This is a genomic window from Streptomyces sp. A2-16, from assembly GCF_018128905.1.
Taxonomy (GTDB): domain Bacteria; phylum Actinomycetota; class Actinomycetes; order Streptomycetales; family Streptomycetaceae; genus Streptomyces.
Genome location: NZ_CP063808.1, coordinates 5978533 through 6036203, shown reverse-complemented (window position 1 = coordinate 6036203; position 57671 = coordinate 5978533). Strand labels below are relative to the sequence as shown.

Genomic DNA, 57671 nt, shown 5'->3' with positions numbered 1-57671 from the left:
GCGCGACCCTCGACGTCCGTACGGCGGCCGGACGTACCGGCACGCTCCGTCTGCGCCCCGCGACGGGCAACTCCCTGCGCATCACGCTGCGGCTGGACGGCGTCCCCACCACACCCCGGGTCCGCGTCGTCACCCCACCCGAGGGCACCCGCTGTCTGATCGAACAGTCCCCGGACACCCTCACCCTGCACCTCGACACCCTGCGCCTCGACATCCGACTCTCACCTCCGGTGCTGGAGTTGACGGACCCTCACCTGAGACAGGCGACCGACGTCAGCGACCCCGGCGACCGCACGACCGTCCTGCCCCTCGGCGTCACCGAACTCGCCGACGGCCGACTCGCCCACCACGACAGCTGGTTCGCCGAGCCCGACGAGCACTTCTACGGCCTCGGTGAACGCTTCACCGGCCCGGACCTGCGCGGACAGCATGTGGACTGCTGGGTCGAGGACGCCCAGGGCTCGACCGGCACCCGCTCCTACAAGGCGGTGCCGTTCCTGCTCTCCAGCCGGGGTTACGCCGTCCTCGTGGACACCACCACGGCGGTTTCCTTCGACCTCGCGCACCACAACACCGGCGCCTGGTCGCTGACCGTCCCCGACGAGGAGCTCGACTACTACCTGATCACCGGCACCCCCGCCGAGTGCCTGCGCACCTACCGCGACCTGACCGGTCCCGCCCTGTTGCCCCCCGACTGGGCCTTCGGCACCTGGATCTCCGGCGGCTTCCGCCGGGACAGCGCGGACGAGGTACGCGCGCGAGCCCGCCGTATCCGCGAACTCGGCTTCCCCTGCGACGTGTTGCACATCGACACCTACTGGCAGCGGCCCGGCTGCTGGTCGGACATGGAGTGGGACCCCGAGGCGTTCCCGGACCCCCGCGGGCTGATGACCGACCTGGCCGGACAGGGCTTCCACGTCTCGCTCTGGATGAACCCGTACATCAGCGTCGACAGCCCCCGCTTCGCCGAGCTCGACAGCAAGGGCTGGTTCCTGCGCACCGCTTCGGGCGGCACCTGGATCGGACAGGTCTGGGGCGGCGCGCATCCGGACTCGGCCGTCCTCGACCTGACCCGTCCCGCCGCCGCCGACTGGCTCCGGGACCGTGTCCGCCGGGTGCTGGACACCGGGGTCTCGGTCCTGAAGACCGACTTCGGCGAGGCGGTGCCCGTGGCGGCGGTGGCGTACGACGGCATGACCGGCGACCGGCTGCACAACCTCTACCCCCTCCTCTACAACGACCTGGTCGCCGAGGTCACCCGGGAGGTCGCGGGCCACGGCCTGACCTGGGGCCGCTCCACCTGGACCGGCGGCCAGCGGCACGGCGCCAAGTGGACGGGCGACCCCGACACCGGCTGGCCGGACCTCGCCTCGACCCTGCGCGCCGGCCTCTCGCTGTCCCTGTCCGGTCACCCCTTCTGGAGCCACGACATCGGCGGCTTCCACGGCACACCGGACCCCGAACTCTTCGTCCGCTGGGCCCAGTTCGGCCTCCTGTCACCGCTCAGCCGGTTCCACGGCACGACTTCCCGGCTGCCGTGGGACTTCGGCGAGGAGGCGTACCGGGCCGTCCTGCACGCGGCCCGACTGCGCACCGCCCTGCTGCCCTACGTCCACCGGGCCGCCGCCGACGCGGTCCGCACCGGTGAGCCGCTCGCCCGCCCCATGGCCCTGGACCACCCCGGCCGCCCGGACGCCCACGCGGCCGACCTGCAGTACCTGCTGGGCCCGGACCTGCTGGTCGCCCCGCTGTACGCGCCCGGAGGACGACGGCAGGTGTGGTTCCCGCCGGGCAAGTGGCTGCCGTACACGGGCACCGCGGGGCCGGTCGGCGGTCCGGCTTGGCGGCCCGTCCGCCTTCCGCTCGCCACCGCACCCCTGTGGGTGCGGGGCGGAGCGCACGTTCTGTGAGCGGGGGGTCGCACACCGCCCTCGTGGTGCGCGCCGACTGTCCGGGGCGCTGACGAGGTGGGACGCTGGGACGGAAGAGGCATCCGCCGAGGGCACTCGGGAGGGCCCGATGGGACGTGACGTGCCGGCCCTGGTGTTCACGCGGGAGGACCGCCGACGGTACCGGGACAAGATGCACACCTGCCTCGACGTCCTCGCGCAGATGCTGCGCGAGTCCGGCTTCGAGAGCGAGCGGCCGCAGGTCGGGCTGGAGATCGAGCTGAACCTGGTGGGGGCGGACGGGGTCCCGGCGATGCGGAACACCGAGGTCCTCCAGGCGATCGCCGATCCCGCCTGGTCGACCGAGCTGGGCCGCTTCAATCTGGAGATCAACATTCCGCCCCGCCGTCTGCTGTCGGGCGGCCCGGGCTCCTGGGAGCAGGAGATCCGGGACGCCCTCAACCACGCCGAGGAACGCGCCGCCGCGGTCGGGGCGCATCTGATCATGGTGGGCATTCTGCCGACCCTGGGCGAAACGGACGTCGGCGAGACGGCGCTGTCCGGCGATCCGCGCTACCGGCTGCTCAACGAGCAGATCTTCGCGGCGCGCGGCGAGGACCTGCGGATCAGGGTGGACGGCGTGGAACGCCTCGCGATGTACGCCGACGCGATCACCCCCGAGGCCGCCTGCACCAGCACGCAGTTCCATCTCCAGGTCGCTCCCAAGGAGTTCGCGGACTACTGGAACGCGGCACAGGCGGTCGCGGGCGTGCAGACCGCCCTCGCCGCCAACTCCCCCTTCCTCTTCGGCAGGGAGCTGTGGCGCGAGACCCGGATCCCCCTCTTCGAGCAGGCCACCGACACCCGTCCCCAGGAGATCAAGGCACAGGGCGTACGGCCCCGGGTGTGGTTCGGGGAGCGGTGGATCACCAGCGTCTTCGACCTCTTCGAGGAGAACGTGCGCTACTTCCCCGCGCTCCTGCCGATCTGCGACGAGGAGGACCCGCAGGAGGCCCTGGACGGCGGCGGGGTCCCGGAGCTCGGCGAACTCACCCTGCACAACGGCACGATCTACCGCTGGAACCGTCCGATCTACGCCGTCACCGACAGCGGTCCGCACCTGCGCATCGAGAACCGGGTGCTGCCCGCCGGGCCCACGGTGGCCGACACCATCGCCAACGGCGCCTTCTACTACGGCCTGACCCGCGCCCTGGTCGACGACGACCGGCCGGTGTGGACGCGGATGTCCTTCTCGGTCGCCGAGGAGAACCTGCACACCGCCGCCCGTGACGGCATCGACGCCCGCCTGTACTGGCCGGGAGTGGGCGAGGTGCCGGTCACGGAACTGGTGCTGCGGCGGCTGCTGCCCCTCGCCCACCGGGGCCTGGAGCTGGCCGGCATGGACACGGAATGGCGTGAGCCGCTGCTCGGTGTCATCGAGCAGCGCTGCGTCACCGCCCGCAACGGCGCCGTGTGGCAGGTGGAGGCGGTCCACCAGCTGGAGAAGGCCGGCTGCGACCGCCAGGAGGCGCTGCGGCGGATGACGCTGATGTACAAGGACTACATGCACCTCAACGCACCCGCGCACACCTGGCCCGTGGACTGATCAGCGCCACTTCTCCGGCGGGGTCAGCGGCACCGGAAGAGGCCGTTCGACCGACGTCGACAGCTCGATGCGCCGTCCCTCGGCCGAGGACTGGAGCAGCGCGGTCATCGTCTCCAGTACGTGCAGGGCGAGTTCGCCGCTCGCGCGCGCCGCCCGCCGCCCGTCCGCGGTGACGAAGTCGACCAGTCCCACACCCCGGGCGGCGCCGACGTAGCCCGCGGACGGCGGGAGCGTGCGCCACCGCGTGTCGCCGCCGAGTTCGAGGAGCCGTACCTCGCCGTCGAAGTGGTTCGGGTCCGGGACCGTGAGGGTGCCGCTCTCGCCGTGCACCTCGATCGGCGCGGCCGTGGTGGCGACGCCGTCGAAGCTCGTCGTGATCGTCGTCAGGGCCCCGCCCTCGTGTTCGAGGACCCCGGAGACATGGCTGTCCACCTCGACCGGGATCCGTTCGCCCGCGCGCGGGCCGGACCCGATGACGCGCTCGGTGCGGAGCCGGCTGGACGCCCCGATCACGGCGCGCACGGGCCCCAGCAGATGCACCAGGGAGGACAGGTAGTACGGCCCCATGTCCAGCAGGGGGCCGCCGCCGGCCTTGTAGTAGAAGTCCGGTTGGGGATGCCACCGTTCGTGGCCCGGGGTGACCATGGCGGCCGACGCGAACAGCGGGCGGCCGACGGCCCCGGCCTCCACCGCCGCCCGTGCCGTCTGGACGCCGGTGCCGAGGACGGTGTCCGGCGCGCACCCCACACCCACCCCCGCCTTCGCCGCGGCCTCCAGGACGGCGCGGGCGTCGGTGAGTTCGGCGGCCAGCGGTTTCTCGCCGTACACGTGCTTGCCGTGGGCGATGGCACCCAGGGCGATCTCGGCGTGCGCCGCGGGCACGGTGAGGTTCAGCACCGTGTCCACGTCCGGGCTGCTCAGCAGTTCCTCGACGGACAGCGCCTGTACGCCGGGCAGTTCGGCGGCGACCGCGGCCGACCGGGAGGCGTCCAGGTCGGCGACCGCGGTGACCCGCACGGGGGAGTGGCCGACGAGCGTGTCCAGGTAGGCGCGGGAGATGACGCCGAGCCCTACGACGCCGATGCGGTGCGCGTCGCCCACAGCATGCCCCTCTCGATGACGGTGCGGACGTTCGGGTTCTCCAGTACGTCGAGGCTGTGCCCCGGGGTCGTCACCACGACGCGCCCGGCGCCCCACCGACGGGTCCAGACCGCCGGCGAGGTGACGGGCCGGTGCCAGGGCTGCCACGGCCGGGCGGGGTGGGTGGTGGTGGCGAGGACGTCGATCAGGTCGTCGTGCAGCACCCAGTACTGCTCGGTGTGCAGTTCGAATGCGTCGAGACCGGCGGTGACGGGGTGTTCGCGGCCGAGATCCGTGACGGCGACGGTGTGCGTCAGGAAGTTGTCCTCCTCGCCCCCCTCGCGCTCGCACGGTTCCTTGCCCGGGTGGGTCGCGAACTGGCCGCCCACCAGGTGGAGATAGTCGGAGGAGGCACGGAACGAGTCGGCGATTCCGCCGTGCCAGCCGGTGAGACCGGTACCGGCCACGACGGCCGCGCTCAGTCCCGACACCTGCTCGGCGGTGATCTCCGACATGGTCACGCACTGCACGACGAGGTCGGTGGCGGCCATCGCGTCGGTGTCCGCGTAGACGGCGGTCGACTCCTCGATCCGGACGTCGTAGCCGTTGCTCTCCAGAAAAGGCAGGAACTGCTCGGTGGCCTTGACCGGCTGGTGTCCCTCCCAGCCGCCGCGGACCACCAGGGCTTTCTTCCGTGTCATCTTGTTCCTTCGTGAGGCAGGAAAAGGCTCCTGGGGGAGTTCCCCCGGTCGGGCCGGAGGAAATCCACGTTCCGTGCGTCGGAATTCCGACAACTTTCGATATTGGTATGGACCTGTCAATAGTGAGCGGCTAGGCTCTGCCGCGCCACACCACTGAGAGCGCTCTCAGAGAACTCTGCTGTTCCACCCCCACCCCGTTGGAACGACGAAGGGCAATCTCCATGAGACGCACCGGAATCATGCGCGCGGGCCTGGCCGTACTGCTCCTGCTCGGTCTCGGAGCGACCGCGGGCACCGCCCCCGCCGCCGCGGACGAGAAGCAGCCCGCCTCGGCCGGACTCCTGACGGCGATGCAGCGGGACCTCGGCCTCACCAAGGCCGAAGCCACCGCGAGGCTCGCCGCCGAACGGCGGGCCACGGCCCTGGAGCCCAAGGTCCGCCGGATGGCGGGCAGTTCGTACGGCGGATCCTGGTTCGACGCCGGCAAGGGCACGCTGACCGTCGCCGTCACCCCCCACACCTCCACCAATGCCCTCCGCGAGATACGCGCCACCGGCGCCACGGTCCGTACCGTCGCCCACAGCGCCCGCGAACTCTCCGCCACCCAGGCCCGGCTCGACAGGCTCCCCGCACCGGACGCCGTCAGCAGCTGGCACGCCGACCCGAAGGCCGGCGCGGTGGTGGTGAACATCGTCGCGGGCCGACAGGGTGACAACGATGTCCGGGAGTTCGTCGCCCGCGCCCGCAAGGCAGGACCCGTCACCGTGCGGGAGGTGGCCTCGGCGCCGACCACCTTCGCCGCCGGAACCGTCGGAGGCGACCCCTACTACACCGGCAACGTCCGCTGCTCCATCGGCTTCTCGGTCTACGGCGGCTTCGTCACCGCCGGCCACTGCGACCAGCACACCGGCAGCGTCTACGGCTGGGACCGCAGCTACGTCGGCAACTTCCAGGGCTCGTCCTTCCCGGACAACGACTACGCCTGGGTCAACGTGGGCAGCGGCTGGTGGACCGTGCCGGTCGTGCTCGGCTGGGGCACCGTCTCCGACCAGCTCGTGCGCGGCTCGAACGTGGCGCCCGTCGGCTCCTCGATCTGCCGCTCCGGCTCGACCACCCACTGGCACTGCGGCACGGTCCTCGCGATGAACGAGACCGTCAACTACAGCCAGGGCGCGGTGCACCAGATGACCAAGACCAGTGTCTGCGCCGAACCCGGCGACTCCGGCGGCTCGTTCATCAGCGGCGACCAGGCCCAGGGCGTCACCTCCGGGGGCTGGGGCAACTGCTCCGGCGGCGGCGAGACCTGGTTCCAGCCCGTCAACGAGATCCTCAACCGGTACGGACTGACCCTGCACACCGCCTGAGCGACCGGGTGGGCCCGGCTCTCGGGTCGGGCCCATGTCCGTTCACCGGCGCGGCCGGCTCAGGTGACGTCGGCCACCGAGAAGATCCCCGGTCCGCTGACCCCGTACAGCACGTTCCCCACCAGCAGCGGCGGCACCGAGACCGGCGACAGTTCCTGGAAGGAACGGCCGGCCGTGTCGAAGGAGGGGGCGGTACGGCCGATCTCCTTACCGGTCCTCGGATCGAGGGCCAGAATGCTGGTGTCCGGCATCGTGACGTACACCTTGCCCGCGTGGTACGCCGGTTCGCTGAAGACGCGCAGATCGCGCGAGCTGGACCACAGCGGCTTGCCCCGCTTCACGTCGAGGGCGAGCAGGGTCTCGTTGCCGTAGTCGAAGATGTACATGGTGTCGCCCTGCACCAGCGGCGGAGCCTCGGGCTCCACGCTCCAGGGGAAGTCGATCCGGCGGGTCTTCCCGCTGCCGAGATCCTGGACGAAGAAGGCGGCGGACACGCCGGAGTCGTCCTCCCAGCGTGCGTAGTACGCCGTGCCGTCGTGGACCGTCGCCAGCCACAGGTCGCCCTTGGGCGCATCGACACGGCTCAGCGTCCTGCCGGTGCGCGCGTCGATGCGGGCGATGCCCCCTTCGCCGCCGCGCAGGTCGGCGTAGAGCGTGTCCTCGGGGCCCTCGTAGAAGGGGTTCGACGAGGTCGACTTGAGCTCGCGCCGCCACAACTCCTTGCCCGTGCGAGGGTCATGGGCCGCATAGCGTGCCGTGTCGGAGGGGCCTTCGTCCAGGCGCACGAGAAGCACCCCGCCCAGGCTCTTGAACTCGCCGAGCGGGCCCTTGAGCTGCCACAGCCGCTCGCCGGTCCTTCCGTCGTAGGCGTCGATTCCCTGCGAGCGGTCGGCGCTGTACACGAAGACCACACCGTCATGGACGAGAGGTCCGCGCACCGAGAAGCTCGTGACCTGCCTGCGGCTCATGGGCTTCGTCCAGTCCACCTTCCCCGTCGCCGGGTTCAGCCGCATCAGGGCGTCTTTCTCGGAGGCGCAGAAGACGCCCAGCGCGTCCGGGGTGCACGACGGGCCGATGCTCATCTGCTGGTCCTCGGCGTCCGAGCCCAACGCGTTGTGCCAGGGCCGCCAGCCCGCCGGTGCCGTCGCGCCCGGTGTCGTCCGCGGCGCGAGAGCGTCGAACTCGTCGACCGAGCTCGCCGGTTCCTCGCCCACCACGGCGACCGCGGCCGCCCCCGCCACGCCGAGCAGAGCCACGACCGCGACGGCGGCCCACAGTCTCCTCCAGCGGCGCCCGCGCCGGACCGGCCCGGCGTCCGTGAGCGACGCGGTCGCCATCGCCGTCGTCAGGACCTCCGGAGCCCGGGACTGCTCGTCGGCGGGTCTCCCCTCGGACAGCTCGTCGGGGAGCCCCGCCAACATCTCCAGGACCTCGCTCGACGTCGGCCGGTCGGCGGGCTCCTTCGCCAGACAGCGCGACACCAGTGGGCGCAGCTGCTCGGGCAGCGCACCGAGCCGGGGCTCGCCGTGCACCGTGTTGTAGGCGGCCAGATAGGCGTTCTCCGCCTCGAAGGGGCTGTGCCCGGTGGCCGCATACACGAGCACGGCGCCCAGCGAGAAGACGTCCACCGCGGAGCCGACCTCGTGCGGACGGCTGAACTGCTCCGGTGCCATGAACGGCGGCGAGCCCATCACCATGCCCGTCTGGGTACGGACGTCGCTGTCTGCCGCGCGCGAGATGCCGAAGTCGATGACGCGCACGGCCCCGTCGTCGCCCTCGCTCTCCAGCAGCAGCACATTGCTCGGCTTCAGGTCCCGGTGCACGACCTCCGCGCGATGGATCTCCCGCAGTGCCTCGGCGAGTTCGGTGCCGAGGCGGCGCAGCGCGGGCCAGTCCAGCGGGCCCGTCCCGTCGACCAGCTCCGCGAGGGTACGGCCCGGGACGAACGCGGTGGCCATCCACGGCCGTGCCGCCTCCGGGTCCGCGTCCACCACCGGCGCCGTGAACGCGCCGCTGACCCGGCGTGCGGCGGCGATCTCCTGCCGGAACCTGGCCCGGAACTCGGGGTTGTCGGCGTACCGCGTGTGAACGACCTTCACCGCGACGGCCCGGCCCGAGGCCGAGCGGCCGAGATAGACGACACCCATGCCGCCGGTCCCGATCCGCGATTCGATCCGGTAGCCGCCCACGGACTCCGGATCGTTCTCGCGCAGGGTCACCGTGTCTCCTTCACCGCTGCTGGCCAGGACGGCTGCGGTCCGGACCCTTCTGACAGGGACCCCTCACTCTAGAGGGGCGCCGAGCCCCGGGGGACGCCGATCCCGGCCTTCCCGTCCGGCCGAACCCGGCGGCAACACGGTTCTCAAGGGGAACGGAAGGGGTCGATCCCGGCACCTGGCCCTATTCTGAGGAGGCATGAAGGGGGCTCGGGGCGGGAGTGCGTTCGGTGAAGTACCGGAATCCGAGGGGTCGTTCGGTCCGCTTGTCGTCGCCGGACCGCGGATGTATCTGAGGGCCGCGCACGTCGACCTTCCCGCGGAGAACCCCGACCCGACCGTGCTGCCCACGATCACACTGCTGGGCCGCGGCTGGGGGCCCGGCAGCGACCCCGGAGAACTGCCCCTGCCTCCCGGTCAGTTGCTCGCGGGCCAGTACCGGCTGATCCGGCCGCTCGGCTACGGCGGCATGGGCGAGGTCCACCTCGCGCTCGACACCAAGGTCGACAACCGCGAGGTCGCCATCAAGATGCTGCACCCGGAGCAGGCCGCGGCCGCGGCGGCCGCCCTGGCCCGGGAACGGCGGGCCCTGGTCGACCTCGGCCACGACGACATCATCCGCGTCTTCAACTACGGCCATCATCCCGGCGTCGGCGACTTCCTCGTCCTCCAGTACGTGGACGGGCTCACGCTGGAGGAGGTGCGGGCACGGGCGAAACTGAACCCCGGGGAGTTCGGCGACCACCGCTTCCACGAGTTCGTGCTCGCCTACGGGGTGCGGATCCTGTCCGCCCTCGCCTATCTGCACGCCTACCGGCCGGGCAAGGTCTACGGCGACCTGAAGCCGGACAACGTCATGCACGACGGCACCACGACGAAGATCATCGACGTGGGCAGCGTGCGTCCGGCCGGGGCGCCCGGGATGACCACACCCGGCTTCAGCGCCCCCACCGTGGGCCCCCACGGCGAGTCCGGCCACCAGGACGACCTCTTCAGCCTGGGCGAAACCCTCCGCCGCCTGAGCGGCCTCGGCACGTCACCGGAGGATCTGCGGCTGCTGGGGGATCTGGGGACGTTGGGTCGGGTGGCGGGGGAGGTTGCGGAAGGGCTGGAGGCCGAAGGGCCGGAGGGGGCGGCGGCTGGGAGGGGGGCGGTGGAGGGCCGTGCCGGAGGTGGACCGGGGGCGGGTGCCGGGAGAGCCTCGGGCGGCGGGGTGGTGGCGCGCGGTGCCAGGAATGGACCGCAGGCGGTCGCCGCGAGAGCGGCGGGCGGCGGGGCGGCAGCTGCCGCCGCTGGAGACGCGCGGGTTGTTGCGGAGGCACCGACCGAGCGGGGAGCGGCGGGTGTTGCCGGGGAGGAACCGGTCGCCGAAGGTGACTTGGGCGCCGTCGAGGAGCCGGCCGGCCCGAAGTCGCCGACCGGGGAGGGAGCTTCCGGGGCCGAGGAGGTGCCGGGTCTCGCTCAGGGATCGGGAGCCGAGAAGACGCCGAGTGTCGACCCGGAACGGGGTGTCGCCCAGACCCGTGGTGACGAGGAAGCGTCCGGGGCGGAGGGGTTGCCGGATGCGGCCCGCGGTCCGGGTGCCGGTGGGGCAATGGACCGTGAGGAAGCACCGGGTGCCGCCCCCGCCACCGTCACGGAGGGTGCGCCGAACGTAGGCGCGGCCCCGGGCGACGGTGGCGAGTCGGCAGGTGCAGTCCCCGCACCCGACGCGGCGCAGGCGCCCGCCGAGCCGTTGCCGCCCGCCGTACCCCCGCCGGCGCCCCGCAGGGCAGTCAGGGAGTCGGGGGCGGCGGTCAAGGAGGTGTGGGAGCCCGGTGATGCCACCGCTCCCGTTCCCCGTGGTCTCGGTCTGCTCTCGCTCGCCCGTGTCCTGCACCGCGCCACGCTGGACGATCCCGCCGGCCGGTTCGCCGACGCCCGTGAGATGGAGCAGCAGTTGCGGGGCGTCTTCCGCGAGTTGCGCTCGCTGCGCACCGGCGCCGAGACCTTCGAACCCTCGCCGCTCTTCCTCCAGTCGGCGTACGCCCTCGACGGCGCCCTCGGCTCCGCGCCACCCCTCGCCCACTGGGCCGAACCGGACGCGCCGTCCCCGTTCGCCCCGCCCTCGCCCGCCGAAGTGGCCCAGCGCCTGCCCGTCCCGCGCCCCGACCCCCGCGACGCCCACCACGCCGAGCTGAGCAGGCTCGCCGACGCTGCCCCGGAGGCCCTGCTCCAGCACATCGGCGACTGGCGGGACTCCACGGAGGTCCATCTCCTGCGCTGCCGGCTGCGGTTGCGGAACCCGGCCGACGGACCGGACGCCGCCGAACGCGAACTGCGGGCCGCCGAGGCACGGATCGGCCCCCGGCACGCGCCCTACGACTGGCGGCTGGACTGGCACCACGGGCTCCTCGCCCTCGCCCGCGGCCAAGTCGCCGCCGCATGGCGGCACTTCGACCGGGTCTACGCGGCGATCCCCGGCGAGTACGCGCCGAAGCTGGCCCTCGGCCACTGCGCGGAACGCCTCGGACGCCCCCACGAGGCCCTGACCCTGTACGAGGCGGTCCGGCTGCGCAACCCCTCCCTGGGCAGCGCGGCCTTCGGCGCCGCCCGGGCCCGCCTCGCGCTGGACGGCGAAAGGGCACGCGAGGAGGCCGTGCACGAACTCGACGCCGTACCGCAGCACTCGCGGCACCGGACCGCCGCGCGTACCGCAGCCGTGCGGATCGGGATCGAGTACGTGCGCAGGGCCGGGCACGACGACGAGGTGCCGCGACGGCTCGGCGAGGTGCTCGGGAGACTCGCCCTGCTCTTCCACGCGCACGGCCTGACCGACGAGGAGGCCAGGGTCCGGATGACCGTCGAGGTCTGGGAGGCAGTCCAGGGCGCCCTCGCGCGCGGCGCCCTGGACGCGGAGGGCCTCGCCGCCCTCGCCGCCGGCGCGGACCCCCGGCTCGGCCTCCCGCCCGACGAGCACGGCCTGCGGGAGGACCTGTCCCGCCGCTGTCTCACCCTCGCCCACCAGGCCGCCCGCTCCGCCGCCCCCGAGGACGCGACCGTGGCCGAGATCCTCCTGGACCGCGCCTACGAGGTCCGCCCGCTTGCCTTCCGACACCACAGGGACAGCCCATGGCTCGGCAAGAGAGTCGCCGACTGGCTCCGGACGGTCGCCTACGGGCCGTCGCACAGGACACCCTCCGCCTCGCGCGGGGTGTCGCCGCCGTAGCCGCCGAACTCGTCCAGAGCGTCCACCGCTACGCCTGGCCCGCGGCCGCCGGCCACCGCAACCGCGCCTACCTGCGGGACCGGCTCGTCGCGCTGCCGCTGCTCGCCGTCGTGGCCTTCGGGGCGCTCGGCTGGGCCTACACAGGAGTGCGCGGCGACTCCGCGTACATCCGGGACCGCGCGGCGCCCGCGCTGGTCGATCTCGCGGACGCCCGGGTCTCGCTGCTCATCGCGCAGGGTGTCGCCGAACGGAACCTGGCGGAGGGGCGGGCGGCCGAGCTCAGCGGTCTCAGCGAGCGGTACCGGACCAGGATCGCCCGCGCCACCCAGAGCCTGAACCAGGTCACCCGCAGCGGAGCCCTCACCGTCCCCGAGGAGCAGGAACTGCGGGTCGTGTCCGCGCTGGTCGTCGACTACACCGGCTGGATCGGCCGGGCCCAGGGCCACGCAACCGACCCGGTCCTGCGCGACGCCGAACTCACGTACGCGCGCAGCATGCTGTGCTCGCGGCCCGTCGCGGCGACCGGCCGGAACCCCTATCCGGCCTGCCCGGCCGCCACCGGGTCCGCCGCGACCTCGATCGTCGACCGGGTGACCGGTCTGGAGGGGCGGCTGCGCGACCGGCTCGCCGACCGGGCCGCGTGGGGCACGGGTGCGACCGCCGCGGCGGTGATCGTCGCGCTCGCCCTGGCCCTGCTCGCCGCCGGGCTGTGGCGGACGGTGTCCTTCCTGCGCAGCCGCTTCCGGATCCGGCTGAGCATCCCCCTCGCGGTCGCCGCCCTGGTGCTGCTCGCCGTTCCGTTCCTGACCGTAGACGCCCTGCTGGCCCTTGACGCCCAGCAGGACACCGTTCCCCTAGCGGACGCGCTGGCCGAGCGGACCTCGCCGCAGACGGAGACGGTCGCCGAGGAGAGGCCGTTCGCCGGACCGGAGCCGCAGGCCATTGAGACGCTCCGGGTCCGGATCGACGAGAACCTCGCGCACGGCAGGCTCGCCCTCCTCGACGGCCTCGCCCCCTTCGTCTTCCCCGCGGGCCTTGCCGCCGCGGCCGTCATCGCCGGCGCCCTGCACTCCTACCGCCGCGAGTACCTCGTCGTCACCCGCCCGGGAGCCGTCGCATGAGCCGTCTGCTGCGTGTCGCCCTCGTGGCCTGTCTGCTGGCCCTGGTCCCCGGCTGCGGATCGGACACCCGCGATCCGCTGGTCGTCCTCGGCCCCTGGACCGGTGAGGAGGGCAAGGCGTTCGAAGCCACCCTCGACAAACTGGACGACGGGACCGGACGGACGTACACCTACGAAGGCACCCGCTCACTCCGCGAGACGCTCGTCTCACAGCTGGAGGCCGACGACCCGCCGGACGTGGCGGTCCTCAACAGCATCGGCGAACTCACCGAGTACGCCCGCCGCGACAAGCTCAAGCCCCTCGCCGAGGCGAGCGCCGAGCGCGCCTACCCGCCCTGGGCGCCGACCCTGCTGGTCGACAGCCGGCGGCGCACGTACTGGGTGCCGCTGAAGGTCGACCTCAAGAGCCTCGTGTGGAGCCGGCGGGGCGCGCCGGGCGACCGGCCCACCTGGTGCGTGGGCCTCGCCTCGCAGGCGACCTCCGGCTGGCCCGGCACCGACTGGATCGAGGACCTCCTGCTCCACCAGGCGGGCCCCACCCTCTACGCCGAGTGGGCCACGGCCCGCCTCGACTGGCGCGACCCGGCGGTCGAGCGCGCCTGGACCACCTGGGCGCGACTGCTCGGCACACGCTCCCCGAAGTCGGTGGAGCGGTCCCTGACCACGTCGTTCGAGGGCTCGTCCGGCCCCGGCGGACAGCCGCGCGGCCTGCTCGAGTCGCCCGGCTTCGACTGCACGCACGAACACCAGAGCGCCTTCATCCGATACGTCTACGCGGGCGACGACGTGACGGTGGAACCGTCGGCCCGCTATCTGGACGGGCAGTCCGCGTACCGGGACGCCTTCGAGGTCGCTGGCGACATGGCCGCCGTCTTCAGCGACGACCCGGACGCCCAGCAGCTCGTGGAGCGGCTGTCGAGCCCCGCCGGGCGGGAACGCTGGTGGGCGGAGGCCGATCCCGCGGTACGGCCGCTGTTCCCCGACACGGCCGGGCTGTCCCCGCCGGCCTCCGCGACCCCGGTCGAGCGAGCGATCGACTCGCTGCTCACCACCCGTGCCCGCACCCTCTGCTTCGACGCCTCCGACGTGATGCCGCCCGAACTGCGAGACGCGTTCCACCGAGCGGTCCTGGAGTTCTTCCGAGATCCGACCCAGCGGCAACTCGACTCGCTGCTGCAGCAGTTGGAGACCGTGCGGGAGCAGGTGAACACGGACTCCGGCACCGACCGCACGTTCCGCCCACCGCAGGGCATCTGCGCGTGAGCGGTCCGCTGCGGCCCCCTCGCCTCGCGCTGGGGGTGCGTGCTCGACGGCCCTCCTGACAAGGTGGTGTCATGTGCTGGAGTGCGACAGCGGATCTCGTGGCGGGCGCGGCCCTCTCGTGCGTCGGGGTGGCCTGCGTGCTCCGGACCCGCCGTGCGGGAGATCTGCCCCTGGCCGCGCTGCCCCTGCTGCTCGGCGCCCACCAGCTGATCGAGGCCCGCATCTGGCACATCGGCGGCGGGACCGGCGCGGCCACCGTCGCCTGGGCCGTCATCGCCCTGCCCTTGCTCGCGGTGTGGGTGCCGTTCGGCGTGTGGTGTGCCGCCCCACGCGGTGCCCGACGCCGGGTGGCGCTGTTCGTGGCGGTGGGCGCGGTGACCGCCGCTTTCCTCGCCCGCGCTCTCGCCACCCGCCCCGTCCGGGCCGAGATCCGCGGCCACACCATGGCCTACGTCATCGGACTGCCCCGGGCGGAACTGCTGGTCGCCGGCTACCTGATCGCCACGGTCGGCGCACTGCTGTTCTCCGGTGACCGCCGGCTCACGGCGCTCGGAATCCTGACGGGGGCGGGCGCCCTGGTGTGCTGGCTGCTGTGGCGGCTGGAGTTCGCGTCGACCTGGTGCGCGTTGGCGGCGGTCTGCTCGGTGATCCTCTACGGCTGGGTGCGCGGGCGACCCGCCCCGAAGCGGGCACTGCCCGCGTGGGACACCGCGCGCTGATCGATGTGCGGACGGCACCCACCTCACCTACCGCCCCCTGACCCACGCCCCGCAGTCCGGCGTCGCCCTGTCTGTCCCGGGCCGGGTCCGTCACCGCACCGCTCGGTTGCTATGCGCGCAAGGGGTGTTCAGGCGGGCGGCCGCCCCGAGCTCTCCCGGATCACCAGTTCCGGCACGGAGACCGGATGCGGGGCGATCGGCGCGGATTCCTCCAGCACCCCGTGCAGCAGGGCGAACGCGGCCCGGCCGAGGCCCGTGAAGTCCAGCCGTACGGTCGTCAGCGACGGCGTCAGATAGGCGGAGTGCGGGGCGTCGTCGAAGCCGGCCACGCTGACGTCGTCCGGCACCGACCGGCCGGCCTCGTGCAGGGCGCGCAGCACACCGAGCGCGAGGTCGTCGTTGCCGCACAGGATCGCCGTGACGGAGGGATCCCCGGCGAGTCTCCGGCCCGCCGCGTGGCCACCGGCGGGGCCCCAACTGCCCTGCACGGGACGGGGCTGCGGGGCGCCGGCCTCCTTCAGCGCCCGCCGCCAGCCGCCGGTGCGGGCACTGGTGCGGCGGGTGCCGGAGGGGATGGCGACGTAGTGCACGGTCTCGTGGCCCAGGGACAGCAGATGCCGGGTCGCCTCGTAGGCGGCCTCGCGGTCGTCGGTCCACACCCACGGCCGGTTGCCGGTCGGCTCGCTCGCCGGGGTCTCGACCACGCCGACGAACGGCAGCCCGGCCGGGACCGACTCCAGGGCGCGGACGCCGGCCGGATCGTAGGCGATCACGATCAGCCCGCCACCCGCGTCGGCGGCGCGCTGCACCTCCACGGTGACGGCGGCCTCGTCGGCCGACTCCAGGACGCCCACGCCCACCGAGTAGGCCGCCGCACGGGCCGCCTCCTCGACGCCCTGGAGGATGGAGGCGTAGCCGTAGTGCGTGGTGTTGGCGGTGAGCACGGTCACGGCCCTGCTGCGGCCCCTGGCCAGGGCGAGCGCGGTGGCGTTGCGCCGGAAGCCCAGCTCGTCGATGGCGGCGAGAACCCGCTCCCGAGTCGACTGCTTGACGCTGGGATGACCGTTGATCACCCGGGAGACGGTCTGGTAGGAGACCCCGGCGGCCGCGGCGACATCCCGGATGCTCGCCGGACTGCGATTGTGACCGGTCACATTCATTCAGGGATTGTGACTGGAACCATACGGGACGTCAAGCGAAAGCCACCGTGCCCGTCGCTCGGGGAGCAGCCGTGGTCGGGGGAGAGGGCACTGACGGGCTGCTCCCGTCCGCCTCTGCGCTCTTCCGGTTCGGCGCCGAGCGGGTCGGCCGGCCCCGGTCAGGCTGCCGGGGCGGTCAGGGCGGTCTTGGCAGCCCTCCGGAGGTTCCTGATCATCGGATTCGGGTCGCCCTTGCGGCTGACCAGGACGACCTGGCTGGGAGGAGCGTCCTCGATCGGGACGGTGACGAGATCGGGCCGCAGGGAGCTGCGCCGATCGCCGACCGGCAGCACGGCGATCGCCCTGCCGCTCGCGACGAGTTCGAGCTTGTCCTCGTAGCTCTCGACCGGCGGCACACCGGTCCCGAGGATCCGGTAGGAAGTCCAGTCCGCGGTCTCGAACGCGCATGGTGCCGCCTCCTCGCCGGCCAGTTCCTCCGCGGTCACCGACGCGCGGTCGGCCAAGGGATGGCCGCGCGGGACCGCGAGCATCCGGGGCTCCTCGTACAGCGGGGTGGTCAACACGTCGTCCGCGGCGAACGGCAGTGGGGCCCGCGCGATCAGGGCGTCGACGCGCTTGTCGGACAGCGCCCCGACGTCGCGGCAGCTCAGGTACCGGGTGGCGATCTCGGCGTCCGGGTGACGACGGCGCAGTTCCCGTACGGCGGCAGTGATCACCAGGTCCTCGACGTAGCCGATGGCGATGCGTCCGGCCTCGGCTTGTTCACGCACGGCCAGTTCGGCATGGCGGGCGGCCTGCAGCAGGGCTTGGGCCCGGGGGAGGAAGCTCTGGCCGGCCGGAGTGAGCCGGGTGCCCCGGGGCGTGCGGTCCAGCAGCCGTGCGCCGAGATGCTTCTCGAGCCGTTGGATCTGGCGGCTCAATGCCGGCTGGGCCACGTGCAGGTCGGCGGCGGCCCGGCCGAAGTGCTGGTGCGTCGCCACCACGGTGAAGTAGCGCACCAGCCGCAGTTCCAGGTCCTGTCCGAGATCGTTCACTCTTCCAGCGTACGCGTCATGCCGTTTCGGAATGATCAGGTTGCCGAACCGGTCTTGGACGGCCGTGCCGTGCTGGGCCTTGACTGAAGGAGCAACGATTCCCCAGGAAGGCGACAGGCGCGATGAAGGCGATCCAGTTCCACGAAGCGGGCGGCCCGGAAGTTCTGCGGTACGACGAGGTGCCGGTTCCCGAGATCGGCCCGGGCGAGGTGCTCGTCCGGGTGCACGCGGCGGGCATCAACCCGCCGGACTGGTACCTGCGTGAGGGGATGAAGGTCATGCCGGCCGAGATGAGGCCGGTGCTGGAGTTCCCGCTGATCCCCGGAACGGACATGTCGGGCGTGGTCCAGGCGGTCGCTCCGGACGTGCGGGGGTTCGCCGTCGGTGACGAGGTCTTCGGCATGCTGCGGTTCCCCGGATTCGACGGCCGGACGTACGCCGAGTACGTGGCCGCGCCGGCATCGGACCTGGCACACAAGCCGGCCGGTGTCGACCATGTGCAGGCGGCCGGCGCGCCGATGGCCGTGCTGACGGCCTGGCAGTACCTGATTGATCTCGGCCACGACGTGCCGTCTCCTTTCACCGGCCGGGTGCACCGGCCGGTGCCGATCACGCCGGGGATGACCGTGCTGGTGAACGGGGCCGCCGGGGGAGTGGGCCACTTCGCGGTGCAGCTGGCGAAATGGAAGGGGGCACACGTCATCGCGGTGGCCTCGGGCCGGCACGAGCAGTTCCTGCGCAAGCTCGGCGCCGACGAGTTCATCGACTACACCAGGACGCAGGCCGCGGACGTGGTCAGCGGCGCGGACCTGGTGATCGACACCGTTGGGGGCCCGGACAGCGCACGCTTCCTGACGGTGCTCAAGCGCGGCGGCACGATGCTTCCGGTCTTCTTCGCCGAGTACGACCCGGACATGACGGCGAGTCTGGGCATCACGGTCTCCAACATCCAGGTGCGTTCCAGCGGTGCCCAACTCGCCGAGATCGGGCGCCTGTTCGCCGAGGGCAAGCTCCAGGTCGGGGTGGACAGCACCTACCCGCTGCCCGAAGCGGGCACCGCACACGAGCGAGCCGCGCGGGGCCACATCCAGGGCAAGATCGTGCTGACGGTGGTCTCGTGATCGCCGAACTCCAGCAGGTGGTGGCCAAGTACGCCCACGCCCTGGACGAGTTGAACGTGCCCGAGCTGGAAGCGGTCCTGACCGAGGACACGACCTGGACCTTCACGATGCCCGGCCAGGGAGTGCTCGGCCCGGTCGCCGGACGCGCGGCGGTGCTCGACTTCGTCCGCGACGGGCACACGGCCCAGACCGGAAGGGTCCGGCACCACCTGAACAATGTCGTGGCCACGATGACGGACGCCACCACCGCCGAGGCGCGGGCCTATCTGGTGCAGACGAGGAACACCGGCGAGAGCATCCGGATGATCTCGACCGGGGTCTACACGTTCGGCCTGCGCCGGTCCGACGGCGGGTGGCGGATCGCCGAGCTCGCCCTGACGCTGGACAACGCCCTTTAGGGCGGGGCGTCGCAGACGTACGGCGGCCACCGGACCGTAGGGTCCGGCAGCCGCCGTCCGTCGGAGCGCCGGCCGGCGGCTCGCCATCGACTGACGGCTCGCCACCGGCCGGCGCGGGGTCAGTTGCGGCGCCCGGCCGGATCGTGCGCGAGCGTGTCCCGCTCGCCGCCGGAGACCGGCGCGGGTGCGGTCGCGGGCTCCTTCGCGCGGTCCGCGTGCCCCGGCCACCAGGCCGCGTGGCCGATCAGGGCGGTGAGACTGGGCGTGAAGAACATCGCCATGACGAACGCGGCGACCGCGATGCCGAAGGAGACCGCGAAGCCCATCTCCGTGAGCAGGGCGTTGCCGGCCAGCATCATCGTGGCGAAGGTCGCCGCAAGGATGAACCCGGCCGCGGCCACGGTGGGCCCGGCGTGCCGTACGGCCATGCCGGCCGCCTCCCGTGGTTCGCGGCCCTCGCGGGCCTCCTCCCGCAGCCGGGCGATCATGAGGATGTTGTAGTCGGTTCCGATGGCGACCACGAAGAGATACATGATCACCGGGAGCATGAACATCAGGCCCGAGTGTCCCTGCCCCTCCTGGAAGATCCAGACCGTCGCACCGAGCGTGGCGCCGAAGCCGAGGCCCACCGACGCCATCAGGTACCAGGGGGCGACCACGCTGCGCAGCAGCAGACCCAGGATGAGCATGATCAGTGCGGCGGCGACGGGGAACACCGTCCGGTAGTCGTGGTTGACCGCGGTGTCGATGTCCTTGTAGATCGAGGACATGCCTCCGACCAGGGCCTCGGTGCCGTCCGGGGCGTCGGCGTGCGCGACGTCGCGGACCCGGCCGACCGTCTCGATCGCCTTGTCCGTCGACGCCTCGTACTTGAGCGTGACGGTGAAGTCGATCGTGGTGCCGTCCTTGTTCAACTGCGACAGGCGAGCGTTCGCCACCCCGTCCACGGCCCCGAGTTTCTTCACGTACGCGTCGAAGACGGTCGTGTCGATCGGCTTGCCGTCGGTGCTGGAGAGATAGACGTCGGTCGGAGCGGCGGCGCCCGCCGAATACGCCTTCTGCATCTCGTCCTGGACGACCATCGACTCCTTGGTCTTGGGCATGGAGCCGGACGCCAGGTCGAACGTGGCGTTGTAGCCGAACGTGCCGAGCGACAGCGCGACCAGGATCAGTCCGGAGAGCCCGGCGGTCAGCGCCGGGCGGTTCCGCACGCCCCGGCCCAGGGCGGCGAACCGGGCGTTCTCCGGCTCGCGTTGCCAGGACTTCGACGGCCAGAAGACCTTCGGGCCGATCAGGGAGACGACGGCCGGGATCAGGGTCAGGCCCGCGATCAGGGTGACGGTCACCGCGATCGCGAGCGCCGGCCCCATCTGCTTGAGGAAGCCCAGCGTCGACAGGACCAGCGCGAGGAAGGCGATGATGACCGCGCCGGCGGCGGAGGCGATGGCCTCGCCCACCCGGTCGACCGCGTTGATCATCGCCTGCTTCGGTTCGTCACCGAGGCGCAGGCGTTCGCGGTAACGGAACATCAGGAACAGGAAGTAGTCGGTGCCCACGCCGAAGAGCACCACGATCAGGATCGACGAGATGGAGCTGTTGGCCTGGAGGTCGAACAGCTTCGTGGCGTACGCGATCAGCCCGTTGGCGATCGCCGACACCAACCCGATCGTGATCAGGGGCAGGAAGGCCAGGATCGGCGCGCGGAAGATGATCAGCAGGGTCACCAGGATGATGACGAAGGTGCCGATGCCGATCAGCGCCTCACCGCGCTTGGACGAGTCCTGCTGGTCGAGGGCCTGGGCGGCCGAGCCGCCGAGCTTGACCTCGAGGTTCGTGCCCTTGGCGAGTCGTTTGACGTCGTCGCGCACCACCTTGGCGGCATCGGCCTGTTCGGGCTGGCCGGCCTTCTTGCTGTCCATCTGGACCAGGGTCAGGGCGTACTTGCCGTCCGTGGACGACTGGCCGGTGACGACCTTCTGCACCTGGTCGATCTTCTTCTTGCCCAGCTCGGAGGTGATCCGGGCGACGTCCTTCTTGTCGGCGGCGGTCAGCTTGCCGCCGTCGGTGCGCTGGTACAGCGCGATCGCGGACGGGGTGAAGGCGCTGGGGAACGCCTTCTCCTGGACCTGTGCCGCTTTGATGGACTCGTAACTCTTGGGGAGGAAACTGCTCTCGTCACTGTTGGAGGGCAGGCTCGGGGCGGTGGCCACGATCGCCACCGCGGCGATCAACCACGCAACGATCGTCCAGACGGGATGCCGGACGACAGCGTTGCCAATACTTCGGAACATGCGGAAGGTCCTCCTGGGCAGGAAGATCACCGCAGCCCGGGGAGCGGTCCCTGGCATCGGCGACCCCCGGCCGTCCCCCAGGGCACTCCCCCCGTCGGACCGGCCGGAATGGTTGTCTTGAGCTCTCAATCGTAGAGATCAAGGTTCAAGATCGCTTGACCGGGAGTCAACAGGGCGGAGATTCGGTCGAGCTGGGGGTGGAGCGGACCGAGGGCGGACCAGGTGGCCGGCGGTCGGACCGGTCGGCGATCTCCGCGGCCCGTGCCAGGGACCGCACCGCCGTCGAGGTGGTTCCGTCACCGCACCCGACCGGGGAGCATGCCGCGCCGGGTGTCCCGCACCCGGCACGGGCCGCCCCTACCAGGAGGGCATCATGTTCGCGGGGTAGCGGGAACCGGCCGCCCCGTGGGGGAGGATCTCCTGGATGCGGGCGAGCTCCTCGGGCGTGAGGTCGACGTACGCGGACGCGACGTTCTCCTCCAGCCGGCGCGGGCTGCGGGTGCCAGGGATGGGCACGATGTCGTCGCCCTGCGCCAGCAGCCAGGCCAGGGCCAGTTGGGTGACCGCGATGCCCTTGGACTGCGCCAGAGCGGTCAGCTCCCGCACCGCCGCGAGGTTCTTCTCGTAGTTCCCGGGCTGCCAGCGCTCGTCCCAGCTGCGCATGTCGTCGGCGGGGTACTCGGCGGCCGGCTTGACCGCACCGGTGAGGAAACCGCGGCCCAGCGGCGAGTACGGGACGAATCCGATACCCAGCTCGCGGACGACCGGCAGCACCTCGGCCTCCACGGCCCGTTCGAACACCGAGTACTCGGTCTGGAGGACCGACACCGGGTGCACACGGTGGGCGCGGCGGATGATGTCCGGGCCCGCCTCGCTCAGACCGAAGTAGCGCACCTTGCCTTCGGCGATCAGCTCGCCGACCGTACCGGCCACGTCCTCGATGGGCACGGCCGGATCGACGCGGTGCTGGTAGAGCACGTCGATGTGATCGGTGCCCAGATGGCGCAGGCTGTTCTCGGTGACCTCGCGGATGTGCTCGGGGCGGCTGTCGAGGGCGCCGAGCTTCGTCGGGTCGCTCAGGTCGAAGCCGAACTTGGTGGCGAGGACGACCTCGTCGCGGACGTCCTTCACGGCCCGGCCGAGCAGCTGCTCGTTGCTGCCGGTGCCCAAGCCGTACAGCTCGGCGGTGTCGAAGAAGGTCACGCCGAGCTCGTAGGCGCGGCGGACGGTGGCGATGCCGCCCGGCTCGTCACCGGCGCCGTAGGCCATGGTCATGCCCATGGTGCCGAGGCCGACGGCGCCGACCTCCAGACCCTGGGTGCCGAGCCTGCGGTGGGGGAGGTTCCTGTCGTGCTGTGTCATGCCTCCACGCTAGGAATCCGGCGCCGGGGCGTCATGGGGCGACAGTCGCATAGGATTGCCTGATCCTCTCAAGCGAGGACTTCCTGGCGAAGGGTGCTCTCATGCTGGACCGGCTGGCCCGTGCCATCGAGCGGCACTGCCCGGGGCCGTGGTCGGAGACCGCCGTGCCCAAGCTGTCGCTGGTCGCGCTCGACGAGCTCGTCGAGCCGATGGAGGTGACGTACGAGCCGATGATCTGCTTCGTCGCCGACGGCGCCAAGCGGACCGTCGTGGGGGAGCGCAGCTGGATCACCCCGCCCGGCGAGATGGCCTTCTTCACCCTCGACCTGCCCGTCACCGCGGCCTTCGAGAAGGTGCCCTACCGTGCCGCTGTCATGCGGCTCGACACCCAGGCGCTCGCCGCCCTCCAGCTGGAGCTGGCGGAGGACGGGCCGGCCGCGCCGACGGCCACCGCCGCGGCGGTCACCGCACCGATGGCTCCGGAACTCGTCGACGCGGTCACCCGCTGGGTCCACCTGCTCGGCACCCCTGAGGACATCGGCCCCCTCGGCCCCCGCATCGAGGCCGAGATCCTCTACCGGCTCCTGCGCAGTCCGCTCGGCCCGGTACTGCGTCACTGGTCGCTGGCCGACTCCGCCGCCTCCCGGATCCGTACGACCGCGCGCTGGATCCGCGACCACTGCACCGAGCCGCTCGGCATCGACGAGATCGCCGAGGTCGCCCGCATGAGCCCGGCCACCCTGCACCGCCACTTCAAGGCCGCCACCGGCATGAGCCCCCTTCGGTTCCAGAAGCATCTGCGGCTCCAGCAGGCCCGACGGCTGCTGTTCACCAACGACGTGACGGCGGCTCAGGTCGCCCGGGAGGTCGGGTACGTCAGTGCCACCCAGTTCAGCCGTGAGTACCGTCGCGCCTACGGCCTGCCGCCCGGCCAGGACGCGGCGCAACTGCGCGGCCGGCTGACCGGGACCCGCGAAGTGCCCCTGCTCCACGACGGATCGGGCGCGAAGCCGTGAAGGCCGCCACCGCGTGCCATGACGTGAGTTCGCGCGCCGAGGGGCCGCGCGGTCCGGCGCGCCGGTGGTCCTGTGAAGCATCTGTACAGGACTGGAACAGCTTTAAGTATCAAGCTTCTCTGCCGGTGCGACGCCTGTGACAGTGAGGTCATGGGGGCAGTACTCGTGCCGGACGGACCACCCGGGAACAGAAGTGACACAGGACCACCGTGACGCGCGCGTGCTCAGCGTGCTGTTCGTCCCCATGCTCGTCAGCGGACTGGTGCTCACGTGCACCGTGGGTCACGTCAGGGCGGCCACGGTCCGCGCCCCCGCCTCGCAGGGCCGTCAGGACGGCGAGGAGCCGGCGGCCCGGGCGGAGATCGTCTCGACCTCCTCGACCTCCTCGACCTCCTCGATCTCCTTGACCACTTCGGCTGCCTTGAGCTCCTCGGGCTGCGGCCCGGAGAGCCGCCCGGCTCTCCCCGTCCTCCACCCCGTCCGGGTGCCCGCTCCCTCACCCCTGCCGCCACCGGCCCCGCCGGGCTGACGCGCACCCGTGGCCGGCCCGGCGTGGGCATGCGCCGCTGCGCCGTTCGGGCGTTCCGCTGTGCTTCTGCTCACCCGGTCTCCAAGAATTTACTAGGACGTCCTACTATTTTCTCAGCCCGCGTTCTTCGACGTGTCCTGGGAAGGCTCAGCCATGAGCGATCTGCATCGCCCCGTCCACCCCGTACGCCTGGTCACCGCATCGGCGCTGTTCGACGGGCACGACGCCTCGATCAACATCATGCGGCGGATCTTCCAGTCGCAGGGCGCCGAGGTCATCCACCTGGGCCACAACCGGTCCGTGCGGGAGGTCGTGGACGCGGCACTGGAGGAGGACGCGCACGGCGTGGCGGTCTCCTCGTACCAGGGCGGACACGTCGAGTACTTCGAGTACCTGATGGCCTCGCTCCGCAAGCAGGGCGCGGAGCACATCCGGGTGGTCGGCGGTGGCGGCGGTGTCATCGTGCCGGAGGAGATCGCCCGGCTGCGCGAGAGCGGGGTGACGATCTTCTCGCCGGAGGACGGTCAGCGGCTGGGCCTCGCGGGGATGGTGAACACGGTCGTCAAGGACTGCGACTTCGACCTGTGGGACGGCAAGCCGGCCGACCTCGACGCGGTCCTGGCCGGTGACCGGTTCGCGATCGCCCGCGCCCTCACCGGTGCCGAACTCGGAAAGCTGCCCCCGGAGTTCCAGCGGGAGCTGCGGGGCGCGGCGGCCGCGCGGCACGTGCCGGTGCTCGGCATCACCGGCACCGGCGGCTCGGGCAAGTCGTCGCTGACCGACGAGCTGGTGCGCCGGTTCCGGGTCGACCAGCGGGACGCCCTGCGCATCGCCGTGATCGCGGTCGACCCGACCCGTCGGCGGGGCGGCGGGGCACTGCTCGGCGACCGGATCCGGATGAACTCCCTCGACGGCGAGCGGGTGTTCTTCCGCAGCCTGGCCACCCGCGGCAGCCGTGAGCTGCCCGAGCACCTCTCCGAGGTGATCGACGTGGTGAAGGCGGCCGGATTCGACCTGGTGGTCGTGGAGACGCCGGGCATCGGCCAGGGCGACGCGGCGATCGTGCCGTTCGTCGACGCCTCCCTCTATGTGATGACGCCGGAGTTCGGCGCGGCCTCCCAGCTGGAGAAGATCGACATGCTCGACTTCGCCGACGTGGTCGCGATCAACAAGTTCGAGCGGCGCGGTGCCAAGGACGCCCTGCGCGATGTCGGCCGCCAACTGGTCCGCAACCGCGAGGCGTTCGGACAGCGGCCCGAGGACATGCCGGTGTACGGCACCTCCGCGGCCACCTTCAACGACGACGGCGTCACCGCGCTCTACCAGCACCTGAAGGGCGCCCTGGCGGAGAAGGGGCTGTCGCTGTCCGAGGGGGCACTGGCCCCGGTGGACGTCCGTCATTCCTCCGGCATCCGCCAGGTGGTCCCCCCTCCCCGGGTGCGCTACCTCGCGGAGATCACCGAGACCGTGCGCGGCTACCACGCCGACACCGAGCGGCTGGCCGAGGAGGCCCGGCGGGTGCAGCGTCTCGAACTGGTCGGGGCCGAGCTCGCCGAGGCCGGTTCCGACCCCGCGAACGTGCAGGCGCTCCTCGACGACGCTCGCACGCGCCTGCCGCACGACCTCGTCCGGCAGATCGAGAACTGGCCCTCCGTGATCGCCTCCTACTCCGGCGACGAGCAGGTCGTGAAGGTCCGCGACCGCGAGATCCGTACCAAGCTGACCCGTGAGTCCCTGTCGGGCAACAAGATCCCCCGCGTCGCCCTGCCGCGCTTCACAGACCACGGCGAACTCGTACGGTTCTGGCGGAACGAGAACCTGCCCGGCCACTTCCCGTTCACAGCCGGTGTGTTCCCCTTCAAGCGCGACGGCGAGGACCCGGCGCGGATGTTCGCAGGCGAGGGCGACCCGTTCCGCACCAACCGCCGCTTCAAGCTCCTGTCGGAGGGCCAGCCGGCGACCCGACTGTCCACCGCGTTCGACTCGGTGACCCTGTACGGCCGCGACCCCGACGAGCGCCCCGACATCTACGGCAAGGTCGGCACCTCCGGCGTCTCGGTGGCCACCCTGGAGGACATGAAGGCCCTCTACGACGGCTTCGACCTGGTGGCGCCCACGACCTCCGTCTCCATGACGATCAACGGCCCGGCACCGGCCGTCCTGGCGTTCTTCCTCAACACCGCGATCGACCAGCAGATCGAGCGGTTCCGCGACCAGGAGGGCCGCGACCCCTCGCCCGAGGAGGCCGCCGGGCTGCGCGCACACGCGCTGGCGAACGTGCGCGGCACCGTGCAGGCCGACATCCTCAAGGAGGACCAGGGCCAGAACACCTGCCTGTTCTCCACCGAGTTCTCCCTGCGGATGATGGCCGACATCCAGGAGTGGTTCATCGCGCACCAGGTCCGCAACTTCTACTCGGTGTCCATCTCCGGCTATCACATCGCCGAGGCCGGCGCGAACCCCATCAGCCAGCTCGCCTTCACCCTCGCCAACGGCTTCACCTACGTCGAGGCCTACCTCGCCCGCGGCATGAGCGTCGACGACTTCGCGCCGAACCTGTCGTTCTTCTTCTCCAACGGCATGGACCCCGAGTACTCGGTCCTCGGCCGCGTCGCCCGCCGCATCTGGGCCGTGGCGATGAAGGAGAAGTACGGCGCCGGCGAGCGCAGCCAGAAGCTGAAGTACCACGTCCAGACCTCCGGACGCTCCCTGCACGCCCAGGAGATGGACTTCAACGACATCCGCACCACCCTCCAGGCGCTCATCGCCATCTACGACAACTGCAACAGCCTGCACACCAACGCCTACGACGAGGCCGTCACCACCCCCACCGAGGAGTCCGTGCGCCGGGCGCTGGCCATCCAGCTGATCATCAACCGGGAGTGGGGCCTGGCGATGAACGAGAACCCGCTGCAGGGGTCGTTCATCATCGACGAACTCACCGACCTGGTCGAGGAGGCCGTCCTTCAGGAGTTCGAGCGGATCAGCGAACGCGGTGGCGTGCTCGGCGCGATGGAGACCGGCTACCAGCGCGGCCGTATCCAGGACGAGTCGATGCTCTACGAGCAGCGCAAGCACGACGGCACTCTGCCCCTGATCGGCGTCAACACCTTCCGCAACCCGCACGCCGACACCGCCGAGCCCGGCGTCGTCGAACTCGCCCGCGCCACCGAGGAGGAGAAGCAGTCCCAGCTGGAACGCGTCCAGGACTTCCACACCCGCCACCACGAGGAGGCCCGGGCCGCTCTGGACGCCCTCAAGGACGCGGCGGTACGCGGCGACAACGTGTTCGCGGTGCTCATGGAGGCCACCCGGGTCTGCTCCCTCCAGCAGATCACCGAGGCCTTCTTCGAGGTCGGCGGCCAGTACCGCCGTAACGTCTGACCAGTCCCGACAGCGGCTCGATCGCCCGCGGACGGACCCCGACGCGGAGCCGGCCTCGGGCGAGGCCGTCTTCGGCAGCCCGGATCCCGAGCTGGCCCGCCCGCTTCTCGCGAGGAGGGCGCGCGGTGGCCGGCGTGCGGTGCCCGGACCTCACCGGGCGCCCCCGCCTCCACCCCCGACGGCGTCCACGTCCGCCCAGATCGTCACCGCGGGGCTTTCGCGATGGGCGCGGAGGTACTTCTCGGCCGCCGCCTCCATCGGCACACGCGCGCCGGACGCCTGCACATCGGTGCCCCGGTGGGAGGGTTCGGGCGCTCGGCGCTCCCGCGCCCGCGTCCCGTACCCCGTCAGCACCGCACCCGAACCGCCCTCGGGCACCCCGACCAGTGGCAGGCGCTCAAGCGGGGCGACGCGGGTGTCGACACCGCCGTGGAGGAGATCCTGCGCTGGACGACCCCCGCGCTGCACTCGGGCCGCACGGCCACGGCGGACACCGAGATCGCCGGCCGGCCGATCCGCGCGGGAGACATCGTGACCGTGCGGAACGCCTCCGCCAACCACGACGATCAGGTCTTCGGGGACCCCGGCCGGCTCCGCCTGGACCACACCCCCGACCAGCACCGCACCTTCGCCCACGGCCCGCACTTCTGCCTCGGCGTTTACCTGGCCCGCGCCGAGATCGGAGCCGTGCTGGAAGGCTTGCTGGACCGGGTCCAGACCCTGGAACAGACCGGTCCCGCCCGACCGGTCTACTCCAATTTCCTGGAGCGGCCTGTGCGAGCTGCCACTGGCCCTGAAGTGAGGTTCACGCGCCGAGCGTCTCCTGTTCCCTCCCGGACGGGGCCCGATGGTGCCGGAGCACGGGAAAGAGCAGGAGAAGGGCGAGCGCCGCCCCGACGGTCAGGACTCCGCCGCCCGTGACGGTCCAGGTGACACCGAGAGCGGCTTCGACCGTGCCGTGCAGGAGGTCGCCCAGGCGTGGCCCGCCGACCGCCACCACGGTGTCGATGCCCTGGAGCCGGCCGCGCATCCCGTCGGGGACGGCGGTCTGCAGCACCGTCTTCCGGAAGACACCCAGCGCGAGGAGCGCGCCCCCGGCCAGGAGCAGCCAGGCCACGGCGGTGACCAGTGAGCGGGCCAGTCCGAACCCCGCGAGGGCCAGCCCCCACACGCCGACCGACACCGCCACGGCGACACCGTGGCGCCGGACGCGGGTGAAGGCCCCGGAGAACAAGCCCGCCAACACGCCTCCGGCCGAGACGGCGGCGTACAGCACACCGATGTCCGAAGGGCGGAAGGTCTCCGCCGCCAGCTGCGGGAAGAGTGCCGTGGGCAGACCGAGGGACAGGGCGGCGAAGTCGGAGAGATACACCGCGAGCAGAAGCTGACGTCGCGTCACGAACCGTACGCCGTCCATGATCCGGCGTGGAAGCGGGCCCTGGCCTCGCTCACGTCCGCCGAGCGGTGGAAGGGCAGGCAGCCGCCACACCGCCCACACCGTCGCGCAGACGGCGAGAGCATCCGCCAGGTACAGCGTGCCGCTCCCGGCGACCGGCAGCAGACCGGCGGCCACCAGTGGTCCGGCGATCCCGGCAGACAGGAGGACCACCGACTGGAGCGCGTTGGCGGCCGGCACCAGCTCGGGCGGTACCAGGCGCGGTGTGACGGCCCTGCTCACCGTGGAGTTGGCGCCGAACAGGGCCTGCTGGACGCCCACCAGCACGAGCAGCACACCGACCGACCGCAGATTCGCCCATGCCTGCGCCCACAGCAGCGACGACGTCACACCGATGCCGACGGTGGTCGTCAGCAGCAGCCTCCGCCGGTCGCGTACGTCGGCGAGCGCTCCACCCCACAGCGCCGCCGCGGCCATCGGGGCGAGACCCACCAGCCCGGCCAGGCCCACGCACGCCGACGAACCGGAGAACTCGTAGATCTGCAACGGCACGACGACGGCGGTGAGTTGAGCCCCGAGTGCGGTCACGATCCCCGCCGCCCACAACCGCCGGAACGCCCCCACCCGCAGCGGTCGCACGTCGACCAGCAGCCGTTTTTCTCGCGTCATGCACCGAGCCTGCGGGCTGCCCTTGGGGCAAGGTCAACCTCGCGAGGCGGGAGGGGCCTGACGTGGTGGCGCCGTGCTCCCCCTCACCACCAGGCTGGTCGGCACCAGGTCGGTTCCGGGCAGGCCGCCGCCGCCCGCGCGGATCTGCTGCAGCACCTTCTGCACACAGCGGTGCCCCACCTCCGCGAAGTCCTGGTGGACGGTGGTGAGCGGCGGCACGAAGAACGCCGCGTCGGGGATGTCGTCGAAACCGACCACGCTGACGTCGTGCGGCACGGACAGCCCCCGCTCGTGGAACGCCCGCAACAGCCCCAGGGCCATCTGGTCGTTGGCGGCGAACACCGCCGTGAGGTCCGGCTGTTCCGCGAGCACCAGCCCTGCCTCGTAACCGGCCTTGGCCGACCAGTCCCCGTACAGCGCGGACGGCACCGGCCGGCCGGCCTCCTCGAGCACGGCACGCCAGGCCTGGGCCCGCCGTTGCCCCGCGTAGGACGCCTGCGGGCCCGCCACATGCCGTACGGTCCGATGGCCCAGGTCGAGCAGATGCCGTACGGCCCTGCGCGCGCCGTCCGCCTGATCCGTGTCGACCACGCTGTAGCGGTCGCCGGCGTCGGAGTCCACCACGACGACGTGCACTCCCGGCGGCAGCTGCACCGTCCCGGTGTCGAGGAGGTGGATCTCCATGATGACGATCACCGCGTCGACGGCCAGCTCGCCCATGCGGGTGAAGGCACCCAGGACGTTGTCCTGTGTCGGGACGTCGATGGGGATCAGGGTGATCGCGTACCCCTCGGCCGCCGCGTGCGTGGCGATCGCCTCCACTGTGCGGCTGTTGCCGGTCGAGGACAGGCTGAACAGGATCACCCCGATCGTGTTGAACTGGCCGTACCGCAGGGCACGCGCCGCGCTGTTGGGCCGGTATCCCAGTTCCCGCATCGCCGCCAGGACCTGCTCGCGCGTCGAGCTGATCACGCCGGGTTGCCCGTTGGAGACCCGCGAGACCGTCTGCGAGGAGACACCCGCGAGCTTGGCGACATCGGCCATGGACACGCGCTGCTTGCGCCGTCCGCCGGGGACACCGGACCCTCCCCGCTCCACCACTGCTGCCTCCTCCATCCGCACACGAACGTGTTGTGTGTCGCACCGGATGTTACGTGTGGGAAACCTTGACGGTCGCCCAGGCGGATGCCACGATTCCGGCGCCGTCATGTTTACGTAAACATGCTGTCATTCCGAAAGGGTTCGGTCGATGCGCAAGACCCCCGTCAGCTCCCGTCGCGCCCCGAGGCTGCGTGCCTCGCTCGTCGCCGTCGCGGTCGCCGCGATCAGCGGCGCCACCCTCACCGGCAGCCCCGCCTCCGCCGCCGCGCCGACCACCGACACGACCCAGTTCAAGGGCGTGAACTGGGCCGACCCACGCGACAACTTCGCTGACGACGAACTCCAGCTCTCGGGCCTGTCGACCTCCGACACCTACGCCCAGACGTACACCAAGGCGAGCCGCATCATCTCGGCGTTCCGCGCGAACCTCGGCGCCAACACCGTCCGGCTGCCGATCAACCCGTACACCGTCAACGGCTCCTACTGGAAGTCGTACCGGGGTGTCATAGACGCCGCGACGGCCCAGGGCTTCAAGGTCATCGTGTCCTACTGGGAGGGCACGGGCGACCGCAGGGACGGCTTCATCGACGACGAGGCCACCTACTGGCCGATGTGGAACACCGTCGTCAAGGCCTACAAGGGCAACTCCCGGGTCTACTTCGAGCCGATGAACGAGCCGCACGGCTACACGGACGCCCAGTGGGCCGACATCGCCGCGAAGTGGCTGGACACCTACAAGTCCGTGCCGCGCAACCGCGTCTTCGTCAGCGGCGCCGGCTACAACGACCACGTCACGACGGTGTGCGCCGACCCGCGTCTGAAGGGCACCTACCTGTCGCTGCACCACTACGGCTTCTGGAAGTCGTACGCCACCTACGACGAGTGGGTGGCCGACCTGAAGGTCCGCATCGGCGACTGCGCCAACCGGACCGTGGCCGACGAGTTCGGCGCACCGATGACGACCGGCCTGAACTACAACGTGAAGACCCCGGACGACAACTTCGTCAACTTCATCCAGGCCGTCACCGACACCTTCCGCGAGCTGAAGATGGGCTCGGTGTACTGGCCCGGCCTGCGCACCGACGACATCTACTCGGTGCAGAAGCTCGTCGGCCCGGCGAACCGCCCGTGGCTGGAGACCACCAACCAGTCCGGCGCCGACCGCCTCGCCTGGGCCTGGGGCCGCGGCAGGCCCGTCAAGGGCTGAACCCGATCCCCGGCCGGCCGCGGTGCCTTGAGGCGCCGCGGCCGGCCGGCTCCTACGGCGGCCCGGCCGGACATGGCCGACTCGCGCCCTTCTCACACCTCCTCCAGCTGCTCAGACTCCTGGGAGGGAGCGCAAGGGGGGGGGAGGTCGCCGTGGCCAGGCGTCGAAGGGGTGGGTCCGCTCGCGGACGGCGAGCGCTGCGGATCAAGTGGGGCGCGGGAGGCGGCGCGGTGGCGCTGGTCCTCCTGGTCATCTTCCGGGCGAGCGTGTGGCCGTATCTGACGGCCGGCCTGGTGGTTGCCGCGGCCGCGGGGGCCGGATGGCGGCTGTGGCGGACGGACCGGTCGCTGCGCGGCCGTGACCGTCGTTGGCGCCAGGAGGAGGCGGTGGCCGCTGGCCGCCGGACCCTCGCCGAGGTGGACGCGATGACGGGCACCCAGTTCGAGGAACTGGTCGCGGGGCTGTGCCGCCGGGACGGCTGCACGGAGGTCCGCCGGGTGGGCGGCGCGGGCGACAACGGCGCCGATGTCCTCGGGCGGCTGCCGGACGGGCGCACGATGGTCGTCCAGTGCAAGCGCTACGCACCGAGCAGGGCCGTTCCCAACCGCGAGCTGCGCGATCTGTTGGGCGCCCGGGTGCACTTCCGTGCCGACGTGGCCGTGTTCGTGACGACCTCACGCTTCACCGGCCCCTCCGAGAAGTTCGCCCTGGAGCACGACATTTTGGCCGTGCACCGCGACCACCTCGGCCTGTGGAACAACGGCGCCTCCCTGCTGTCGCTCCGCGAGGTGAACGGCCGCGGCCAAGGGGACGCCCGTCACCGGAACCGCTGGAAGCAGGCCTACGGAGGCTAGGAGACGCAGGTCACATCCGTGGGTGTCACAATCCGCCGGGCCATTCAGTCATAGGTGTGTAGCCATCGACAACGGCAGAAGGAGCACACCATGGAAGCCCGACTCAACGTCTTCACCAGCCCGCTGGCCGGCAAGCTGCTCAAGCACTTCGCCATGGCGGGCAAGGTGGTCACGGACTCGGGACTGCCGCTGACAACCCAGGAGTTGGTGAAGATCCGCGCGAGCCAGATCAACGGCTGCGGATTCTGCCTCGACATGCACACCAAGGAGGCGGCCGCCGCGGGCGAGACCGCGCAGCGCCTCCACATGGTCGCCGCGTGGCGTGAGGCCAAGGTCTTCACCGAGGCCGAGCGCGCCGCCCTGGAGCTGGCGGAGCACGGCACCCGTCTCGCCGACGGGAGCGGTGTCTCGGACGAGGTGTGGGAGAACGCCGCCAAGCACTACGACGAGGAGCAGCTCCTCGCCCTGGTCTCCCTGATCGCCGTCATCAACGCCTTCAACCGGCTGAACGTCATGACCCAGCAGCCGGCCGGCGACTACGTGGTCGGCCAGTTCGGCTGAGCCTGAGGACCTGAGGACCTGAGGACCTGAGGACCTGAAGACCTGAGGGCCTGAGGACCTTTGAGGGCCGGGTGACCGGATGACCGGTTCGGGGGCTGCAGACCCCGGACCCGACCTCGTTCCCTCAGTCACCCAGCGGGTAGTGGCAGGCCACCTGGTGGCCGGAAGCCGTCGCCGTGAGTCGTGGACGTTCCACCGCGCACAGCTCCTGGACGTAGGGGCAGCGAGTGCGGAACGGACAGCCCGTCGGCCGGTCCGCCGCACTGGGCACCTCCCCGGTCAGGACGATGCGCTCCCGGGGTGGTCCGTCGTCCGTGAGCTGTCCGTCGTCGATGTCCGGCACCGCCGACAGCAGGGCCTGCGTGTACGGATGGGCCGGGTGGGCGAACAGTTCCTCCGTCCCGGCGAGTTCGACGATCTCACCGAGATACATGACAGCGATCCGGTCCGACACATGACGGACCACACCGAGATCGTGCGCGATGAAGACATAGGTCAGGCCGAACTCGTCCTGAAGGTCCGCGAACAGATTGAGCACCTGCGCCTGGATCGACACGTCGAGCGCCGAGACCGGCTCGTCGGCCACGATGAGCTTCGGCTGCGTGGCCAAGGCCCTTGCGATTCCTATGCGTTGACGCTGGCCGCCGGAGAACTCGTGCGGATAGCGGTCCAGATGAGCCGCCGCAAGCCCCACGACGTCGAAGAGCTCGGCGACCCGCCGGCGGACCGCGGCTGCGTCGCCGTACCGGTGCACCAGCAGCGGTTCGGCCACGATGTCCCCGGCGCGACGGCGGGGGTTGAGCGAGGCGTGCGGGTCCTGGAAGACCAGCTGCATGCCCGGCCGCACCGGCCGCAGCCGCCGCCGGGACAGCGTCGAGATGTCCCGCCCGTCGAACTCGACGCGCCCACCGGTGAGTTCGGTGAGCCGGACCAGGCAGCGGCCCAGCGTGGACTTGCCGCAACCGGACTCCCCGACGACGCCGAGGGTCTCGCCGCCGCGCACCTCCAGAGAGACCCCGTCGACGGCACGCAGCACCTGGCGTCTGCCGCGGACGGGGTAGTGCTTGGTGACGTCCGTGGCCCGCAGCAGGACCTCGCCGCCGGGAGGCAGAGCCTCGTCCACCGTCGCGATCTCCTGTGCCGTCATGACGCCACCTCTCCGTTCACGTCCTCGTCCGCCCTCAGCCGCAGTCCCGCGCGGTCCTCGGCGGGCAGCCAGCAGGCGTCCAGATGCGCGGTGTCACCGCCGCCCGCGGTCAGCGCCGGCCGCTCCTCGCACCGCTCGTGCCGCAGCCGGCAGCGCGGGGCGAACGCGCAGCCCTCCGGGACCGCGCCCGGTGAGACGGGCGTGCCGGCGATGGTGGACAGCCGCCGCAGCCGGGCCCCGCTCACCCGGGGCACCGAGTCGAGCAGACCCCAGGTGTACGGGTGCCGCGGGCCGTGGAACACCGCCCGCCGCGGGCCCTGCTCGGCCGCCCGGCCGCCGTACATGACGAGGACCCGGTCCGCGATCCGGCTGACCACGCCCATGTCGTGGGTGATCAGCACCATCGCGGAGCCCTGTGCGTTGAGCTCCCGCATCAGATCGAGGATCTGTGCCTGCACGGTCACGTCGAGCGCGGTCGTCGGCTCGTCGGCGATCAGCAGCGAAGGGCTGCAGGCCAGCGCCATCGCGATGACCACGCGCTGGCGCATCCCGCCGGAGAACTCGTGCGGGTAGGCGCGCGCCCGCGAGGCCGCGTCGGGGATGCCGACGTCCGAGAGCAGCCGGACCGCCCGGGCCCACGCCTGAGCGCGGGAGACCTGTTCGTGCGCCCGGATCGCCTCGACGATCTGCCGGCCGACGGTGTAGACGGGGGTCAGCGCGGTCATCGGGTCCTGGAAGACCATCGCGATCTCCCGGCCGCGCACCGCGCGCATCTCCTTGTCGGGAAGGGTGAGCAGGTCACGTCCGCGGAAGAGGACCTCGCCCGACACGAGCACGTTCGGGTTGGTGAGCAACCGCAGGACGGCCAGCATCGACACGCTCTTGCCGGAGCCCGACTCGCCCACCACGCCCAGGACTTCACCGGGCGCGACGGAGAAGGAGACCTGGTCGACCGCGGTGACGGTTCCCCGGCGGGTGCGGAAGCGCACACTCAGGTCGCGTACGTCCAGCAGGGGTTCAGGCATGACGGGCCCTCGGATCGAGTCGCGCGTACAGGATGTCCACCAGGGCGTTGGCGAGGACCACGAAGAAGGCCGCGTACAGGACGGTCCCCATGATCACGGGCAGGTCGAGGTTCTGGAGGGCGTCGAAGGTGAGCTTGCCGATGCCGGGCAGGCCGAAGACCACCTCGGTGAGGAGTGCGGACCCGCCCACCAGCGCCCCGAAGTCCAGGCCGAACAGCGACACGATCGGGATCAGCGAGCAGCGCAGGGCGTGGCGGAGCAGGATCTGCCGTTCGGACAGGCCCTTGGCGCGGGCCGTACGGACGTAGTCCTCGTTCAGCGCGGTGACGACCTCCCCGCGCAGCAGCCGGGCGTAGATCCCGGCGTACAGGAGGGCCAGGGTCAGCCAGGGGAAGAGCAGGTGCAGCGCCCACTGGCCGGGGTCCTGGCCGAGGCCGACGTAGCCGGGCGGGGGCACCCAGGAGAAGAGCGAGTCGTGCAGCTGCTTCTGGGTGAGGAGGTTGACGACCTCGCCGAGCCAGTAGGCCGGGAGGGAGACGCCGACCACGCCGACCAGCATGATCAGGGGATCGGCGGCCCTGCCGCGCAGGGTCGCCGCGGCCGTGCCCATGAGGATGCCCGCCGTCATCCAGATCAGGGCCGCGCCGACGACCAGGGACAGGGTCACCGGGGTCGCCTGGACGATCTGCGGGATGACCCGCGAGCCGCGGTTGACGAACGACTCCAGGTCCTGGTCGATCAGCAGGTGACGCATCATCAGCAGATAGCGGACGGGCATCGGTCGGTCCAGGCCGAAGGAGTGCCGCACCTGGGCGAGCGTGGCCGGGTCGGCGTTGCGGCCGGCGATCCGGGCCGCCGGATCGACGCCCGGGGTGGCGAAGAAGATCAGGAACACCAGCACACTGATCGCGAACATCACCAGCAGGGCAGAGCCGAAGCGCTTGAGGGCGAAGGCGAGCATGCTCACACCCCTCCGCGCAGCCGGGCGCCCGGGTCGAGCGCGTCCCGCACCCCGTCGCCGAGGACGTTGAGCGCGGCCGTCGTCAGCGCGATCAGCAGGCCGGGCGCGATCGTCACGGCGGGCCGGGTGTAGAGGAGCCCCAGGCCGTCCTCGATGATCGTGCCCCAACTGGCGTCGGGGGGCTGGACGCCGACGGACAGGAAGGACAGCGCGGACTCGGTGAGCATCGCGAGCGCGGTCATCAGCGGGACGAACACGATCGCCGTCGGCACCACGTTGGGGAGGACCTCCCGGCGCAGGATCCGCGAGGTGGGTGCGCCCGAGCCCACGGCCGCCTGGATGTACTCCTTGTTCCGCAGCACCAGCACCTGACCGCGCAACGGCCGTGCGATGTACGGGACATAGATCGCCGCGATGATGGTGACGGGCAGCCAGAGACTTCCCGCGTCGACGGTGACGGGTCCGAGTCGGAGGCCGTCGGTGAGCAGCACCACCGACAGGCAGATGGCCAGCAGATACACCGGGAACGCCCAGACGACGTCCAGGATCCGGGAGATGACGGCGTCCACGACTCCGCCCGCGTACCCGGCGACGACCCCCACGGCCGTACCGAGGACGCACGTGAGCAGTGCCGCCGTGACCCCGATGAACAGGCTCGTACGGCCGCCGTACAGCAGCCGCGCCATGACATCGCGTCCCTGGTTGTCGGCGCCGAGGAAGTAGTGGGCGGGGTCCCAGGTCGGGCCGATCGGGGTGACCCCGAGGCCGAGGCCGGTGCTGCTCGGGGTGAGCACCGGCACCGTCCTTCCGTCCACGACCGTGGTGCCGGAGACATGGGACTGGAACGGGTCGCTGTGGGCGATGTGGTCCGCGTACAGCGGGGCGCACAGGCTCGCCAGGACGACGAGGAGCAGGACCGCTGCCGCGGTCAGGGCCGACTTGTTGCGCAGCAGGTCACCGGCGGCGGTCCGCCAGGGGCCCGGCGAGCGCCGGGCCCCTGCCGACGGGGCGAGGGTCACTTCACCCACAGCTGCCCGACCAGCATGTAGAACTGCTTGCTGAACCGGTAGTTGCCGACCCGCGTCGACGTGAAGTCGATCATCTTCGGGTTGATCAGCGGGACGACCGGGGACTCGCCCATGATCTGCTGGTCGATGGCGGCCCACTGCTTGTCCGCGCCCGCCTGGTCGGTCTCCGAGGTCTTGATCGCCGCCTGCATCCTGGCGTCGATCCCCTTGTCGCAGAACCCGGAGATGTTGATGCTGGAGTCGCTGCCGGGGTGGTAACTCGCGCAGGAAAGCAGCACGTTGAGGAAGTCGGAGGCCGCGGGATAGTCCTGGTACCAGGACGTCAGGGCCAGCTGCACCTTGTTCTTGGTGTTCTGGATGTAGGTGAACTGGATGTTCCCCGACAGCGGCTTGAGCGTCGCCTTGTAGCCGAGCTGGGTGAGCAGGCTCTGCAGGTACTGCCCGATCGACTTGTTGACGTCGTCGTCCTGCGTGACGATCCCGACCTCCTGGCCGGCCGTACCGGACTGCTTGACCAGCGCCTTGGCCTTGGCGAGGTCCGCCGCCTTCCAGGTCGTACCGCCGCCCTTGGTGTAGTCGCAGGAGTCGACGTGGCCGGGGAAGCCGGGCGGCAGGATCGTGCAGGCGGGAGAGGCGAGGTTGGTGCCGCCGTACAGCCGTACCACGGCGGACCGGTCGACGGCCCAGTTGATCGCCTGCCGCGCCAGCTTGTTGTTGAAAGGAGCCATGTTGACGTTGAGCGTCGCGTACCAGAACGCCGTCAGCGGGTTCACATGCGCCTGGGAGGCGTACTTGGTGCCGATCTCGCCCAGCCGGTCGGCGGGCGGGGCGTCGAACATCCAGTCCGCCTGCCCGTTCTCCACGGCGGTGACCTCGGACTCGACCGTCTGCCCGAAGGTGTAGTCGATCACATCCGGGTAGCCCTGCGGCTCCGCCTCCCGCGACCACTCCTTGAAGTGCGGGTTGCGCACCAGCTTCAGTGCCCGGTTGGGGTCGTACGAGGCCGCCGTGTAGGGGCCGGTCGACGGCAGCGGCTTGGTCCCGGCGTCCTTCGTCGGTGAGTCCTTCGGTACGACGACGGCGTGCGGGACGGCCAGCTTGTACTCGAACTCGGGGTCCGGGGCCGTCAGGTTGACGGTGACCGTGTCGGTCTTCGGGTCACCGGTCACACCCTTGGCGAGGGTGCACGTGGCCGGCGTCTTCAGACAGGCGTCGGCGCCGACGATGCCGTTGTAGAAGGTGCCCGCGGTGGGGCTGGAGACCTTGAAGATGCGCTGGAAGGACGCCACCACGTCGTCCGTGGTCAGCGGCTTGCCGTTGGAGAAGGTGATGCCCTTGCGGAGCGTGAAGGTGTACGTCTTGCCGCCGTTGGTCACCTTCGGCATGGCGGTCGCCAGGTCCGGGACGACGGTGAAGGACTCCTGGCCGTCCACCTTCTTGAAGGCGAGCAGCCCGTCGTACATCGACTGGAACAACTGCCAGTACTGGAGGGTGTAGTTGACCTGCGGGTCGAAGCTGCCCGCGGCCGCGTGGGCGACGAGCTTGAGCGTGCCTCCCCGGTGCTGGGCCTGGAAGGCGGAGGAACCGGAGCCGGACGAGCTCGGGGCGGAGGAGGAACCCGAGTCGGAGGAGGACGAACAGGCGGCGACGGTGAGGGTGAGGGCGACGGTGGCGGCGGCGAGCGCACCCCGTCTCGTGGTGCGGGACATGGCGGACAACTCCCGTATCAGTCGGTGGAGTCGAGGAACTCGCCGACGATCCGGAGGTAGAGGTCCTCCTCCTCGACGTGCGGCATGTGGCTCGAGTGCTCGAACATGTGCCAGCGCACATCGGGGATGTGGTCGGCGAAGGGGCGGACGGTCTCGGGAGTCGCCTCGTCGAAGCGCCCGGACACCAGCAGGGTCGGCACCTCGATCAGGTGCAGCCGGTCGATGACGGACCAGTCCTTGAGGGTGCCGACGACATGGAACTCGTTCGGGCCGTTCATCGTGTGGTACACGGTCGGATCGGCCGCGATGTTGTCCCAGGTGGCCTGCACCTCGGGCGGGTTGGGTGTCAGGCGGCACACATGTCGTTCGTTGAAGACCTGTTCGGCCGCCCGGTAGTCGGGGTGGTCCGTGGTCCCGGCCGCCTCGTGGGCGTGCAGGGTGTGCTGGACCTCCTGCGGGAGCCCGGCGCGCAGCTCGGCGGCCGCCTCCAGCCACAGCCCCATGGAGGCGGGGGAGTTGGCGATGACCAGTCCGCGCAGCCCGGCGGGGCGCCGTACCGCGTGCTCGGCGGCGAGCATGCCGCCCCAGGACTGGCCGAGGATGTGGTAACCGTCGGCGATGCCCAACTCCTTGAGCAGGTTGTCCAGTTCGTCGAGGAAGAGCTGGACGGTCCAGAAGTCGGCGCCCTTGCCGGGCAGATGGGTGGAGGACCCGGTGCCGAGCTGGTCGTAGTGGATCACGGGACGGCCCTGCCGGGAGATGCCCGCGATGCTGAGCGTGTAGTGGTGACCGGCGCCGGGCCCGCCGTGCAGGACCACCAGGGGTGTCCTGCCCGGTTCGCCCGTGATCCGGTACCAGGTGGAATGGCCGTCGAAGTCGACGGTTCCGGTGTGGTTCGGTTCGGGGATCGCCACGGGGAGCCTCCCAGACCGGTCGCAAACCAGCCGACCGCTGTCTGAAAATAGTTGGGTGTGACGGATGGATGAGATACTGGGGCGCTAAAAGGTCAGTCCACAAGACCTTTTAGCTGGGGCAGGGAAAGACGTAACGACGGGTTCACACAGCCCGTGTTCGTTTACAGAAACGGCGACTCGCAGGAGGACAACTGACATCCGCACCCGAACCCGGTGACGAGTTCTCGCGCGTCCTCGACCGTGTGCTCCTCGGCGACGGCCCGACGGCCTCGCTGCGCCCGGTCAAGGTCGCCTCGGCGGTCGACGAGGTGACCGACCGGCTGCTCACCGCCATCGCCGTCGGCGACTTCCTGCCCGGCGAACGGCTGCCCGCCGAACGCGACCTGACCGGACTGCTGCGCGTCAGCCGCCCCACCGTGCGCGAGGCCGTGGCCCGCCTCCAGGCCCTGGGGGTCGTGGAGAGCCGCCGGGGCCGCAACGGCGGAGCGTTCGTCCGCGACAGCTGGACCGAGTCCACCGGCGCCGCGGTCCGCCGTACGCTGCTGCCCCGCTGGGAGGAGTTCGAGCAGCTCTTCGACCTGCGCGGACTGGTGGAGGGCATGGTGGCCGCGACGGCGGCCCGGCGCCGCAGGCCCGAGGACCTGGAGCCGATGCGCGAGGCTCTGTCCGCGCACCTTTCCGCGAGCACGCCCCGCGAGGAGCAGGCCGCCGACAGCGCGTTCCACCGGGCGATCTGCGAGGCCACCCACAATCCTCAGATCGCCCAGCTCAGCCGGGACCTGCTGACCCGCATCAGCCTGGGCTTCCCGGTCGAGCCCTGGGGCAGGGGCGAGCGGTCCCACCATGAAAGGGCCGGTCACGGGCACACCGCGCTCTACGAGGCCGTCGCGGCGGGTGAGCCGGAGCACGCCGAGGAGATCGCGAGGGAACACTTCATGATCAGCGCGGAGATGATCCGGGACGTCCTGGCGCGGGTGCGGGCGGCACAGGCCCCCTGACCGCGGCCGGACCGCCCCGCCGGACCCCCGCTAGACCTCCCGGTGGTCGATCCCCAGCAGACTCGCCGCCGCCCCGAAATCGGCGCCGTGATGCCCCACCGCCAGCGACCAGTGATGCCCGACCCCGGTGGCGCTCCACGCGTCGACCCACTCGCCGGGATCCCGGCCGAAGTCGACCCGGCTGGTCGTGTTGCCGATCTCCAGCAGCGGCCCCGGGACGACCGTGCCCTCCGATGTGATGAACGACAGGCTGCCGTCGGCGTCCTGACCCAGGCCGAGCAGGGTGACGGGCCCCTGCCGTACATCGAACTCCACGCTGACGCCCCAGCCACGCTTGCCGTGGTACACGCCCAGCCCCCGCAGCAGCGGATCCCGGGCGCTGAGCGCGAGGTGGGCGGGCCCGTCGTGGCCCATCTCCACCACCCCGTCCTTGAAGTTCAGCGCCTGGATCTCCGTGAAGGAGCCCCCGGCACCGACACTCTGCGAGGCCAACTGGGCGAGACTGGTGCGCAGTTCGTACTCGCCGGCCGAGGGCACCCCGCGGGCCGTGAGCAGCGAGGCGCCCAGGATCATGCCGGCGCCGAGCCGCTCGTGCTGCTCCCCGTCGAGGCCCCGGTGGTAGTAGGCGAGGGTGTCGAGCCCGAAGTCCTCCACCAGCCGGTCGAGGGCCACCGACACGGTCGCCCCCCACGCGAAGTCCTCGTCCACCACACTCTCGTCGACGGTGAAGATCTCCCGGGCGAGCTCCACCCGCTCCCGGGTCTCCGCACCGGTCACCTTCTCCACCCGGTGCCGCAGATCGTCGAACTCCAGCACCTCGACATGCGAGCCGAACGTCGCCGACAGCAGCGTCGGATCGGTCTGCACGTCGAGCATGCCGGGGTACACGTGCCCCATCAGTCCGTGCCGGGCATGCCGGAGCGCGGCCCGGACGTGTGCGGCCCGCACCCACCGCTCCACGCGCCGCCACGCCGACTCCTGTCGCAGCCAGCCCGACACCGACCGGAAGGGGATGCCGGCCCGGCGGAAGACGTTGCCGACCTCCGGCACGGAGCACTGCGAGCAGTACGCCAGCCAGTCGCCGGTGTCGAAGGAGGCGTGGTCCATGCGCTCGGACGGCTGGAGGTCGACGACCAGCACCGGGGTGTGGGTGCGCTGCGCGATCGGCAGCACCATCGACGAGGTCAGATAGGTCGTCAGGAACAGCACGATCAGATCGCAGTCGGCCCGGCGCAGCCGCTCGGCGGCGGCCGCGCCCTCCTGGGCGTCGGAGACGAACCCGGCGTCCGTCACCTCCGCGTCCAACCGGCCAAGCCGCTCGGCGACATAGGCGGCCGACTCCTTCAACTGGGGCAGCAGTCCCGGGAACTGCGGCCAGTAGGTGCCGAGCCCGCCGGAGACCAGTCCGATCCGCGGCCGGCGGCGGGGCACGGGCGGGAGCAACTCGCCCAGGGCGGCTTCCCGTTCACCGGCACGGGTCGTGGTGGATTCGGTCGTCGCCATGGTCGGCGCTCCTTCGGGGTTCGGTTCAGGCCCGCGCGACCTTGACGTCCGCCGGTGCGGCGGCGACCGGGGACGCGCGCGGAATGAGGACGCGCACGATGTACAGACCCGCGAGGGCCGACAGCGCCATGCATCCGGTGATCACCCAGAGCAGCAGGCTGGGGCTCCGGTCGAGGAGCGCGGGCGTCACGAACGCGACGCCCGCGAAGACCCCGCGGGAGACGGCGTAGGTGATCCCCTGCGTGGTGCCCCGGGTGTCCGCGGGCAGGGTCAGCTGCGACCACACCTTGTAGTTCGCCTCGCCCGCGAAGGGATACGACAGCTGGTAGAGGACGTAGAAGACGAGGAAGCCGACGATGGCACCCAGGGTCAGCGTGCCGATCGCGAAAGCCGCGATCTGCACGAGCGTGGCGACGTAGAACATCCGGTCGCGGCGCGGGCCGTCGGCGATCCGGACGAAGGCGAGCGTCAGCAGCAGACCGATCGGGAGACAGGCCAGGTTGATGCCGGTGGCCACGCTCTGCGAGGCACCGCTGACCGTGACCAGCAGATACGTCGTGAACTGGCCCATGGTGTTGGCGCCCAGGCCCCAGGTGACGTAGAAGGCGAAGGTGGCGAGCATGGGCACCAGGGCGGCACGGGTCCAGACGTTCTTGAGCGCGACCCCCTGCTCGGCCGGCTTGCGCGCCGGGACCTCGTCCTGTGCCGGATCCGGTCCGGTGGCCAGTTCCAGCCGGGACCGCAGATGCCAGGTGACCAGCGCGGCGACCGCCAGATGGCCGGTGATGAGACGAGCGCCGATCATGCCGGTGTCCGACAGCGCGAAGCCGACGAAGACCACGACGATGATGCCCAGCATCCACATGACCTGCGTGAACGCGATGAGCCGTCCCCGCGCGTGGTCGGGGGAGGCGTCCGAGACCACGGCCAGGGAGGTCGGCAGGTCGGCGCCGGCCGCGAGACCGGCGAGCAGGACACCCACCAGAAGGGTGATGTCGTCGGGCGCCAGGGTGATGACGACCGCCCCGAGGGCGTAGCAGAGGATGTCCAGGTTGTAGAGGCGGCGTCGCCCGAACACGTCGGCGAGCCGTCCGCCGACCAGGGAGCCGACGGCGATGCAGATGGTGACGATCGCGCTGATCGCACCGGCCATCCAGACGCCCATGTCGTAGGCGTCGCGGTAGATGGCCAGGTTGACGCCGATGCTCACGATGAGCGCGGCATCGAGGTAGGACGCCATGCCGGAGAGGGTCGCGACCTTCCACAGGCGCTTCTCGATGGGCGGTTCCGGCTGGTTCGGGGCAGGCGAGGTTCGGGCCATGATGCGGCTCCGTCTGGGGAGAGTGGGTCCGAGCGGAGGGGGACGTCGCTGTTCTCGGCCGATGTCCAGCGACTATAGGAGCGTAAAAACGTTCCAACAAGACGTCATGCGGCCATCCGTGGAACCGACCTGACGGCCCCGCAGCTCTGGTGGGTGCCCTGGGACTGTCCTACGGTGAGGCTGACGTAAAACGTTTTTGATCCGTGAGAGTGTCCGGGCCGTACTCGGAAGGACCCATCCGTGATCTCTCCAGCCCTGCGACAGCTGTTCGACAACCCGCCCCGCGACTTCGGCCCCACCCCGCTGTGGTGGTGGTCCGGCGCGAAAGTCACCCGGGACCGTCTGGCCTGGCAACTGCGCCGGTTCGCGGACGGTGGCGTCCACAACCTCGTGGTGATCAACCTGGCCCCGGCGGGCCCGACCTTCGGCGCCCGTACCGACGACCCGGTGTGGTTCGGCGAGGAGTGGTGGGCCCGCTTCGAGGACGCCTGCGAGCTCGCCGGGGACCTGGGCACGCGCCTGTGGTTCTACGACCAGATCGGCTTCTCCGGCGCCAACGTCCAGGGCGGCATCACCCGCCGGCACCCCGGATCGGCGGGCCGCGCCCTGCGCTCGCGCCGGGCTGTCGTCTCCGGCGGCACCGTCGCGCTCAAGGGCACGGAAACACTGCTGGGCGCGTACGACCGAACGGGCGTCCGCCTCCCGGTCGCCGGCCCGGCGATCGAGGCCCCCGACGGCGCCGAGGTACGCCTGGTCACCGCCGTCCCCACGGCCTTCGACTACCTGAACCCCGAGTCCGTCGGTCTCCTGTTCGACGCCATCCACCACGAGTACGACCGTCGCGTGCCCGAGTACCTGGGCAACGTCATCGCCGGCGGCTTCCAGGACGAGCTGCCCGCCACCAACTCCTGGACCGGCCGCTTCCCCGAGGAGTTCCGGACCCGGCGCGGCTACGATCTCCTCGACCACCTCCCGGCCCTCTTCACGGGAGACACCTCGCGGGACCGCAAGATCCGCGCCGACTACTACGCCGTCCGAGCGGAACTCACCGAAGAGGCCCTCTTCCGCCCGCTCGCCGCCTGGCACGAGGAGCGCGGCCTGCTCCTGGGCTGCGACCAGAGCCACCCGGCCCGCTCCGGGTTCCCGGCCCAGTCGACGCAGCTCTACACGGACTACTTCCGCACCCACCGCTGGTACAGCGCCGCAGGCAGCGACCACCACGGCGACGCCAAGGTGCACTCCTCCATGGCCCACCTCCACGGCCACGAGCGTGTCTGGATCGAGTCGTTCCACTCCTCCGGCTGGGGCGGCACCCTGGAGGAGACCTACGACTGGCTGCTGCCGTTCCTGCGCAGCGGCGCCAACCTCTACAACCCGCACGCCAGCTATTTCGGCACCGCGGGCGGCTGGTTCGAGTGGGCGCCCCCGTCCACCGACTGGCGCCAGCCCTACTGGCGGCAGTACCCGGCGTTCTCCCGGGCCGTCGCCCGGATCTGCTCGATCCTGTCCTGGGGCACCTACAGCGCCGACGTGGCGGTCCTGCACCCCACCGCGACGATGCAGTCCCTGATCCCCCTCGACGCCCCCGTCCAGCACTTCGGCGACGGCCGCCTCGGCGAGGCGCACGCCGACGTGGACGAGACCCAGCGCCACTACCTGGAGCTGTGCGGAACCAACAACTGGCTCGAACCCGCCGTCGGCGCCCTCGACCGCCGTCGCGTGTCCTTCGACGTCATCGACGACGCCTCGGTCCAGGGCGCCAAGGCCGGCGACGGCACCCTGCGCATCCGGGACCTCGCGTACACGGCGGTCCTGCTGCCCTCGGCGAGCGTCCTGGAGCACGAGACGGCCCGCCGACTGGCCGAACTCCTCGACGCCGGTGGACGGGTCGTGGTCGTGGGCCGACCGCCGGAACACGCCGCGGGCCTGTCCGGGGACGACTCCGTCGTGGCCGCGCTGCTCGACCACCCGCGCCTGGAACGGGTGGCCGACGCCGAAGCCGGTGCGGCAGCGGTCGCCGACGCCTCCGGCTACGCCACGGGGGAGGTACCGCTGCTCGTCAGGAGGAAGGGCGACGAGGCGGTCGCGCTGGTCACCGGGGCGTTCCCGGACGCCCGGACGCATCCGCCGCGGGGCCGTCACGAGATCGACCCCGCCCGCTACGCCCGCACTTCGACCGTCACCGTGCGGGGCCCGGTCGCCGAGGCCGAGATCTGGAACCCGGCGACCGGCAGCCGCCGCCCGGGCCGCGTCACGGTCGCTGACGGCGTCTCCACCATCGAGGTGCCCCTGGAAGGCGCCCCCGCCGCCCTCGTCGTATGGCGCGAAGGCCCTGCGGCGGACGCCGTGCCCCCGCCGCCCCTGGAGCCGACGGGAGCGACGGAGGTGACCGATCTGTCGAGCGGCTGGGAGGGCCGCCTCGCTCCCACCATGGACAACACCTGGGGCGACCTGGCCCTGCCCGCCGGAGCGTCCGTCGCCGAACCGCAGATCTGGACCATGGGGTGGACCGAGAGCGAAGGCTCCTGGGGGCAGGCGCGGGCGACCTACGGCAACCGCGTCCGCGTACTGCCACCCGTCCCCTCCGCGCAGGCCCCGGCTCCCCTGGACCGTGCCGCGGTCGAGCAAGTCCTCTCCGGGCGGCAGGAGTTGGCCCCCGATGACTGGGGTCTCTCGCTGTACTCGTCGAGTCGGGGCATCCCGGACCCCGACGGGCTGCTCGGCAACAAGGGCCTGGTTCCGGAGGAGTTCGTGCGGGTCCCGGTGCCCGTGCGCGGGACCGTGGCCCGGGTCAGGACCGTCGTGGAGACCGGCCACCGCGGGCCCGCCGACCTGCACGTCGGCGCGGCCGCGGTCAAACGCCTGTGGTGGAACGGCAGTCGGCTGGAGACGGGCGGGGGATATCTGGCGTCCGCCCGGGTGGAGGTCGAACGGGCCCGCAACGTGCTGGAGTACGAGCTGTCCGACGCCCAGGACCGGCCGCAGACCATCTCGGGCGCCGCCGACACCCCGCTGGGCAGCTGGTTCTGCCTGTCCCGCCCGGGCGGGTTCGCGCCGCGGCCGCTGTTCATGCGCCTGCCCGACGGTGTACGACCGGACGGCGGCGTGACCTTCCGCGGCCGGATCGGCACCCCGGACCGGGGTGCGGCGGCGGTCCTCGTCGTGGGCGCCGCGGTGGGCGTGACCGTCCTGCTCGACGGAGCCGTCGTGGCGCGGCAGGAGAAGGTGGAGTACTACGAGTCCGACTGGGGCGCGGTACCGATGTTCTTCCGGCACGAACTGACGCTGAGCGCCGGTGATCACGTCCTGGACGTGGTGGCCGACAGCGTCGACGCCCGGGACGCGGTGTTCGTCGACCTGGTGTCGGGCACCACCGCCCTGGTCAGTGGCCCGGGCTGGGAGGCACGGACCGGGCAGTGGAGCGGGCTCACCGTCGAACACGAGGGCCGCTGGGGGGAGTTGCAGCACTGCGCTGCGGCGGTACGGCCGCATCCCCTGCCCGGGGCCGAGTGGCTGGCCGGAGCCCCGGTGCTCGGTTCCGCCGCACTGCCGCTGCGGTCCACCGATGACGTCCGGGAGGCCGAGCAGCGCTTCCGGTTCACCGTGCCGGCGGGGACCGTATCGCTGGATCTTCCGTTGGAGCTTCCCGCCCGGGTGCGGATCGGCGACGGCGCTGAAATGCCGCTGGAAGGAGCAGAACTGACGCTGGATCAACCCTGCGCCGACGCAACGGAGTGCGAAGTCGTCACCGCCCCCACTGCCTGTCTGCGCGGCGGTTCCGCCTGGCGTGGACCGGTGCGGGTGCGCACGGTCGCGGCACCCTTGCCGCTGGGGGAGTGGGGCGAGCTGGGACTGGGAGGCTGGAGCGGAGGCGTGACCTATGCGCGGACGCTGGAGGTGCCGGCCGGACCGGACCCGGTACTGGACCTGGGGCGGGTGCGCGGCAGCGTGGCGGTGTGCGTCGACGGGGAGCCCGTCGGGGAGGCGTTCTGTGCGCCGTACCGCTTCGAACTCCGCGGGAGCGCCGGGCGTACCGTCCGGCTCGAGGTGACCGTCCACAACACACTGGCCCCGTATCTCGCCGAGGCCACACCGACCGCGTGGGCGTTCCCCTCCCAGCTTCCGTCCGGGCTGCTGGGGCCGGTGCGGCTAGAAAGGCGCGTCTGAGGAAGCCCGCGTGGAGTCCCGCAGAACCAGCCCCGGCGCGAACACTCTTGCCTCGTGAGCGTGTTCCGGGCGGGCCTCCACCTCGTCGAGGAGCATCTCGACGGCCGCCCTGCCGAGCTCCTCCACCGGCTGGCGGACCGTCGTCAGGGTCGTGCCGACGAAGCTCGCGATGTCCAGGTCGCCGTAGCCGACGACCTGCACGTCCTCCGGGATCTTCACGCCGCGCTCGCCCAGCGCCCGGCACAGCCCCGCCGCGAGGAAGTCGTTGGTGCAGAACACTCCGTCCGGCATTTCGTCGAGGGTGCGGCCGATCTCGCTGCCCCGGGCCACCGTCATCCCGTCGGCGACGACCTGGCCGAGGCGGGCCTCGCGCCGGGTGCGCACGGCCTGGCGGGCACCCTGGTAGCGGTCGGCGCACTGGCGGATGGTGCGCTCGCCGTTGACGACGAGGATGTCGCGAGCTCCGCTGTCCAGGAGGTGCTGCACGGCGATGCGGCCACCGGCGATGTCGTCGACGGAGACCGAACAGCCCTCCTGGGCGGGCATCGCGCGGTCCGCCAGCACGAGCGGGATACCGCGCTCGCGCAGCCGCGACAGCCGGGTGGGGTCGGCGCTGAGCGGGACCACCACCGCGCCGACGGCCCGCTGTTCGACCAGCATGGTGAAGTAGCCCTGCTCCCGCTCGGGCGCGTCACCGCTGTCGCACAGGACGAGGGAGTAGCCGTGTTCGTACGCGGCGTCGGCGGCGCCGCGCGCGATGCGCGAGTAGAACGAGTTGGCCACGTCCGGGAGCACGAGACCGATCGACGAGGAGTGGCCGGTGCGCAGACCGGCGGCTCCCGGGTGCGGGACGTAGTCGAGCGCGGCGACCGCGTCGCGGACCCGCTCGGCGGTGCGGGCGTTGACCCGCTCGGGCCGGTTCAGGACGTTCGACACCGTGGAGACCGAGACCCCGGCGGCGGCCGCGACGTCCTGGATACGGGCGGGGCGAACCGAAATGGCCTCCACCCCCTCGCTGTTGCGGCCGTACGACCAGGCGACGCAAGTCTACCCTCGCGGAACGTGAAACGTTTTTCGAATGGCGAGGGCGACGCCTGCCGACACGTCGTCATCGAAAATCCGGTGAACCTGCACACCGTTCACCGCTGGGGCGAGGCGGAGGTGAAACGCGGCCGTGGTTGTGCCGTCGCACGCCTTTTGCGTGTCGGTGCGACGGCGAAGTCTGTGAAGGAACAGCCGTGTTCGGTGAGCGGGTTGCGACGCCGGTGAAGCCCACCGCGCAGGCCCGCTCGGGGCGACTGGCAGTGATGCTCTGGGCATGCTTCGATCCGGGAGCCGTCCTTGGCATTGCTTCCGCGAAAGGAAACGCGCGTCATGAACTCCGCCCCCCGCTTCGAAACCATCGAGATCCACGACGCGGACCTCGACAGCATCTCCGGTGGCGTGGCCGTCGCGGCCGCCTCCGGTCTCCACGTCGAGGCCGGGCCGCTCGCCGTCTGCGCCGACCTCGACGCGTTCGTCTCGGCCAAGGGCGTCTCCGCGCACGCGAGCGCCGACGTCGTCCTCGGCTGAACCGGCACAGCACGCCCCACGGGCCCCGGATCCACTGATCCGGGGCCCGTGGTGTTTCCTCTGGAGGGCGAACGTCCAGGACAGTTCCGACGAGGGGAGTTCCGTGAGCGAGACCGAGGTGGCCGTGGCGCCGGCCCCGCTGCTGCTGGCCGACGGGCGGCCCGCCGCCCGGGCGTGGTCGCTGGACCCCGCCCAGCGGCACCTGAACCACGGGTCGTTCGGGGCGGTGCCCCTGGTGGCGCAGGCGCGGCAGCAGGCCCTGCGTGCCGAGATGGAGCGCTCGCCGGTGGTCTGGTTCCCCGCCCTGCCCGGGCGGATCGCCGCCGCCCGTCTCGAACTCGCCGCCTTCCTCCACGTCGACCCGGGCGATCTCGCCCTGGTGCCCAACGCGAGCGCCGGAGCGAGCGTGGTCCACGCGGCCCTCACCCGGCGCCGCGGCGGCGAGATCGTCGTCACCGACCACGGCTACGGCGCCGTCACCATGGGCGCCGAACGCCTGGCCCGCCGCTGGGGCGGGCGGGTCCGTACAGCCCACGTCCCGTTGGGCGCCGGTGAGGACGAGGCGTGCGAGGCCGTCGTGGCCTCGCTGAGCGCGGACACCGACCTCGTGGTCGTGGACCAGATCACCTCGGCGACGGCACGCGGGCTGCCGGTGGAGCGGATCGGCGCGGAGGCCCGGCGCCGCGGCATCCCGGTGCTCGTGGACGGCGCGCACGCACCGGGCCTCGTCGAGTCGCCGCTCGCGGGGGCGACGTACGACTTCTGGACCGGCAACCTGCACAAATGGGGCTGCGCGCCCCGAGGTGCGGCCGCGCTGGTCGCCCGCGGCCCCCTGCGCGACGCGCTGCACCCCCTCATCGACTCCTGGGGCGCACACGACCCCTTCCCCGACCGCTTCGACCAGCAGGGCACGCTGGACGCCACCTCGTATCTGGCCGCCCCGACCGCCCTCGCCTTCGTCGCCGACACCTGGGGCTGGCCCGCCGCCCGCCGCTACATGGACCGGCTGGCCGACTACGGCGCCCAGGTGATCGGCGCCGCATTCGCCGGCCTCACGGGTGTCGACAGCGCCGTCGACGTCGGCATGCCCGTGCCCGGCATGCGCCTGGTCCGGCTGCCCGACGGTCTTGGCCGCACCCGCCTGGAGGCCGATGCGCTGCGTGACCGCGTGGCCCGGGAACTCGCCGTCGAGGCCGCCTTCACCAGCTTCGACGGCATCGGCTACCTGCGCCTGTCCGCGCACGTCTACAACACGGCCGCGGACTACGAGCACTTCGCCGAGGAATGCGTCCCCGTCCTCGGCGAGTGGGCCAGGGCGGTGGCCCGCCCCTAGTTCTGCGGCAGCAGCTCGCTCAGGGCGGCGATCAGCCGGTCCAGGGCCGGTTCGTCGCCCGAGCGGTCCGTGACGACCGTGCGACCGCCGAAGGTGAGCGTGTACTGGAACAGGTCCCTCGCACTCATGTCCCTCGTGAACGACGGGACTTCGGCGAGGGCGGGGGCGCCCAGCAGAGTGCGCAGTTCCCTGAACCGGTCCGCGCCGACGGAACGCACCACGGGCTCCCCCTTCTCGCTGGTGTAGGCGGTTCCGTCGCCCCGCAGGATCACGGTCCGGTGCACACCGGCGAACCCCCCGGTCACCGTCATGGTCGCCGGCTTCTGATCGGGACCGGTGACGGGCACGGCAGAGGGACCCACCGAGGCCGAGGGCGAGGGCGACGGCGTGACGGACGGCGACCGGTCGGCCGGTGTGCCGGCCGCCGAGGTCCGCCCCTTCGCCTCGCCGTCTCCTCCGCCCCCGCCGTCGACACCACAGCCCGCCAGACCCAGGACACCGGCCACCACCACCGTTCCCGTACGTCTGCCGATCACAGCGCCCCCTCACATGGATGGTCGGTGACATGCTGGCAGCCCCGGAGCGTTTCAGGAGGCCCTCATGCACGAGCAGCCGTCCGTCCTCACCGCACTGGTGTCGGCACTGCGCGAAGGTTCGATCGAGGTCGTCGACCTCACCTCGCCGCTCTCGTCGGCGACCCCGGTGATCCAACTGCCGCCGCAGTTCGGTCAGACGGCGGTCTTCGAGCTGGAGGAGATCAGCCGGTACGACGACCGCGGACCGGCCTGGTACTGGAACAACTTCCGCAGCGGAGAGCACACCGGCACCCACTTCGACGCCCCGAACCACTGGGTGACCGGGAAGGACCTCGCCGACGTGGCCTCCGTGCCGGCGCACCGTCTGATCGCCCCCGCCGCCGTGCTGGACTTCACCGCCGAGACGGCCAAGGACCCCGACTTCCTGGTGGAGGTGGCGCACGTCAAGGCCTGGGAGGAGCACAACGGACCACTTCCGGAGGGCGGTTGGCTGCTCCTGCGCACCGGCTGGGACGCCCGCTCGCACTCCCAGGAGGCCTTCCTGAACGCCGACGAGAACGGCCCGCACACCCCGGGCCTCTCCCCGGAGTGCGCCCGCTGGGTGGCCGAGGAGTCACCCGTGATCGGCCTCGGCGTCGAGACGGTCGGCACGGACGCCGGACGCGGACACTCCTTCGAGCCGGCCTTCCCCTGCCACTCCTGTCTGATGGGCAGCGACAAGTACGGCCTCACCCAGTTGCGGAACCTGGCCGAACTGCCCGCGACCGGCGCGGTCGTGATCGCGGGACCGTTGCCCATCGTCGCGGGCTCCGGCTCGCCCGCGCGCGTGCTGGCGCTGGTGGAGCGGTCGTGAAGGTCGCGGAAGCCGTCGGGCGGGCCCTGCACGCGGCCGGGATCGAGCAGGTCTTCGGGGTCGTCGGATCCGGCAACTTCCACCTGACCAACGCCCTGGTCGCCGCCGGGGCCCGGTTCGTCGCCGCCCGCCACGAGGGCGGCGCCGCGACGATGGCCGACGCCTACGCGCGCGTGCGCGGCACGGTGGCCGCCGTCAGCGTCCACCAGGGGCCCGGCCTCACCAACGCGATGACGGGAATCACCGAGGCCGCCAAGAGCCGGACACCGCTCCTCGTGCTCGCCGCCGAGGTGACCCGGCCGACCTCCAACTTCTACGTCGACCAGGAGGCCCTCGCCCGAGCCGTGGGCGCGGTGCCGATGCGGATCACCTCGGCCGAGGACGCCGTAGGACAGTCCTGTGAGGCGGTGCGGCGCGCCCTGCACGAGCGGTGCACGGTCGTCCTCAACCTCCCCTTGGACGTCCAGGAGTCGGACGTCCCCGACGGTGCCCTCGCGCAGGCGTCGCCACCCCCGCGGCGACCGGCGGTCGTGCCGACCGGATCCGAAGTGGCAGCCCTGGTAAGGGTGTTGGAGCAGGCTCGGCGGCCCGTCTTCGTGGCCGGTCGCGGAGCCCGCTCACCCGCCGCCCGGGACGCCCTCGAAGCACTCGCCGAGCGCTGCGGCGCGCTGCCGGCGACCTCGGCGGTGGCCCGTGGGCTCTTCCACGACAACCCCTGGTCCCTCGACGTGTCCGGAGGCTTCGCCACCCCGGTGGCGGCCGAACTCATCGGCGGCGCCGACGTGATCGTCGGCTGGGGCTGCGCCCTGAACATGTGGACCATGCGGCACGGAACGCTGGTCGGCGCCGACACGAGCGTGGTGCAGGTCGACGACGACCCGTCGGCGCTCGGCGCACACCGGGAGCTGCACCTCGGCGTCACCGGCGATGTCGAACTCACCGCGCGGCAGGCGCTGGAGGCCTTCGGCGGGAGGCGGGAGGGCCTGCGCACCCCCGAGATCGCCGAAGCCCTCGCCACCCGGGGGCGCTGGCGTGACGTGCCCTACGAGGACACGAGCACTCGCGACCGGATCGACCCCGTCACGCTGAGCATCGCGCTCGACGACATCCTGCCCGCCGAGCGGGTCGTCGGCGTCGACTCCGGCAACTTCATGGGCCACCCGAGCATGTTCCTGTCGGTGCCCGACCAGGACGGCTTCTGCTTCACCCAGGCCTACCAGTCGATCGGCCTGGGCCTGGCCACCACGATCGGCGCCGCCCTGGCCCGCCCGGACCGGCTGCCGGTGGCCGCGCTCGGCGACGGCGGCGCGCTGATGGGCGCCGCCGACCTCGACACCGTACGGCGGCTGGGGCTGCCCATGGTGGTCGTCGTGTACAACGACGACGCCTACGGCGCGGAGGTGCACCACTTCGGTCCCGACGGACACCCGCTCGACACGGTCGAGTTCCCGCCGACCGACATCGCGGCCGTGGCCCGCGGCTACGGCTTCGAGGCGGTGACCGTGCGGACCCGGACGGATCTCAAGGCCGTCGAGGACTGGGTCGCCGGGCCGCGGTCGGCGCCCCTGCTGATCGACGCGAAGGTGGTGCGCGACCGCGGGGCGTGGTGGCTGGAGGAGGCGTTCCGGGGCCACTAGGCCCCGGGAAAAGGAGAAGCGAGACCCGGTCTCGCCGTGCCAGCCTGGCGGGTCGGACGACCCAGGGGAGCACCGATGACCGCAGGACCTCGAATCACGCCGCTGCTCGACCAGTTCGACTGGTCCTGCGAGCGCCTGGCCGGTCGCCTCGCCGGGCCGGTCATGGACAGCGGCGACGGCTCGCGGACCCCGGTCGGCCCGATGACCGACGACGAGTACCTGTGGGAGCCGGTGCCGGACTGCTGGTCGGTGCGGCGGCGTTCGGAGGGGCCGGGCGCGCGGGCCACGTTCCTGGCCGGCACCGGCGACTGGGGCCGGGACGCGGCGCCCCACCCGCACCCCGTCCCGCCGCCGTTCACGACCCTCGCGTGGCGCCTGAGCCACCTCAGCGAGATGCTGCTCCTGCGCGCCGACCACACGGCGGGCACCCACGCCCTCACCCGCGACGACTACCGCGTCAGCGGCACCGCCGCCGACGCGATCGCCGCCTTCGACGCGTCCGCACAGGCCTGGCGCACGGCCCTGCGGAACACCGACGACACCGACCTCGACACCGTCGGCCACTGCACCTATCCGCACGGCAGCGACCCGGAGGAACCGTTCCTGGACGTCGTGTGGTGGGTCAACCAGGAAGTCCTGCACCACGGCGCCGAGATCGCCCTGCTGCGCGACCTGTACCGGGAACGCCGGCCCTGACCGGCCGGCCCGGCCGTGGCCGGGCGGCGGGATCAGGCCGGGCGCGGGATCAGACCGCCGCCGGGTACGTCGGGTACTCCACCCCGGTCACGTGCTGCACGACCCGCACCACCTGGCACGAGTAGCCGAACTCGTTGTCGTACCAGAGGTAGAGGATCGCGTTGTCGCCGTCGACCTTGGTGGCGCCTGCGTCGATGATCGAGGCGTGGCGGGAGCCGACGAAGTCCATGGAGACCGCGTCCGGAGCCGTCGTGAAGTCGATCTGGCGCTTGAGCGGGGAGGTCAGGGAGACGTCACGCAGGTACTCCAGGACCTCCTCGCGGGTGGTCTCACGGCCCAGGCGCAGGCTCAGGATCGCGATGGAGACGTCCGGCACCGGCACCCGGATCGAGCTGCCGGTGATGGGGGCCTTGAGGTCGGGCAGCGCCTTGGCGACGGCGGAGGCGGCGCCCGTCTCCGTGATCACCATGTTGAGCGGCGCGGAGCGGCCCCGGCGGTCGGCCTTGTGGTAGTTGTCCAGCAGGTTCTGGTCGTTGGTGAAGGAGTGGACCGTCTCCACGTGGCCGCGCAGCACGCCGTACTCGTCGGCCATCGCCTTCAGGGGCGGCACGATCGCGTTCGTGGTGCAGGACGCGCAGGACAGGATCTGCTCGTCCGGCTTGATGGTGTCGTGGTTGACGCCGTGCACGATGTTGGGGACGTCGCCCTTGCCCGGCGCGGTCAGCACGACCTTGTCGATGCCGGGGCGCAGGTGCTGCGAGAGGCCCTCGCGGTCGCGCCACTTGCCGGTGTTGTCGATGAGGATGGCGTTCTTGATGCCGTACGCCGTGTAGTCGACCTCGGAGGGGTCGTTCGCGTAGATCACCTTGATGGTGTTGCCGTTGGCGACGATCGCGCCCTCGGCCTCGTCGACGGTGATCGTGCCCTGGAACTGGCCGTGGATGGAGTCCCGGCGCAGCAGCGAGGCCCGCTTGACGAGATCCTCGGAGGCCCGCCCGCCGCCGCCCCGGACGACGATCGCGCGCAGCCGCAGTCCGTTGCCGGAGCCCGCCTTCTCGATCAGCAGCCGGGCCACCAGGCGGCCGATGCGGCCGAAGCCGTAGAGGACGACGTCCCGCGGCTCACGGCGGTCGATCTTGTTGCCGCCCGTCGCTCCGGCCACGGCCTCCGCGGTGAACTCGGCCACCGACAGACCGCGGTCGTCGGTCTTGTAGATCTCGGCCAGCCGGCCGATGTCGATCTGCGCGGGGCCGAGGTCCAGCGTGGTGAGGGCCTGGACGAAGGGCAGGGTGTCGGTGACGGAGAGCTCCTCACCGGCGATCTGCCGGGCGAACCGGTGGGTCTTCAGGATGCTGACCACCGACTTGTTCACGAGGGAACGGCTGTGCAGAAGAATCGTTACGTCGCGCTCCCGGTGCAGCCTCCCGATCATCGGGATCATCGATTCCGCGATCTCCTCGCGGTTCTTCCAGTCGGTGAACGAGTCGTCCTTGACAGTCACAGAATTCTCTTTCGAGCTAGGCGGCGCTCATATGCTAACCCCCTGATGTTTTGATCGATCGTCGGGGTGGCGGAGCTCACTGCCCCAGCAGCCGGGGCGGTGTGGCGTCCGGGACCGGCCGCAGCAGCGAGGGGTGCGCGTCGGCCACGCGTTCCTTGGTGAACGCGGCCACGATCCGGCGGGCCAGGAGCGGATCGGCGGGGAGCGTGTGCGCGGCGAACCAGCGGGCGGGGGCCGGGTCGGGGGAGGGCTCGACGAACTCCGCGCCCGCGTAGTCGTCCAGCGGGGGGTCGTAGATGTAGCCGCAGACCACGTCGTGCCGCACCAGCCGCTGAACCAGGGCATCGCGGTCCTCGACGAGGAGCGGCACCCGGAAGAGGGGGAGGGGACCGTCGTGCGCCGTACGGTCGCGCAGGGCCGGTGAGGCCCACGGTGTGCCCGCCAGCAGGGCGACCCCGGCCCGGCGCCGGGTGAGGTCCTCGTCGAGCCGGGCCAGCCGCAGCGCCAGCTGGCCGCAGACCAGCGAGCCGTGCCGGGAGCGGTAGCCGTGCAGATCGACGCGGACCCACCGCTCGTACGCGGTCAGGCTCGGCGCCTCGCGGCCCGAGGCGGCGAGCCGCGGCGCGTGCAGGGCCATCCGGAACGCGTCGCGCTCCATCAGCCCGAGGCGCTCCATCGTCCGCCACACCGGGCGGACCAGGTGGAGCGAGCGGACGGCGGACCGGGCCAGCGGACGCAGGGTCGTGGTCAGGTCCTCGCGCAGCCGGCCGGGGGTCAGCAGATCGTCCCGCAGCAGCTCCAGCTCGCGGCGGGTGCGCGCGTCCTCGACGGCGAGGAAGCCGCCCGCCATCCCCGCCACATGCTTGGACAGGCTGAACGCCGCCGCCTTGCCGAAGGTCCCCACCGGCTGCCCGTCCACATGGCTGCCGATCGCGTGCGCCGCGTCCTCGAACAACGGGATGCCCAACTGTGCGCAACGCCGCTGCAGTTCGAGAACCCGGTCGGGCACGCCGTACAGATTGGTGGTCAGGACCGCGTCCACGTTCCGCCAGGTGGACTCCGGCACCGCGGCCGGGTCGATGTTGCCGTCCCACACGGACACGGGCGCCTGCACGGGGCGCAGACCGGCCGCGAGGACCACGAACAGGATCACGTCGTCGTTCACCGGTGACATGAGCACCCGCGCGCCCGGCCGGCACCAGCGCCTGAGCGCCAGGTACAGGGCCAGTCGGGCCGAGGGCGTGTAGACGCACTCGCGTCCAAGTCGCCGGGTCATCGTCGCGGCCAGCCGCGAGCCGTACGGCATCGGCACCCCTTGTGTCGACGGGCCGGAAAACGGCCAGGGACAAGGGCGCACGGGCGCGCCCCCTGTGGAAACGGGTCGGCGGGCTCGTCAGCTCGCCAGCGGTCCCGCGCTGTCGGAGTCCGAGCGGTGACTGGAGGTGCGCAGCGTGCCGACGGTCTTCAGGAGGCGGTCGGCGGGCTCGCGCAGAGCCGGGTGGGCGTTGACCGTGTTGCGCA

Annotated in this window: 46 protein-coding genes (2 of these 46 only partly in view); 22 read left to right on the top strand and 24 right to left on the bottom strand. The window is 71.6% G+C overall.

Features of this window, described 5'->3' with window-relative positions; translation table 11 throughout:
- Both IOD14_RS27045 and IOD14_RS27040 read left to right on the top strand, forming a co-directional pair.
- Window positions 1-1910 carry the 3' portion of a TIM-barrel domain-containing protein gene (locus tag IOD14_RS27045; protein ID WP_212671778.1) on the top strand. The gene continues 106 nt to the left of window position 1, outside the view, so 1910 of the gene's 2016 nt are visible here — the last part of the coding sequence; its start codon lies off the left edge, out of view; its stop codon occupies window positions 1908-1910.
- Between the two features lie 109 nt (window positions 1911-2019).
- Complete coding sequence (locus tag IOD14_RS27040) at window positions 2020-3495, top strand: glutamate-cysteine ligase family protein (protein ID WP_212671777.1); 1476 nt, start codon at window positions 2020-2022, stop codon at window positions 3493-3495.
- On the opposite strand, the gene IOD14_RS27035 is transcribed toward IOD14_RS27040, so the two are convergent.
- Both IOD14_RS27035 and IOD14_RS27030 read right to left on the bottom strand, forming a co-directional pair.
- The gene (locus IOD14_RS27035; protein WP_212671776.1) at window positions 3496-4596 is read right to left on the bottom strand and encodes a Gfo/Idh/MocA family oxidoreductase; all 1101 of its coding nucleotides are present in this window, start codon (window positions 4594-4596) and stop codon (window positions 3496-3498) included.
- Window positions 4566-5276, bottom strand: coding sequence for a ThuA domain-containing protein (locus IOD14_RS27030; RefSeq protein WP_123987411.1), 711 nt, complete (start codon window positions 5274-5276; stop codon window positions 4566-4568). The genes IOD14_RS27035 and IOD14_RS27030 overlap by 31 nt, the downstream gene beginning before the upstream one ends.
- A gap of 221 nt (window positions 5277-5497) precedes the next feature.
- Between IOD14_RS27030 and IOD14_RS27025 the strand changes: the two genes are divergently transcribed.
- Window positions 5498-6640: a S1 family peptidase gene (locus IOD14_RS27025; RefSeq protein ID WP_123987410.1), complete on the top strand. Its 1143-nt coding sequence runs from the start codon at window positions 5498-5500 to the stop codon at window positions 6638-6640.
- Window positions 6641-6699: 59 nt separating this feature from the next.
- On the opposite strand, the gene IOD14_RS27020 is transcribed toward IOD14_RS27025, so the two are convergent.
- Window positions 6700-8859 carry a serine/threonine-protein kinase gene (locus IOD14_RS27020; protein ID WP_212671775.1) on the bottom strand — a complete coding sequence of 720 codons (2160 nt, stop codon included), beginning with the start codon at window positions 8857-8859 and terminating at the stop codon, window positions 6700-6702.
- 196 nt (window positions 8860-9055) lie between these two features.
- Between IOD14_RS27020 and IOD14_RS27015 the strand changes: the two genes are divergently transcribed.
- From IOD14_RS27015 to IOD14_RS27000, 4 genes are all read left to right on the top strand, one after another.
- Window positions 9056-12064, top strand: a complete 3009-nt coding sequence (locus IOD14_RS27015; RefSeq protein ID WP_249126077.1) for a tetratricopeptide repeat protein — start codon at window positions 9056-9058, stop codon at window positions 12062-12064.
- Window positions 11968-13185 carry a hypothetical protein gene (locus tag IOD14_RS27010; RefSeq protein ID WP_212671774.1) on the top strand — a complete coding sequence of 406 codons (1218 nt, stop codon included), beginning with the start codon at window positions 11968-11970 and terminating at the stop codon, window positions 13183-13185. The genes IOD14_RS27015 and IOD14_RS27010 overlap by 97 nt, the downstream gene beginning before the upstream one ends.
- Complete coding sequence (locus IOD14_RS27005; protein WP_123987407.1) at window positions 13182-14447, top strand: alpha-glucoside ABC transporter substrate-binding protein; 1266 nt, start codon at window positions 13182-13184, stop codon at window positions 14445-14447. Before IOD14_RS27010 ends, IOD14_RS27005 begins: the two co-directional genes overlap by 4 nt.
- 71 nt (window positions 14448-14518) lie before the next feature.
- Window positions 14519-15166 carry a DUF6629 family protein gene (locus IOD14_RS27000; protein ID WP_212671773.1) on the top strand — a complete coding sequence of 216 codons (648 nt, stop codon included), beginning with the start codon at window positions 14519-14521 and terminating at the stop codon, window positions 15164-15166.
- 128 nt (window positions 15167-15294) lie between these two features.
- Here the strand turns inward: IOD14_RS27000 and IOD14_RS26995 are convergent, their stop codons facing one another.
- Together IOD14_RS26995 and IOD14_RS26990 are read right to left on the bottom strand one after the other, a co-directional pair.
- Window positions 15295-16326 (bottom strand): LacI family DNA-binding transcriptional regulator, encoded by a 1032-nt coding sequence (locus IOD14_RS26995; RefSeq protein WP_123987405.1) that lies wholly within the window; start codon window positions 16324-16326, stop codon window positions 15295-15297.
- 158 nt (window positions 16327-16484) lie between these two features.
- On the bottom strand, window positions 16485-17360 hold the full coding sequence (locus IOD14_RS26990) for a LysR family transcriptional regulator (protein ID WP_212671772.1): 876 nt from the start codon (window positions 17358-17360) through the stop codon (window positions 16485-16487).
- A gap of 122 nt (window positions 17361-17482) precedes the next feature.
- Here IOD14_RS26990 and IOD14_RS26985 point away from each other — a divergent pair, with 122 nt between their 5' ends.
- Window positions 17483-18481 carry an NADP-dependent oxidoreductase gene (locus tag IOD14_RS26985; RefSeq protein WP_123987403.1) on the top strand — a complete coding sequence of 333 codons (999 nt, stop codon included), beginning with the start codon at window positions 17483-17485 and terminating at the stop codon, window positions 18479-18481.
- Entirely contained in the window at window positions 18478-18879 is a 402-nt protein-coding gene (locus tag IOD14_RS26980; protein ID WP_212671771.1) for a nuclear transport factor 2 family protein, read from the top strand. The genes IOD14_RS26985 and IOD14_RS26980 overlap by 4 nt, the downstream gene beginning before the upstream one ends.
- Window positions 18880-18998: 119 nt before the next feature.
- On the opposite strand, the gene IOD14_RS26975 is transcribed toward IOD14_RS26980, so the two are convergent.
- Complete coding sequence (locus tag IOD14_RS26975) at window positions 18999-21170, bottom strand: MMPL family transporter (protein WP_123987401.1); 2172 nt, start codon at window positions 21168-21170, stop codon at window positions 18999-19001.
- 357 nt (window positions 21171-21527) lie between these two features.
- Entirely contained in the window at window positions 21528-22532 is a 1005-nt protein-coding gene (locus IOD14_RS26970) for an aldo/keto reductase (protein WP_123987400.1), read from the bottom strand.
- A gap of 101 nt (window positions 22533-22633) precedes the next feature.
- Between IOD14_RS26970 and IOD14_RS26965 the strand changes: the two genes are divergently transcribed.
- On the top strand, window positions 22634-23548 hold the full coding sequence (locus IOD14_RS26965; protein ID WP_212671770.1) for an AraC family transcriptional regulator: 915 nt from the start codon (window positions 22634-22636) through the stop codon (window positions 23546-23548).
- 327 nt (window positions 23549-23875) lie between these two features.
- On the opposite strand, the gene IOD14_RS26960 is transcribed toward IOD14_RS26965, so the two are convergent.
- On the bottom strand, window positions 23876-24151 hold the full coding sequence (locus IOD14_RS26960; protein WP_212671769.1) for a hypothetical protein: 276 nt from the start codon (window positions 24149-24151) through the stop codon (window positions 23876-23878).
- A gap of 79 nt (window positions 24152-24230) precedes the next feature.
- On the opposite strand from IOD14_RS26960, the gene icmF reads away from it, so the two are divergent.
- Window positions 24231-27461, top strand: coding sequence for a fused isobutyryl-CoA mutase/GTPase IcmF (icmF, locus tag IOD14_RS26955; RefSeq protein WP_212671768.1), 3231 nt, complete (start codon window positions 24231-24233; stop codon window positions 27459-27461).
- Between the two features lie 150 nt (window positions 27462-27611).
- Here icmF and IOD14_RS44535 read toward each other — a convergent pair whose 3' ends face one another.
- The 3 genes from IOD14_RS44535 to IOD14_RS26940 form a co-directional block, all read right to left on the bottom strand.
- Window positions 27612-28097 (bottom strand): hypothetical protein, encoded by a 486-nt coding sequence (locus tag IOD14_RS44535; RefSeq protein ID WP_249126076.1) that lies wholly within the window; start codon window positions 28095-28097, stop codon window positions 27612-27614.
- A 169-nt stretch (window positions 28098-28266) separates the two neighbouring features.
- Complete coding sequence (locus IOD14_RS26945; RefSeq protein WP_249126075.1) at window positions 28267-29526, bottom strand: MFS transporter; 1260 nt, start codon at window positions 29524-29526, stop codon at window positions 28267-28269.
- A gap of 33 nt (window positions 29527-29559) precedes the next feature.
- Window positions 29560-30642 (bottom strand): LacI family DNA-binding transcriptional regulator, encoded by a 1083-nt coding sequence (locus IOD14_RS26940; RefSeq protein WP_249126074.1) that lies wholly within the window; start codon window positions 30640-30642, stop codon window positions 29560-29562.
- Window positions 30643-30775: 133 nt separating this feature from the next.
- On the opposite strand from IOD14_RS26940, the gene IOD14_RS26935 reads away from it, so the two are divergent.
- The 3 genes from IOD14_RS26935 (at window position 30776) to IOD14_RS26925 (ending at window position 33249) form a co-directional block, all read left to right on the top strand.
- Complete coding sequence (locus tag IOD14_RS26935; RefSeq protein ID WP_123987395.1) at window positions 30776-31834, top strand: cellulase family glycosylhydrolase; 1059 nt, start codon at window positions 30776-30778, stop codon at window positions 31832-31834.
- 230 nt (window positions 31835-32064) lie between these two features.
- Complete coding sequence (locus tag IOD14_RS26930) at window positions 32065-32688, top strand: restriction endonuclease (protein ID WP_123992502.1); 624 nt, start codon at window positions 32065-32067, stop codon at window positions 32686-32688.
- Window positions 32689-32778: 90 nt separating this feature from the next.
- Window positions 32779-33249 (top strand): carboxymuconolactone decarboxylase family protein, encoded by a 471-nt coding sequence (locus IOD14_RS26925; RefSeq protein ID WP_123987394.1) that lies wholly within the window; start codon window positions 32779-32781, stop codon window positions 33247-33249.
- A gap of 124 nt (window positions 33250-33373) precedes the next feature.
- On the opposite strand, the gene IOD14_RS26920 is transcribed toward IOD14_RS26925, so the two are convergent.
- From IOD14_RS26920 to IOD14_RS26895, 6 genes are read right to left on the bottom strand one after another with little or no spacing between them, the layout of a single operon-like run.
- Complete coding sequence (locus IOD14_RS26920; protein WP_123987393.1) at window positions 33374-34396, bottom strand: oligopeptide/dipeptide ABC transporter ATP-binding protein; 1023 nt, start codon at window positions 34394-34396, stop codon at window positions 33374-33376.
- A complete protein-coding gene (locus IOD14_RS26915) occupies window positions 34393-35421 on the bottom strand; it encodes an ABC transporter ATP-binding protein (protein ID WP_123987392.1) in 1029 nt (342 codons plus the stop codon). Before IOD14_RS26915 ends, IOD14_RS26920 begins: the two co-directional genes overlap by 4 nt.
- Window positions 35414-36382, bottom strand: coding sequence for an ABC transporter permease (locus IOD14_RS26910; RefSeq protein WP_212671766.1), 969 nt, complete (start codon window positions 36380-36382; stop codon window positions 35414-35416). The genes IOD14_RS26915 and IOD14_RS26910 overlap by 8 nt, the downstream gene beginning before the upstream one ends.
- Before the next feature lie 2 nt (window positions 36383-36384).
- A complete protein-coding gene (locus IOD14_RS26905) occupies window positions 36385-37410 on the bottom strand; it encodes an ABC transporter permease (protein ID WP_249126073.1) in 1026 nt (341 codons plus the stop codon).
- Window positions 37398-39119, bottom strand: a complete 1722-nt coding sequence (locus IOD14_RS26900) for an ABC transporter substrate-binding protein (protein ID WP_212671765.1) — start codon at window positions 39117-39119, stop codon at window positions 37398-37400. The genes IOD14_RS26905 and IOD14_RS26900 overlap by 13 nt, the downstream gene beginning before the upstream one ends.
- A 17-nt stretch (window positions 39120-39136) precedes the next feature.
- Complete coding sequence (locus IOD14_RS26895; protein WP_123987389.1) at window positions 39137-40033, bottom strand: proline iminopeptidase-family hydrolase; 897 nt, start codon at window positions 40031-40033, stop codon at window positions 39137-39139.
- Window positions 40034-40275: 242 nt separating this feature from the next.
- Here IOD14_RS26895 and IOD14_RS26890 point away from each other — a divergent pair, with 242 nt between their 5' ends.
- Window positions 40276-41031: an FCD domain-containing protein gene (locus tag IOD14_RS26890; RefSeq protein WP_123987388.1), complete on the top strand. Its 756-nt coding sequence runs from the start codon at window positions 40276-40278 to the stop codon at window positions 41029-41031.
- 30 nt (window positions 41032-41061) lie between these two features.
- Here IOD14_RS26890 and IOD14_RS26885 read toward each other — a convergent pair whose 3' ends face one another.
- Together IOD14_RS26885 and IOD14_RS26880 are read right to left on the bottom strand one after the other, a co-directional pair.
- Window positions 41062-42534, bottom strand: a complete 1473-nt coding sequence (locus IOD14_RS26885) for an L-fucose/L-arabinose isomerase family protein (RefSeq protein WP_212671764.1) — start codon at window positions 42532-42534, stop codon at window positions 41062-41064.
- Window positions 42535-42559: 25 nt separating this feature from the next.
- Window positions 42560-43855 carry an MFS transporter gene (locus IOD14_RS26880; protein ID WP_212671763.1) on the bottom strand — a complete coding sequence of 432 codons (1296 nt, stop codon included), beginning with the start codon at window positions 43853-43855 and terminating at the stop codon, window positions 42560-42562.
- Window positions 43856-44095: 240 nt separating this feature from the next.
- Between IOD14_RS26880 and IOD14_RS26875 the strand changes: the two genes are divergently transcribed.
- Entirely contained in the window at window positions 44096-48022 is a 3927-nt protein-coding gene (locus IOD14_RS26875) for a glycosyl hydrolase (RefSeq protein WP_212671762.1), read from the top strand.
- Here the strand turns inward: IOD14_RS26875 and IOD14_RS26870 are convergent.
- On the bottom strand, window positions 48005-49030 hold the full coding sequence (locus tag IOD14_RS26870) for a LacI family DNA-binding transcriptional regulator (protein ID WP_123987384.1): 1026 nt from the start codon (window positions 49028-49030) through the stop codon (window positions 48005-48007). The two genes, IOD14_RS26875 and IOD14_RS26870, sit on opposite strands and share 18 nt — an antisense overlap.
- Before the next feature lie 54 nt (window positions 49031-49084).
- On the opposite strand from IOD14_RS26870, the gene IOD14_RS26865 reads away from it, so the two are divergent.
- From IOD14_RS26865 to IOD14_RS26855, 3 genes are all read left to right on the top strand, one after another.
- Window positions 49085-49291 (top strand): hypothetical protein, encoded by a 207-nt coding sequence (locus IOD14_RS26865; RefSeq protein WP_212671761.1) that lies wholly within the window; start codon window positions 49085-49087, stop codon window positions 49289-49291.
- Window positions 49292-49396: 105 nt separating this feature from the next.
- On the top strand, window positions 49397-49594 hold the full coding sequence (locus IOD14_RS26860; protein WP_123987383.1) for a hypothetical protein: 198 nt from the start codon (window positions 49397-49399) through the stop codon (window positions 49592-49594).
- Window positions 49595-49697: 103 nt separating this feature from the next.
- The gene (locus tag IOD14_RS26855; RefSeq protein ID WP_212671760.1) at window positions 49698-50927 is read left to right on the top strand and encodes an aminotransferase class V-fold PLP-dependent enzyme; all 1230 of its coding nucleotides are present in this window, start codon (window positions 49698-49700) and stop codon (window positions 50925-50927) included.
- Here the strand turns inward: IOD14_RS26855 and IOD14_RS26850 are convergent.
- The gene (locus IOD14_RS26850; RefSeq protein ID WP_212671759.1) at window positions 50924-51463 is read right to left on the bottom strand and encodes a hypothetical protein; all 540 of its coding nucleotides are present in this window, start codon (window positions 51461-51463) and stop codon (window positions 50924-50926) included. The genes IOD14_RS26855 and IOD14_RS26850 overlap by 4 nt on opposite strands.
- Before the next feature lie 64 nt (window positions 51464-51527).
- Here IOD14_RS26850 and IOD14_RS26845 point away from each other — a divergent pair, with 64 nt between their 5' ends.
- The 3 genes from IOD14_RS26845 (at window position 51528) to IOD14_RS26835 (ending at window position 54649) form a co-directional block, all read left to right on the top strand.
- Window positions 51528-52316 carry a cyclase family protein gene (locus IOD14_RS26845; protein ID WP_212671758.1) on the top strand — a complete coding sequence of 263 codons (789 nt, stop codon included), beginning with the start codon at window positions 51528-51530 and terminating at the stop codon, window positions 52314-52316.
- Window positions 52313-53953: a thiamine pyrophosphate-binding protein gene (locus IOD14_RS26840; RefSeq protein WP_212671757.1), complete on the top strand. Its 1641-nt coding sequence runs from the start codon at window positions 52313-52315 to the stop codon at window positions 53951-53953. Before IOD14_RS26845 ends, IOD14_RS26840 begins: the two co-directional genes overlap by 4 nt.
- Before the next feature lie 75 nt (window positions 53954-54028).
- On the top strand, window positions 54029-54649 hold the full coding sequence (locus IOD14_RS26835; protein WP_123987378.1) for a DinB family protein: 621 nt from the start codon (window positions 54029-54031) through the stop codon (window positions 54647-54649).
- A 49-nt stretch (window positions 54650-54698) separates the two neighbouring features.
- On the opposite strand, the gene IOD14_RS26830 is transcribed toward IOD14_RS26835, so the two are convergent.
- The 3 genes from IOD14_RS26830 to IOD14_RS26820 form a co-directional block, all read right to left on the bottom strand.
- Complete coding sequence (locus IOD14_RS26830) at window positions 54699-56150, bottom strand: glyceraldehyde-3-phosphate dehydrogenase (RefSeq protein WP_212671756.1); 1452 nt, start codon at window positions 56148-56150, stop codon at window positions 54699-54701.
- A 76-nt stretch (window positions 56151-56226) separates the two neighbouring features.
- Window positions 56227-57456, bottom strand: a complete 1230-nt coding sequence (locus tag IOD14_RS26825; protein WP_212671755.1) for a DegT/DnrJ/EryC1/StrS family aminotransferase — start codon at window positions 57454-57456, stop codon at window positions 56227-56229.
- 87 nt (window positions 57457-57543) lie between these two features.
- On the bottom strand, window positions 57544-57671 hold the end of the coding sequence (locus tag IOD14_RS26820) for a GNAT family N-acetyltransferase (protein ID WP_123987375.1). It continues 1015 nt past the right edge of the window; the window shows 128 of its 1143 coding nt (coding positions 1016-1143); its start codon lies beyond the right edge, outside the window; its stop codon occupies window positions 57544-57546.

Excerpts from the sequence above, each read along its gene's own strand:
- IOD14_RS26880 (WP_212671763.1), bottom strand. The coding sequence starts at position 43,855 with ATGGCCCGAACCTCGCCTGCCCCGAACCAGCCGGAACCGCCCATCGAG.
- IOD14_RS27000 (WP_212671773.1), top strand. The coding sequence starts at position 14,519 with ATGTGCTGGAGTGCGACAGCGGATCTCGTGGCGGGCGCGGCCCTCTCG.
- IOD14_RS27005 (WP_123987407.1), top strand. The coding sequence starts at position 13,182 with ATGAGCCGTCTGCTGCGTGTCGCCCTCGTGGCCTGTCTGCTGGCCCTG.
- IOD14_RS26845 (WP_212671758.1), top strand. The coding sequence starts at position 51,528 with ATGCACGAGCAGCCGTCCGTCCTCACCGCACTGGTGTCGGCACTGCGC.
- IOD14_RS26910 (WP_212671766.1), bottom strand. The coding sequence starts at position 36,382 with ATGCTCGCCTTCGCCCTCAAGCGCTTCGGCTCTGCCCTGCTGGTGATG.
- IOD14_RS26995 (WP_123987405.1), bottom strand. The coding sequence starts at position 16,326 with ATGAATGTGACCGGTCACAATCGCAGTCCGGCGAGCATCCGGGATGTC.
- IOD14_RS26975 (WP_123987401.1), bottom strand. The coding sequence starts at position 21,170 with ATGTTCCGAAGTATTGGCAACGCTGTCGTCCGGCATCCCGTCTGGACG.
- IOD14_RS26920 (WP_123987393.1), bottom strand. The coding sequence starts at position 34,396 with ATGACGGCACAGGAGATCGCGACGGTGGACGAGGCTCTGCCTCCCGGC.
- IOD14_RS26860 (WP_123987383.1), top strand. The coding sequence starts at position 49,397 with ATGAACTCCGCCCCCCGCTTCGAAACCATCGAGATCCACGACGCGGAC.
- IOD14_RS26965 (WP_212671770.1), top strand. The coding sequence starts at position 22,634 with ATGCTGGACCGGCTGGCCCGTGCCATCGAGCGGCACTGCCCGGGGCCG.
- IOD14_RS26925 (WP_123987394.1), top strand. The coding sequence starts at position 32,779 with ATGGAAGCCCGACTCAACGTCTTCACCAGCCCGCTGGCCGGCAAGCTG.
- IOD14_RS27015 (WP_249126077.1), top strand. The coding sequence starts at position 9,056 with ATGAAGGGGGCTCGGGGCGGGAGTGCGTTCGGTGAAGTACCGGAATCC.
- IOD14_RS26835 (WP_123987378.1), top strand. The coding sequence starts at position 54,029 with ATGACCGCAGGACCTCGAATCACGCCGCTGCTCGACCAGTTCGACTGG.
- IOD14_RS27010 (WP_212671774.1), top strand. The coding sequence starts at position 11,968 with ATGGCTCGGCAAGAGAGTCGCCGACTGGCTCCGGACGGTCGCCTACGG.
- IOD14_RS26900 (WP_212671765.1), bottom strand. The coding sequence starts at position 39,119 with ATGTCCCGCACCACGAGACGGGGTGCGCTCGCCGCCGCCACCGTCGCC.
- IOD14_RS27040 (WP_212671777.1), top strand. The coding sequence starts at position 2,020 with ATGGGACGTGACGTGCCGGCCCTGGTGTTCACGCGGGAGGACCGCCGA.
- IOD14_RS26970 (WP_123987400.1), bottom strand. The coding sequence starts at position 22,532 with ATGACACAGCACGACAGGAACCTCCCCCACCGCAGGCTCGGCACCCAG.
- IOD14_RS26915 (WP_123987392.1), bottom strand. The coding sequence starts at position 35,421 with ATGCCTGAACCCCTGCTGGACGTACGCGACCTGAGTGTGCGCTTCCGC.
- IOD14_RS26885 (WP_212671764.1), bottom strand. The coding sequence starts at position 42,534 with ATGGCGACGACCGAATCCACCACGACCCGTGCCGGTGAACGGGAAGCC.
- IOD14_RS26825 (WP_212671755.1), bottom strand. The coding sequence starts at position 57,456 with ATGCCGTACGGCTCGCGGCTGGCCGCGACGATGACCCGGCGACTTGGA.
- IOD14_RS27030 (WP_123987411.1), bottom strand. The coding sequence starts at position 5,276 with ATGACACGGAAGAAAGCCCTGGTGGTCCGCGGCGGCTGGGAGGGACAC.
- icmF (WP_212671768.1), top strand. The coding sequence starts at position 24,231 with ATGAGCGATCTGCATCGCCCCGTCCACCCCGTACGCCTGGTCACCGCA.
- IOD14_RS26935 (WP_123987395.1), top strand. The coding sequence starts at position 30,776 with ATGCGCAAGACCCCCGTCAGCTCCCGTCGCGCCCCGAGGCTGCGTGCC.
- IOD14_RS26940 (WP_249126074.1), bottom strand. The coding sequence starts at position 30,642 with ATGGAGGAGGCAGCAGTGGTGGAGCGGGGAGGGTCCGGTGTCCCCGGC.
- IOD14_RS26945 (WP_249126075.1), bottom strand. The coding sequence starts at position 29,526 with ATGACGCGAGAAAAACGGCTGCTGGTCGACGTGCGACCGCTGCGGGTG.
- IOD14_RS27025 (WP_123987410.1), top strand. The coding sequence starts at position 5,498 with ATGAGACGCACCGGAATCATGCGCGCGGGCCTGGCCGTACTGCTCCTG.
- IOD14_RS26985 (WP_123987403.1), top strand. The coding sequence starts at position 17,483 with ATGAAGGCGATCCAGTTCCACGAAGCGGGCGGCCCGGAAGTTCTGCGG.